This window comes from Salinicola sp. V024 (genome assembly GCF_052645315.1).
Map to the genome: position 1 here is coordinate 1 of NZ_JBQXYB010000002.1, position 56,083 is coordinate 56,083.

The following is a 56,083-nucleotide window of genomic DNA, read 5'->3' on the forward strand; positions in this document are numbered from 1 at the left end:
CACCACACAGGCTGCTTCCTGCTTGAATTCCGGCGTAAAAGATCGTCGTTTCCTGCTCATCAGACACCTCGCTAATGGTGGCAAGATTACCACCTATGCTGATGTCCGGTGTCATTGGACCACTACACTCGACGTCATTCCCATTGCATTCCCTTTATCTGCCCTATCGAGACGAGTCGGCCGACGCGAAGGGGCCAACACGCACTGACTCTCGTCATCTGCTGACAGTTGAACGGCAGAAAGCCTGAAAAGTTTAATTTTTCTTAGGCTTCGGAAACGACTTGGGAGATCCTGATGGCCACGCCATTCAGGAATGGGGCAATACCAGACTTCTATCGGACCAGTCGACGTCTCGACAGGTTATGCAGGATATCTTCTCGTGTTTCCCACGACGCCGAGGCATTCGACGGTCGGTCGCCAGCGTCGCAGAATTCCACCGAATGAGGCGCACTGGGTGCCGACTGGGGGGAAATATCACCAACTTGGGCATCATGGGCAGCAGTTGCCTCGATCTGAGGGGGAAAGATCGTCAATGACCCTGAGCCATCTAGGCAAAAGTAGTGCGCATCTTTGAGCTGCTGACGATGGTGACGGCGATTTAACCATCTGGTTTCTTCCTGCGCGGCCGGCCGGTTGAAGTAGACATTGACGCAGGCGCCGTTCTGATGGAAATCGGCAACCACGAAGTGTTCCTCCAATGAGTTGGGATTGACTGCGCGAACGAAATAACGAGTTGACATATTGTAGCTCCCGAGACAGCACCTACTTTAATTTACTGGCGTCGAGAGGGGTACGCATTAGCCCGAAAATTAGATGCATGTAAGCGATTGCCGCTATGGTTATTGATATAAATAAATGACGTTCGATACGACGAGTCGAGAGACAGGTCATGTCTCTCCACGGGGGCTAGCTGAATGAGTAAGCGCAATAACGCGCCGGCGGGAATGAGTGAAAAAAGCGTTCTAGATTCAGGCCATAAAAAACCCGATACCTGAACTGTTTCAGCTCGAATATCGGGTTTCGGATCCTGCTGCCCGTGGCCACCGACCCTAGCGAGTCAGTGACCACAGTGGGCTTGAGGCCCGGTCAGGTAATGGTACCTGGACGACTTCGTCGTCTTACATCATGCCGCCCATACCACCCATGCCGCCCATGTCCGGGCCGCCGCCACCAGCCGGTGCGTCTTCCGGATCTTCGGCGACCATGGCTTCGGTGGTGATCATCAAGCCGGCAACGGAAGCCGCGGACTGCAGCGCAGTACGTGTTACCTTGGCCGGATCGAGGACGCCCATTTCGAACAGATCGCCGTACTCGCCGGTCTGTGCGTTGTAGCCGAAGTTGCCTTCGCCGTCCTTGACACGATTGACGACGACAGACGCTTCTTCACCGGCGTTGGTCACGATCTGGCGCAGCGGAGATTCCATGGCGCGCAGGGCGATAGCAATACCGTGAGTCTGGTCTTCGTTGTCGCCGGTCAGACCCTTGATCATGGTCAAGACACGAACCATAGCGGTACCGCCACCAGGCACGACACCTTCTTCGACAGCAGCACGAGTCGAGTGCAGCGCGTCTTCGACACGAGCCTTCTTCTCTTTCATCTCGAATTCGGTCGCCGCACCGACGCGGATGACCGCAACGCCGCCGGCCAGCTTGGCAACGCGTTCCTGCAGCTTCTCGCGATCGTAGTCAGAGGACGTTTCCTCGATCTGGGCACGGATCTGCGCGACGCGTGCTTCGATGTCGGATTCGACGCCAGCACCATCGATGATGGTGGTGTTTTCCTTGGACATGGTGATGCGCTTGGCGCTGCCCAGGTGGTCGAGATTGGCCTGCTCGAGGCTCAGACCGACTTCCTCGGAAATCACGGTGCCGCCGGAGAGGATGGCGATATCCTGCAGCATGGCCTTGCGGCGATCGCCGAAGCCCGGTGCCTTGGCCGCTGCGACCTTGACGATGCCGCGCATGTTGTTGACGACCAGTGTCGCCAGCGCTTCGCCTTCGATGTCTTCAGCGATGATCGCCAGCGGCTTGCCCGACTTGGCGACAGCTTCGAGAACCGGCAGCAGTTCACGAATGTTGGCGACCTTCTTGTCGACCAGCAGCAGGTACGGGTCTTCGAGCTCGACCGCCATGGTGTCCTGATTGGTCACGAAGTACGGCGAGAGATAACCGCGATCGAACTGCATGCCTTCGACCACTTCCAGCTCGTCTTCGAAGCCGCGGCCTTCATCGACGGTGATGACGCCTTCCTTGCCGACTTTTTCCATCGCTTCGGCGATGATCTCACCGATACGTGCGTCACCGTTGGCGGAGATGGTACCCACCTGGGCGATCGCCTTGGCGTCGGTGCACGGTACGGAAAGTGCCTTGATGTGCTTGACGGCTTCAATGACGGCCTTGTCGATGCCGCGCTTGAGGTCCATCGGATTCATGCCGGCAGCGACGCCTTTCAGGCCTTCGTTGACGATGGACTGGGCCAGAACGGTAGCAGTGGTGGTGCCGTCACCGGCAGCGTCGGAGGTCTTGGAAGCGACTTCCTTAACCATCTGGGCGCCCATGTTCTCGAACCGATCTTTCAGTTCGATTTCCTTGGCGACGGAAACGCCGTCTTTGGTGACGGTCGGTGAACCGAAGGATTTTTCCAGCACGACATTGCGACCCTTCGGCCCCAGTGTCGCCTTGACGGCGTCTGCGAGAACGTTGACACCGCGCGCCATGCGCTTGCGAGCATCATCGGAGAACTTGACTTGTTTAGCTGCCATTGTTCGATCTTCCTAATGTAATGCGTGAAATCATGTAATGCGTGAAATCGCGATGAATCGTCGAGCGTTGATCAGGCCAATCAGTCTTCGACGACGGCCAGGATGTCGTTTTCGCTCATGATCAGGACTTCTTCGCCGTCGACTTTCTGCTTCTCGACGCCGAAACCTTCCTTGAAAATCACGGTGTCGCCGACTTTGACGTCCAGCGCGCGCACTTCGCCGCTCTCGAGGATGCGGCCGTTGCCCACTGCCAGGACTTCACCACGCGTCGGCTTTTCCTGGGCGCTGCCCGGAAGCACGATGCCGCCGGCAGTTTTCTGCTCTTCTTCTTTGCGACGTACGATGACGCGATCGTGCAAGGGACGGATTTTCATTGCTCACATTCTCCTGATGGTTGCATGTTGCAAATGCACATTCCCGCATGAGCCAGGCTCAAGGGGCGAAGGCTAGGCCTTCCGGTTAATGGGCCTGATGGCCTAAAGCTATCGCTGCTGCCTTGATTGGGTCGGGTTGACCGGTTTCAAGGGCGCGGCGAAAAAAATTATCGCTGACGACGGTCCTCGTCCATGTCGTTCTTGCCGAGCCCGTCCGTATCGTTCTTGCCGAGATAGTCGCCCTCGATGAACGGGGTGGAATCCTGAGAGCGGCCGTCATCGGCGGCATCCTCGCGCTGACGTTGATGGGTACTCCAGTCACCGGGGATATCGTTGCCGCGAACATCGGCATGGCGCGAGCTCCGGCCCGACCAGCGCCGCCATAGCTGGCCACTGCCTGGGAGCAGGCACAGTAGTCCAATCACGTCCGAGAGAAAACCGGGCGCCATCAGCAGAAGGCCTGCGAAGACGAAAGAGGCGCCTGCCATGAGTTCATCCGAGGGGATCTCGCCGGCCGCCATGCGCTCACGTGCGCGTTGCAGTGTCAGCAGACTTTCTCGGCGAATGAGATGGATGCCGAAGGCGGCACTGGCGACGATCCACAGCACGCTTGCCAGCAGACCAATCTTGGCGCCGACCGAGAACAGTATGGCGAAGTCGGCGATGGCCAGAAGCGCAAAGAGCAAAAGCAGGGGCATGATATCTCCGTCGTTGACGCTGCCTGATGAGTCAAGATGGAGACGATCGGTAGGATTGCAAGCTTGGTCGACCCGGGGCCGCTTTCGGCCCCGGGTAGTGCTGTCGGCGAAGGACTAGAGCGTCGCGCTGTCAGCGAGATTGGTAACCGTGGTTTCGCCGATACCATCGACCCGAGTGAGATCCTCGAGCGTCTTGTAGTCGCCGTTGGACTCGCGATCATCGACGATGGCCTGTGCCTTGACCGCGCCGATACCCGGTAGCGTCGTCAGTGTTTCCACCGAGGCTTGGTTGATATTGACCGGTGTTTCCTGCGCCAGCACCGGAAGCGCGCAGAAACTGAGAAGCGATAGCAGTGCTGCATGAATCAATGTCTTCATAGTAATGTTCCCTTGAGAAAATGGATGAGATCGGTGTTGTTCTTGGCCGACCTTCACTGATGGGTATCGACGAGGATGAGCGAGAGTTGATAGGAAAAAATCGCAGATTGTCGTAAGCCTCTTCCTACACGGCGCTCCACAAAGATGCATTCCTGCGCGTGCGGCACCCGGAGGTGCGTCGCATTCGGTATACTCCGGCACGAACTCGATAGCCGGAGATCTCCCATGTCCACCACCGACTCGCCGCTCGTCATCGCGCTCGACTACGCGGATCTACCCTCAGCGCTGCAGCTGGCCGATGCGCTCGATCCGGCCCGTTGTCGGGTCAAGATCGGCAAGGAGCTGTTTACTCGGGTAGGCCCGGCGGCCATCGAGGCCATGCACCAACGCGGCTTCGAAGTCTTTCTGGATCTGAAGTTTCACGATATTCCCAATACCGTGGCGGGCGCGGTCGAGGCGGCGGCGGACCAAGGAGTGTGGATGGTCAATGTGCACGCCTCCGGTGGCCGCCGGATGATGGAGGCCAGCGTCGAGCGACTGGCGCAGCGAGGATTGAAGACTCGTCTTATCGCCGTCACGGTGTTGACCAGCATGTCCGATGATGAACTCGGAGAGACAGGCGTACAGGGCAGTGCGGTGAGTCAAGTCGAACGACTGGCCAGACTGACGCAGGAGAGCGGATTGGACGGCGTTGTCTGCTCGGCGCAGGAAAGTGCCCGTCTACGCGAGCTGTGCGGAGAAGGCTTCCTCAAGGTGACGCCGGGAATTCGTCCCGCAGCGGCCGATCCGGGCGACCAGCGACGCGTGATGACACCCGAGGCCGCGATGGCGGCCGGCAGTACGCATCTGGTCATCGGTAGAGCGGTGACACAGGCAAGCGACCCGATGGCGGCGCTGGCGGCTATCGAGCGTTCGTTGCAAGGCTGAGTGAGGATCACTCGACTGCCATCGAGGCTGCATTTTGGGGTGTCACCGGTTTGACTCGTTATTCGCCTTCCAGTCCGGTGACCGGTTTACACGTACCCCAGCTGCGGCACCGCGGGCACTGCCACTGAAGCTGTTCGGCACCGAAGCCGCAGCGTTGGCAGCGGTGTCGGGGCCGAATGCTCAGCAGCTGTCGGGTATGTTGCTTGAGCAGTTCCAGGCGATCGCGCTCTTCGGGGTCGCTGTCGTCCAGGTAGAGATCCATCAGATAGTCGACCCCGCGCAGGCTGGGATGTTCGCGTAACTGCCCGCTGACGAACGCGCAGGCGACTTCCGTGCCCTGGCGATGTCTCAGCGTGTCCGCGGCCATCATCACTACCGTGGTCTGCGGATTGTATTGCAGCTGCTTCTCCAGAAACTGCCACCAGCCGTCGTCGTCATCCAGCAACCGATAGGCGTCCCGTAACGGCTCCAATACGATGGCGGTAAATCCCGGATCCTGTTCCGGCACGCGCTGCCAGAACCGCGCAGCATTGCGATATTGCCCGATATCCCATTCCAGTTGTCCCAGCATCCAGTTGGCGCGAATGCAGCGCTCGTCGGTCTGTAGCGCCTGCCTCAATGCCTTGCGGGCCAGTGACGAACTGTTGTCGCAGCGATGCCGATGAGCCAGCTCGCAATGCCAGTGTGCGGCGGCCCGCCGGATATCGGCATCCTGACGAACCAGCTGGGGCTGGGCGGCTTCCAGCGCCTGTGCCCACTCCTTTTCGCGTTCGAACAGATCGACCAGCAACCTCTTGCCGGCAAGCTTCTGGGCATCCTCGACGTGGCTTTTCTGCAGCGACAACAACAGACGTTCGGCGCGATCCAGCAAGCCGAGATTGAGAAAGTCGCGGGAAAGCTCCAGCTGAACCTGACCGCTTTGGGAGGGGGTCAACGCAGGGCGGGCAAGAAGATTCTGATGAATGCGAACGGCGCGATCGGCTTCACCACGTGAGCGATAGAGATTGCCCAGTGCGATATGCGTTTCGACTGTATCGCTATTGACCTCGAGCGCCTGGGTGAAGGTCTCGATCGCACGATCGGGTTGCTCGTTGAGCAGGTAATTGAGGCCAACGAAGTAATCTCTCGGCAGAGATCCTCGCGGCGGCTGAGGCGGGGCGCGAAAACGCCCCGATTCCCAACGCCCCAGCAACCAGCCGATGGCGATGGCTGCCACCAGCAACGCTAGCAGCAGTACATCGCTCATTCAGGTGCTTTCCTTGAACTCCTGCGTCCGCAGACGATCGAGTTCCTTGCGCTGTTGCTGATTGTGACGTTGGGCGCGGGTCAACAGGGTGCGCAGGCGCAGGTACATGCCGGTCATGGCCAGCATGCCGAGAATCACGCCGCAGGCGAGAGCCACGAGTAGCCATAGCGACAGTGACGCCGGTGGTAGCTGGACCCAGATCAGATCCAACGGCAGCGGCTGCTGGTTGTTGACTGCAAACAGAATACCGAGCAGCAGTACGACGATCAGAATGATGGCGAGAATGACGCCTTTGAGCCAGCGCATAGCAATTCCTGGTGACACACCGCGGTCAGCTTTTGCCGCCAATCGATTCCGCGGTGGCAGCCCTCGCCGGGACGACGGCTGCAGTGACTGGGGAGATCAGTAGCCGAGCGCGCGGCTGGCGTTGACCTGTTCGCGTAATTCCTTGCCCGGCTTGAAGTGCGGGACGTATTTGCCGTCGAGATCCACGGCGTCGCCGGTCTTGGGGTTGCGCCCGGTACGAGGCTCGCGAAAATGCAATGAGAAACTGCCGAATCCGCGAATCTCGACGCGTCCGCCATCGGCGAGCGCACTGGTGATGTCGTCAAGAATGACACGCACCGCGGATTCCACTTCTTTGGCCGATAGTTCGGGCCGGCGTGCGGCAATCTGTTCGATCAATTCAGACTTGGTCATCGACATTCTCCGTGAAGCCTCTGCCTGGCGGTGGCGGACGGCATAACGGACGTCCGACATCTATTATTGTCGCTTCAGCATACTTCGCAACTTTTGAGAAAACAACGCATTAGCCGTTCGGTTCCGGTTTGACGATAGCGGCGGAGATGATGGTAGAGATAGTGGCAGAGAATCCGCTTGGGTATAATGCTGCGCAATACACTCGATCGAGGAAAATGCATGCCGGACAACGAAGATGTGATACGCAGACGACTGTACTGGCATTCCCGGCGAGGCATGTGGGAACTCGATCTGCTGTTGATGCCATTTCTCGAAGACTGTTATGACCAGCTGTCGGCTCGAGATCAGGTACTTTACCGGGAACTGCTGGCCAATGAAGATCAGGATCTTTTTACCTGGTTGATGCGCCGCGAGTGGCCGCAGGATCCGGATATGCGTCGTCTCGTCAAGATGATCGTCGAACATGCCGAAACCATCGATCGTCGTCGTCATCAGGCGCTCTAGGCTGTCGTTGGCTGGCCAGATCCTGGTGGGGCTGGTTCTGGCAGGCTACGCGGGATGGTGGCTCGATTATCGGGTCGCTGTCGCGGTGGCCTTCGTCGCGGTCGGGCTGAGCTACCGGCAGTATCTCACCGTGCCACCAAGGCATTATCTTCGATGCGGGCAGGCCAATGGACACGCGGTGTGGGAAAGCTCCGCCGACGGCCGCGTCTGGCAGTCTCGAACGTGCCAAGTCGTGCGCCTGGGTCCACTGTTGTCGGCATTCGATCTTTCCGGGCAACGCCTGTGGCTATGGCCCGATAGTAGCGATGCGGATTCGCTGCGCCATCTGCGCGAGACGCTTTCCGAGCAGTCGGAAAGGGCGACAGGGTAGGTCTGAAGGGGCGACAGATGAGAAAGCACCGCCTCCTGGGAAGCGTTTACTGATAGACGGAGCCCGGCGATGCCGATCGTGACGATTCAGCGGTTTCCGCGCGGCATCCACCAGAACCCTCGACGGCTCCATAGCCGCCACAGAGGGGGGCCACGGAGCCGTCGGAGATCATGCTATCTTGCCGTTCGGCCGTTGAACGGCCGGAAGCTCAGCGTCGGCCGGCGAGGAAGCCGATAGCAAATCCTGCCAGTGCGGCAACGCCCATGCTGCTCCAGGCATTGCGATGCACGTAGTCATCAGTATCGCGCCACGCTTCTTCGGCATGTTCCGCCAGCTCATGGCTGACGTCATCGGCACGATGGCGAGCGCGGTCGAGACTCTGGCGTCCGCGACGCTTGGCATCCTGATAGTGGCGGCGGGTATCTTCCCGGTAGTTGCGGCTCATGGATCATCCTTAATCGGTGGTCAGTGATGAATGGTGGTCGTAATTGGCCAGCGGTGACCGGCCAGCAGTGAAAGAGTGACGGTCAGCGCCGGATCAGTAGCGTCAGAAGAGCGCCACCCAGCGCGGCAATGCCGACGCTCTGCCAAGGCTTGCGTTGCACGAACTCATCGCAGCTTTCGCAAGTATCGGTAATCTGATCATCCAGCCTTCGACGCGAGCGTTCCGCCCAGCCGTCGTGAGCAAGATAGGTTGCAGCATAGGAGGGCGGTTCGTCGATGCTCTCTTCCAGCGGATCCAGCTCCGCTTCCCGAGAACTCAAGCCCGATGTCAGATCGGGTTCCTCGCGAATGGGATCGTCTCCCAGATGAGGCGCTCGCTCGGCGGCTACCGCCATATCTTCATCGATACGGCTTCCCCCGGCTGTCTTGTCGTCACGATGGAACAGACTCATGTTCACTCCTCCGGCTCGATGAAACGATCTCTGTGCGATTTTTGCAATAGCGTTCGTCGCACCCGCATCCTTCCGCGATAGCGCCGTCATATTAGTGTAGTCGCAATTCCGTCAGTCGCTAGGGCGGCCGGTGGCAGAATCGTCGGGCTGCATCTCGCGATCGAGGCGTCGCCCCACATCTCCGGGAGACCCGGTATGTCGCGTCAGCAGATCATAGGCCACCGGTACGATGAACAGCGTCAGCAGGGTGGCCACCGCAACGCCGCAGAAAATGACGGTGCCGATCACGATGCGTGATTCGGCGCCGGGCCCGAACGCCAGGATCAAGGGTACGGCGCCGGCCATGGTGGTGACGGTCGTCATCAGGATTGGCCTGAGCCGAGTCACCGCGGCCTCGACCAGCGCATCGGCGAAGGCCAGCCCTTCGTCGCGCAACTGGTTGGCGAATTCGACGATCAGAATGCCGTTCTTGGCTGCCAACCCGACCAGCATGACCAGCCCGACCTGGCTGTAGATGTTGAGCGATTGCCCGCTGGCCCAGAGTCCCAGCAGCGCGCCGCTGATCGCCAGCGGAACCGTGAACATGATCACCAGCGGATGGATGAAGCTTTCGAACTGGGCCGCCAGAACCAGGAACACCACGACGACGCCGAGGATGAGCAGGAACGTGGTGGCGCCGCTGGCTTCCCGATAATCGCGAGAGGGCCCCTTGTAATCGATGACTGCCTCGCTGGAGAGCTCTTCGCCGGCGATCCGTTGCAGGTAGTCGAGCGCGTCGCCGATCGCCACGCCATCCGCGAGGTTGGCCTCGATCGTGATCGCACGCATGCGGTTGAAACGATTGAGCTCGCTGGCACCGGCGAACTCGGACACCGAAACCAGACTCGCGAGCGGAATCAGCTCTCCGCTGACGGCCGAGCGCACCTGCACGTTGTCCAGCGTGCTGGGCGCTCGCTGGCGGTCATGCTCGCCCTCGACGATGACATCGTACTCTTCGCCGTTATCGACATAGGTGGTGACGTTGCGTCCCCCGAACAGGGTCTCCAGCGTGTTGCCGATGGTACTGACGGTCACGCCGAGAGCGGCGGCGCGATCGTAGTCGATCTGAATACGCAGCTGCGGCTGGGTCTCCTTGTAATCGCTGTCGACCGCTTCTAGGCCGGTGTCGCCGTCGTTACGGATACGAGTCAGCAGACGGTCGCGCCAGTCGACCAGTTGGTCGTAGGTGCTGCCGCCGATGACGAACTGGATCGGCTTCTCGACCCGGCCACCGAAGCCCTGACGCATGACCGGCGTGGCAGTGACTCCCGGCAAGTCTGACAGTTGATGTCTGACATCGGCCATGATCTCCCAGGCGGAACGCCGTTCGCCCCAGTCATTGAGCGTGACGATCGCGATGCCGTCGTTGAAATTCTCGACGTTGCCGAATCCGCGTGGTCCACGGATCGAGAGCTGCTTGATATCGCCGGTGTCGACCAGTGTCATCAAGCGGGCTTCGATCTCATCGTAGTAATCCTGCATGTAGTGGAAGGTCGCACCGGGCGGCCCCTCGATCAGCACGAAGAAGTTGCCGCGATCTTCCTTGGGCGTGTACTCGTCGGGCAGCTGTTGAAACAGCCAGGCCGTCAGCAGCAGCACCAGCCCGAACAGCCCGATCACGATCCAGCGCCAGCGCAGCGCCCAGCGTAAACAGTGCCGATAGATCGCCTGGGAGCGATCCAGCAGCCAGTGCACGCCCCGGCTGACGCGGCTCTCGTGCATCCGTGGGCTGAGCAGTTTCGAGCACATCATCGGCGCCAGCGACAGTGCGACCAGACACGAGATGCCGACAGCGGCGGCGAGCGTCAGCGCGAATTCTGAGAACAGGCGGCCGATGTCCCCCGGAAGCAAACTCAGTGGAATGAATACGGTAATCAGCACCAGCGTGGTGGCGATGACGGCAAAACCGATCTGACGGGTGCCACGGTAGGCGGCGACCAGCGGTGTCTCGCCGTGGTTCACCATGCGTCGATGAACGTTCTCGATGACGACGATGGCATCGTCGACCACCAGCCCGATCGACAGTACCAGTGCCAACAGCGTCAGCAGGTTAAGAGTGAAGCCGAACAGCGCCAGAAAAATGAAGGTGCCGATTAGGGAGATAGGCACCGTCACCGCCGGTACTAGCGTCGTGCGCACATTGCCGAGAAACAGGAAGATCACCACGACGACCAGCGCCATGGCGATGAACAGTGTCGACACGACTTCATGCAGCGCGCCCGAGACGAACACCGAGGAATCGAAATTGAGCGACAGCTGCATGCCTTCGGGCAGCGTCGACTGAAGTCGGGTCATCTCCGCCTTGGCGCCGTCGGCGACCTCCAGCACGCTGGCGGTGGACTGCTTGATCATGCCCAGGCCGACCATCGGCATTTCATTGCCGCGATACAACGAGCGTTCCTCGACCGAGCCAACCTCCACGCGGGCCACGTCCGACAGCCGCACCAGATAGCCGTCTGCGCCTCGCGCAATCACCAGATCCCGGAAGTCGGCAGCAGTGGTGAAACTGCGCGGAATACGCAGCGTGAATTGGCGGTCTCGGGATTCGAGAAATCCGGCCGGCAGCTCGACGTTCTCGTTCTCGAGCGCGTCGGCGACATCGTCGACGGTGAGCTGACGGGAGGCGAGGGCGTTGCGGTCGATCCACACGCGCATCGCATACTCCTTGCCGCCGCTCAAACGTACCCGCGCTACGCCGTTCTGGGTCGAGAAGCGATCGACAAGATAGCGATTGGCGTAATCGGTCAATTCGGGAATGGAGTAGCCCTCGCCGGAGAGCGACAGCCAGATGATGACGTCGTCGCTGCTGTCGCTCTTCTCGATCTCCGGAGGCTCGGCCTGATCCGGCAGATTGTCGGCCACCGACGAGATGCGGTCGCGGATATCGTTGGCTGCGCCGTCGATGTCGCGATCCAGCGAAAACTCGACGTCGATCTCCGACTCACCGTCGGCGCTGCTGGATTCGATCGAAACGATGCCCTCGATGCCTGCGATGCGGTCCTCGAGCAGCTGGGTAATGCGGGTCTCGACCACGCTGGCGGAGGCACCCGGGTAATTGGTTTCGATACTGACGATAGGCGGATCGATCGCCGGATATTCCTGCAGCGGCAAGCGCTCCATGGCCAGCAGGCCGAAGGCGATCAGCAGCAGCGAGACGACCGTGGCGAAGACCGGGCGGCGGATCGATATATCGGAAATCCGCATCAGTCGTCGGCCTGCGATTCGGTAGCCCAGGATTCAGATGTCTGTGATTCGAGTGTCTGGGATTCGAGTGCCTGTGATTCGAGTGCCTGGGATTCGGAAGTCTGTGACCGAGAGGCCCGGCGCTGACGTTCCAGCACGTCCTTGATATCGCCCGTGCCGACATCGGTGGCGATCAGTTCGACGGGGTCGTCTTCGCGGACCTTGAGCGTGCCGTGAGTGACGACGCGCTGGCCGCTATCGAGGCCGTCGACGATCTCGACCTCGCCTTCCCGGCGTTCCCCGGTGATCACCTCTCGGCGGGTGACTCGAGGCGGCTGGCCCGCTTCGATTAGCCACACCGTCTGGCGTTCACCGTCCGGAACCAGTGCGCTCTCCGGGATCGTCAACGCCTGCCGCGCGGGCTGGTTGAGCTCGACCTCCATCAGCATGCCCGGCAACAGCCTGCCGTCGGGATTGGGGAGATCGGCGCGAACCACCAGGCTACGAGATACGGGGTCGATTCGCGTACCGAGCGTCGCGACCTCGGCGCGGAACACATCGTCGGGATAGCTCGGCGTCGTGGCACTCAGCGTGAGCCCCGGGTGCAATACCGATAGCAGCGTTGCCGGCACGGTGAAATCGAGCTTCATGGTGTCGAGCTTGTCGAGCGTAACCAGATCCGTCCCGGGAGTGACCAACGCGCCGACGCTGATATCGCGCAGGCCGACCGTTCCCGCGAACGGCGCCTGCAGGCGGTAGTCCGCCAGCTGGGCCCGAATGACGTCGATCTCGGCCTTGTTTTGCTGAACCTGAGCGGCACTGTCTTCGAGCGCGGCGCGAACGCCGAGGTTGCGATCCTGCAGCTGTTGAGCGCGGCCGAGGGCACTCTGGCGCTGTCCGAGCAGTGCCTGAGCGGCGCGCAGTTCGGCCTGCACCTCGTCATCATCGAGCTGAACCAGCCACTGACCGGCGTCGACGTGATCGCCATCCTCGAAATTGAACGCATCGATGGTGCCGGTCACCGTCGAAGAGAGCGTGACGCTTTCGTCCGCTCTGAGGGTGCCTAGCGCCTCGACCGGATCCTGCCAGGTCGAAGCGCTGACCGTCGCGCCGATCACGGCAATCGGCGATTCAGCCTGGGCCTGGGCGTACGCAGGACCGACCAGCAGCACGGCGGCGGTGACCAGGTTCAAGGTCGTCAGGCTAAGGGGTGACAGGATAAGGGTTGTCAGCCTCAGCAACGTCGATAGCGGGGTAGCGCGCTTGCGGGAAAAGAAGGCCGTCGAGAGAGCCGGCGGTATCATTGTCATAAAAGGCCGATGTCTGCGCTGTGCTACAAGGAATCAAAGGGCACTACCAATCAGGAATCAAAGGGCACTGCCGATCAGGAATCAAAGGGCACTGCCGATCAGGCGATCAGGAATCAAAGGGCACTGCCGATCAGGCGATCAGGAATCAAAGGGCACTGCCGATCAGGCGGTCAGGAATCAAAGGGCACTGCCGATCAGGCGGTCAGGAATCAAAGGGCATTGCCGATGCGATGCGCTATCAAGTTTCGCTTCTCGTTAGTACCTTACCGTCCGTCAAATGAAAAGGCCGTATCGAAAAACGGCTCTGTTAGAATGCTCCCCCCTCAGCAAGCCAAGGTCGATGTGGAGATGAGAACCTACGACGTCGTGATCGTCGGGGCTGGCGCTGCCGGCTTGATGTGCGCGCTGACCGCGGGCTATCGCGGCCTGCGGGTAAGGGTCGTCGACCACGCCAACAAGGCCGGCAAGAAGATCCTGATGTCCGGCGGTGGCCGCTGCAATTTCACCAATCTCGCGACCACGCCGGCGCACTTCTTTTCGCGCAATCCTCACTTTTCCATTTCGGCATTGAAACGCTACACGCCGCAGCATTTTGTGGAGTTGATCGAGCGTCACGGGGTCGACTACGTCGAAAAGGCACCCGGGCAGCTGTTTTGCGCGCATTCGGCCAAGGATATCGTCTCCGTTCTGATGACCGAGTGCGAATGGGCCGGTGTCGAAGTCTCTCTCTCCACATCGGTTGGCAGGGTCGAGCGTTGCGGTGACGGCATGCGGCTCGAGATCGACGGCCGCAGGGTGGACGCTGGAGCCGTCGTCGTCGCCTCCGGCGGTCTGTCGATCCCGACGCTGGGAGCCAGCGGCTTCGGCTACGACGTGGCTCGTCAGTTCGGTCTGGCCGTCACCGAGACGCGAGCGGCGCTGGTGCCGTTCACGGTGACATCACAATGGAAGACGTCTCTCGCCACGCTGGCCGGGCTGTCATGCCCAGTGGAAGCACGCTGCGGCGAGGGGAGCTACCGCGAGCCGCTGCTGTTTACCCACCGTGGGATGTCGGGGCCGGCAATGTTGCAGGCCTCGAGCCACTGGCAGCCAGGAATGCCGGTGTTGATCGACTGGTTGCCATCGATTGCGGTGGCCGAGACGTTGAGCGCCTTACGGCGCGACTCGCCGCGGCGGCTCGTCGGCACCTGGCTCGGCGAAATGCTGCCCAAGCGGCTCGCGCAGGCGCTGCTCGAATGGCAGGGATGGAAGGACAGAACGCTGGCCGAGCTCTCCAACGCCGATATCGAGGCGCTGGCCCAAGGGCTCGAGGCCTGGCAATTCAAGCCGGCGGGCACGGAAGGGTGGCGCACGGCGGAAGTCACCATGGGTGGCATCGACACCGATGCGGTGTCGTCGAAGACCTTCGCCGTCAACGCCGTCCCTCAGCTCCATTTCATCGGCGAAGTGCTGGATGTCACCGGTCAGCTGGGTGGCTTCAACTTTCAGTGGGCCTGGGCTTCCGGCGTGGCGTGCGGTCAGGCCGTCTAACAGCCGAATCGATGGCCGAGCCGGTAAGGCGGTGCTTTCGAACTGTCGATCAAAGCTGTCGATCGACGTTCGATCCGCGAGCGTGCTGCCACATAAACGAAAAACGGCCACTGCTCTGCAGTGGCCGTTGGAAGCTTCGCTGAAACGCTGTCGCCGGTCAGCGGTTGCGTCCCCGCGTCGCTCGATAGAGCGCCTTGCCACGGTTGTACATCATAAGTCCGGTCAAGCCGCGCCTGAGCAGGCGTCCGGTGGCGCGTGGCTTGCGTGCACTACGCATGGCCAGTAACCCGCCCGCGGCCATCAGACCGACTCGCCAACTCATCAGCTTTTCCCAGGCGTGGTCGATCGGCGCCGTGGCATCACGCCATTCCCGCATCGCAGACGTCATGTCGAGGCGATTCTGGAGAATTTCATCCTCGAGATCGTCGATCTGCTGCTGCCGAGTGCGTTCAGTCATGTGATGGCCCCAACGACTGTCGATCCTGATCCAGGTGATGCAAGGTCGCCGCCATCAGCTTGCGCTGACTGGCCACCTTCTTGGCAGCGAAGATCAAGATGCCCGAAATCACGAAGAGTACCGCCGAGCAGATCGCGATCGCTTGAAGCCGGTTGTCTTCCCAGTACACCACCACGATCAGCAGAAGCAGCATCCCGATGGCGAAGGAGAGCATGATCAGCCCCGCGCCGGCGAGTAGCAGCAGCTTCAGCAGGCGCTCGCGCTCGGCTTCCCACTCGACGACAGCGAGACGCAGCCGCGTCTCGCCACTGGAAATGAGATTGCTGATCAATCGCCGTGCGGCGCTGATCACGTTCTCAGCCGGCCCCGCCATTAACGGCGCCCCAGCAGCAGCCCCAGCACTACGCCGGTGGCTGCGCCGATTCCGATGCTGGTCCACGGATTGTCGTGAACATAGCGATCGGTGGCATCCATCTGCTCTCGAGCATTGGCGTAGATTTTCTCGCCACGGGCTTCCAGACGCTCGCGAGTATCCTGCAGGCGCTGCTGAGCGCGTTCGCGCAGTTCAGCGATATTACCGCGAGAGTCATCCGCGGTGGCGTGGATCAGTTCCTCGACCGTGTGCGACAGATTGCGCAGATCTTCCTTGAGCTGCTCGGTAGAAGCTTCGCGTTCACGTTCGGGGCCGTTGCCGCCGATGGATTGCATGGTCATGGTTGTCTTCCTCTGACAGTCGATTGGCGTTCACTAGCATAGTCATGCTGACTGCTGCCATCAACGCATGCCGGGAATCCCGGCTAAAAAGGTGTTGATGCTGAAGCCCAGTCCAATACGCTGCACGTCGTGGTCGTAGTCGATCAGACTCTCGCCGTAGCCCTTGTAGTACTGTACATAACCACGGACCTTGCCGAACAGCGGGAACGAATAGTCGAGCTGGCCTCCGTAGTTCGACTTGCCCGGATTGCCGCGAACCATCAGCGAAACTTCCTGATCGCCGTACGCGCGCACCACGGTCAGGTCACCGTAGCCGATGTAGTTCTCGAGGTCGGGGTTGTCGTCCTCTTCATCGTTTTCGGGGATGCGCCAGTGCGGGGCGACACTGACGGCCCAGTCCCCACGCTGGAAGATCGTCTCGGCGTAGATTCGGTTCCAGCTGCGCGAAAGCGGGTCTGAACGGCCATTGGACTGATGCGCAAAGCCGACCCGATTGATGGTGTTGGTCCAGCCCAGCACCGTCCAGCGGTTATCGAAGCTCACGAAGCCTTCAGGCTCGTAGTTGGTCTCGCGGAAGGGCGCGGAGGCTTCGGAGTTGTAGGCCTGCCACCAACTGCGCTGGGTGTAGGCGAAATACAGATCGCCATTCCTTCCGAACACGTCATCGAGCAGTTTGATCTTGAAGCTCAACTGAAACTTGATTTCCGAGTTGTCCACATCACCCTCGGACGTGATTTCACGGAAATCCGATTTGTCCGGGTTGGTGTTGTAGGTCCAGGGCAGGAAGTAGTTGCGGCGATAGGTGGTGATCGCCAGCGGGTTCTCCGCGGTTTCCGCTTCGAGATCGCGGCGCACGTCTGCCTGCTCGTTCGCTCGTTGAACCGGATCGACGGCAGGAGCCGGTTCCGATACCTGTGCGGTCGCCAATGGCGTGGTCAGCATCCCCAGCAGTAGAAGGCTGGTATGGCGCAGCGAGCGAAAAGGCGTCATAAGACTGTCCCTGTCAAGATGATCCAATAGGTGGAGGCGCGATCAGAGCGAGAAAAATCGGGCTTCCTGGCAAGTAGTGTCGATTTCTAGCATGTCACCGCCTTAAGTCAAACTCGGATGACGAGACGACGAACGTCTCGGAATCCGCACGAGCTGGCGGTAAACTCCGGATTCGGCAGAAAAACCCACCGCGTCAAGGCAATGGTGGCCGCATGAACGAAGTTGATGAGGAGAGGGCATGTCGGATTATCCGGCCGGAGATGACACTGTCAGACGACCAGGATCTCTTCGGCAACCGCTCGAATCCGCGGAGGCGATTGACCTGATGGCATCGACCTCGGCCCCCGCCCGCTGCGACGCCGGGACGACCGGCACCCGCGACAACGTCGTCTCCGCCGTTCTCGGCAGAGCGGCTCAGCGTATCATGTTCTTGGCATTGGTAATGTGCATACTGATGGCAAGCGTTGTCGCTTCGGCACAACAGACGGACAGCCTGCCGACCCGGGCCAAGCTCGAAGCCGAGCAACAGAAACTCGAAAAGGTCGAAACGCTCGACGAGCAGCAGCGCACGGACCTCGAGAATTTACGTGCCGCGCTGGAATCACTGGATTCACTGGAGTCGCTGCGCAAGGAGCTGAAGACGCTCGAAAGCTCGGCGCAGCAGGCTCCCCAGCGCATTCGCGAACTCGAACGTCAGCTCGCCGGGTTGAGCGACAGCCAGTCGCCCGAGGCCGATGCGCTGGACCGGCTTTCAGTGGAGGCGCTGGGCCAGAAGACCTCCGACTCCCTGGATCAGCTCGAAACGCTGCAGAATCAGCTGGCGTCGGTGAATGCGCGGCTGATCAGCGCGGAAACGCTGCCTGAACGGGCGCAGTCGGCCATTGCCCAGGCGATGGCCGATGCGGAACAGGCCCGAACCCAGCTCCAGAGGCCGGATGACGACGTCAGCCAGAGCCCCACCTTCGACCCGGGCCAGGCTCGCTATCAGCTGGCGCTGGCACTGGCGGAATTGCAGGCCGAATACCACCGTCGGGAACTGGCCAACAATACGCAGCTGCGCGAACTGGACACCCAGCGCCGCGATCTGCTTCAGCGCCAGGTGGCGATCGAAGAGGCCCGTTTGAATGCGCTGCAGGAGGCGCTCGATCGTCAGCGTCGAGCCGAATCCGAGAAAGCGGTGGCCGATATCGGCGAAGAGGGCAGCGCGGCGATCAAGGCGCATCCGGTGTTGCGCGATATCCAGAACACCAACCGCGATCTCAGCAACCGTCTGCTCGAAGTGACCGACCGCACCAACGAGCTGATTCGACAGGCCATCGATACCCGCTCGCAGCTCGATCGGGTGCGTCAGGTCAAGCGCACGCTCAACGAGCAGATCGAGGCGATTCGCGGCAGTCCGTTGCTATCACGAATTCTCGACGAACAGCGCCGCGCGCTGCCGGATGTCGACCAGTTGGGCGGGCTGCAGGAGGAGATCGCCAAGACGCGGTTGAGCCAGTTCGATCTGGTCGACCAGCGCGACGCGCTCCGCCACCCGCGGGCCCAGGCGGAGAAGAGTCTGGCCGCCACCGATATCGAGGTGACGCCTTCGCTGGTCGATGCCCTGACCAAGTTGTTCCAGTCGCGTAGCGAGGTTCTGGAGCAGCTCGATCGCGAATACGGCAGTCTGCTGACGGTGGCGATCGACCTGCAGCTCAACCAGGAGCAGCTGGCGGGGCTTACCACGTCACTGCGCGGCGCGATCGAGGAGCAGCTGTTCTGGGTTGCCAGTGCGCGACCGCTGACCTTCGGCTGGTGGCGCGATGCGCCCGCCATTGTGGCCAGTCAGGTCAAGCAGGGGGCCTGGAAAGACGCGTTGGCCAGCTTCTGGCAGGTGCCGGACTTGCGTGCGTTGGCGGTCATCCCGGTGCTGTTGCTGACGGCCACGCTGCTGCTGGTGAGGCGCCGGATCAAGGTACGTCTGCTCAACCTGCATGAGCAGATCGGCCGGTTGAAGCGCGATACCCAGATGCATACGCCACGTGCGATTCTCTACAACGCCCTGCTGGCGGCGCATGGGCCGTTAATGCTGGCTGTGGCGGGCGGCCTGCTGCGACTTGGCAGCGACGACTTCGCCGAGCGCGTGGGCGAGTCGATGCTGCTGCTTGCATTGGCTTGGGGCGTGCTCGGCTGGGCGCGGCGATTGCTGGTATCGGACGGTGTCGCGACGCGCCATTTCCATTGGTCGGTCGGCTATGTGGCTCGGCTGCGGCGGTTGCTGTTCTGGCTGGGCATCTCGCTGATCCCGATCATCCTGATCAGCGGCACCGCGCCCGGCAGCCAGGCCGAGCTATCCAGCCGTCCGCTATTCCTGCTGTCGCTGCTGGCGGGCCTGCTGGCGATGAGCTGGATCCTGGTGCGATTGATTCTGGCGCATGTGCCCTATTTCGGGCTCAAGCTGTTTCGGCTGCTGCTGGGTCTGGCGCTGGCGCTGGTGCCGTTGGTGCTCGCCGGGCTGATCGCGCTGGGCTATGAATATGCGGCTCTGCGTCTGATCGGACGGTTCATCAATTCGCTGTACATCTTCGGGCTATGGATTCTGGTCGAGGCCACGGTCGTTCGCGGGCTCGCCGTGGCGCAGCGCCGGCTGGCCTATCGGCGTGCGGTGGCGCGTCGACGCGCGCAGATCCAGGAGGGTGCCGAGGGCGGCCTCGAGGTGGTCGAAGAGCCGCCGCTGGATATGGAGCAGGTCAATCAGCAGTCGTTGAGGCTGTCGAAGCTGATCCTGTTCATCGGCTTTACCTGCGCCTTCTATCTGATCTGGTCGGACCTGCTGGAAGTGTTCACCTATCTCGATCATGTCAGCGTGTGGGAGATCGAGCGCGGCCAGGGCGAGGCCATGACCCTGGACCCGATCACCGTGGCGGATGTCATCATTGCGCTGATCACCGTGGCGTTGACCATGATGCTGGCGCGCAACCTGCCGGGGCTGCTGGAAGTCATGGTGCTGTCGCGGCTGACGCTCAAGCAGGGCAGCGCCTACGCGATTTCGTCTCTGCTCTCCTACATCATCGTCGGCACGGGCGTGGTGATGTCCCTGGGTACGCTGGGGGTGTCGTGGGACAAGCTGCAGTGGCTGGTCGCGGCTCTGGGCGTAGGGCTCGGGTTCGGTCTGCAGGAGATCTTCGCCAACTTCATCTCGGGCCTGATCATTCTGTTCGAACGCCCGATGCGGATCGGCGACACCATCACCCTCGGCCAGCTCCATGGCTCCGTCAGCCGGATTCGGATTCGCGCCACCACGGTGATCGACTTCGACCGCAAGGAGATCATCATTCCCAACAAGACCTTCGTCACCGATCAGTTGATCAACTGGTCGTTGTCGGACAACGTCACCCGGGTGGTGCTGACCTACGGGGTCTCCCACGGCTCCGATCTCGACGAGGTGCATCGGCTGATGCGTCAGGCGGCGGACGAGAACCGTCGGGTACTGCGCGACCCCGAGCCGCAGGTGTTCTGTATCAGTTACGGGCCGACGGCGTTCAATTTCGAGCTGCGTATCTTCGTCAACGATCTGCTGGATCGGCTCTACGCCAGTGACGAGATCAACCGCCGGCTGGATCGGTTGTTCAAGGAGCACGGGATTCGCGTGGCGTTCAACCAGATGGATGTGTGGCTGCATGGCGACAACGGTCAGGTAGCCAAGGTCCAGAGTGCCAGCGACGACACGGCGCTGGGCTCGGCCTCCGATTCGAACGCCCGGCCGCCTCATTCCCGCCGGATGCCCAGCGGCGACGATGGCCACCTGGGGGACAGCGACGTCGGCGGCGCCGGCCATGATGGAGGCGATGGCGGTGACGGCGGACGTTGATCGCGGCGCCGGCGAATTCGGCTCGGCGCCGCATTGACGACCGCGGGGTTCAGCGGCGCCGGGCGTGAAGCAGGAACTCACGATTGCCGTCGCCGCCTCGGATCGGGCTCTCTTGCCAGTGATCGACCTCGAGGCCCTGATCACGACACGTTCTGTGCAACGTATCGGCGACTGCCTTATAGAGGCTCTCATCCCGCACGATGCCCCGCGCGTCGACCTTGCCGGGACCGACTTCGAACTGCGGCTTGACCAGCGAATAGAGCTCGGCGCCCGGCCGCAGTATCCGCGCGATCTCGGGCAGAATCAGCGTCTGCGAGATGAACGAGACATCCATCACCACCGCGTCGATGCCCGCGGGCGCCAGGGTTTCCAACTGTGCGGAGGGTAGCTGGCGGGCGTTGACGCCTTCCAGACAGGTGATTCTGTCATCTCCGCGCAGCGTGGCGTCGAGTTGAGCATGGCCGACCTCGATGCCGATTACCTGTCTGGCGCCGTAGCGCAGGGCGCAATCGCTGAATCCGCCGGTGGATTGACCGATGTCGAGTACGCAGAGACCGTCGAAGCGGCGGCCCAGCGTTTCCAGCAGCGACTCCAGCTTGAGCCCGGCCCGCGAGACATAGCGCTCTTCGGGTGCGTCTTCGATGCGCAGCACTGTGGTTTCCGGCAGCTTCTCGCCGGGTCTGGTGGCAACGCGCCACGTCGTTCCGTCGTTGACACTGACATGACCCTGACGAATCAGGCGCTGGGCGCGGGTGCGGGAGCGTGCGTGAGCGGTAACCAGTTGATCGAGTCGTTTCATGGATGGCTCAGGGTTGGGAAGCTTCGGGCAAGGAAGCGGTGGGCACTGGAGTGGGAGAGAAGGGAGCGGAAGGCTCCATCGGCCCGTCGGTAAAGGTCGAGTGATTGTCGAACGCCTGCTGCCACTGCTCCAGCAGCGTCTGGCGCTTGAGCGTATCCAGTGTCGCCAGCAGACCCGGGCCGATCTGGACAGGGCGAATCGCATCACCCAGCCGGGCCCTGAGATCGGCCGCGGTGCCGTCACCGTCGATGCCCGGATGAACGGCGCCCAGAGTCGTGCGGGAGGCGAGCAGGCGTTGGGCCGGCGCGCTCAGCAGGTAGTCGATGAAGCGCCGCGCCGTGGCGGGGTGCGGCGCCTCTCGAGACATCATCACCAGACGCTGCAGGACCAGGGCGTAGTCCTGGGGCACGACCATGACCAGTTCGGGATGCGTGGCGACGTAATCCTGCACGTAGGAGCCGATCAGGTTGTAGCCGATCCAGTAGCGGCCATCGCTGAGCCCCTCGAGCATGGCGCCGGTGGTCGTCTCTAGGGCGCTATGGCTTTGGCCCAGCGCCTCGACCAGGTCCCAGTAACGGGCGGAAATTCTGGCATCCTCGATGGCATAGGTATAGCCGGCGCCGCTGCGGCGCGGATCATAGGTGACCACCCGGTGCTTCAGGGCGTTGGCGTGTTGCTGCAGCAGATTCAGCAGCTCGGCGTGGCTCGTGGGTACCGCCATGCGCCGGGCCAGGTCGCGGCGGTAGACCATGACGATGGGCTCGAACGTGAATCCGAACAGCTCCTGGCGCCAGCGCGCCCAGCTTGGCCAGGCGGCGGCAGCGGGGGAGTCCAGCGGTGCCGAGAGGCCCTCGTTGGCGAGCTCGTACTGCCACGGCATGGCCGGTGACATCAGGACGTCGGCGCGGGGGGCGTTGCGCTCCTGCAGCACCCGGGCGTGCAGCGCCAGCGTTTCCAGGTTGTGATACTCGATCTCGATATCCGGATTCCGTCGATGGAAGTCTGCCAGCAGGGGACGCACCTGGGGTGGATCGAGCACGCCGTAGATAACCAGTGGCAGCGACGAATCGGTTTCTGCCGCGACGTGCAGCGTTCTGGCCTGGGCTGTCGTCACCAGGGCGAGCGTTGCCAGGCCGACGGCGACACGAGTCAGGCCGACGGCGCCGCGACGGATTCGCGCCATTGCCGTCATCGGGCGTCGGCAGGGAAGGTCAAGGTGATACATAGGCCGGGGCGCTCGGGATGGTCGGGAGTGGCGGGTTGCAGGTTCAGGCGGATGTCGTGGGCACGGGCGATGCTGTCGACGATGGCCAGGCCCAGCCCACTGCCGTCGCCGGCCTCCTGGCCGCGATGGAAGGGGCGAAGCACCAGCAGCCGTTGTGACTCGGGGATGCCAGGGCCATCGTCTACCACCGTCAGTCGTGCCGGAGCGTCGCTGACCTGCACGGTGATCCGTTCGGCGCCGTAGAGCGCGGCGTTTTCGATCAGATTGTTCAGCGCCTCTTCCAGCTGCCACTCGGTGGCCGAGACCATTACCGGGCGGTCGGGTATCTCCACGCCGAGATCGACGCCGCGACGGTGGTGACGCGAGAACGCCTCCCGCACGCCGCGCTGGGCCAGCGCGGCGAGATCGACAGGATGCTTGGCCGGCGTGGCTTCGGGGTTGTTGAGCCGGGTCAACGACAGCAGCTGTCCGGCCAGCCGCGCGGTCTTGGTAGCGGTGCCGTGCATGGTCGTCAGCCCTTCGCGCCAGACGGCCGGATCGGTCTGGCGCAGGGCGAGCTCGGCCCGGGCGGAGAGCCCCGCCAGCGGCGTTCTCAACTGGTGGGAAGCATCGCCGATGAAACGTTCCTGGTTGGCGCGGACACGCCGCATGCGCGCCAGCAGCTCGTTCAGGGCCTGACGCAATTCGGCCAGTTCGCGCGGCAGCGCCAGCTCGAGCGGCGCCAGCGTACGCGGATTGCGCTCGCGGATCGCACGGCGCAGGCGGGTCAGCGGCTCCAGCGCGAAGCGCGCCGACAGCAGCACGACGACCATGGCCAGCCCGGCGATGATGACGATATTGACGAAGCTCGCCATGAACAGCTGGTTGGCCAGCGTCCGGCGGCCTTCGCGAGTCTGTGCCACCCTGACGTCGAAGCGGTCGCTGCGATCCCATCCTTCGAGACGAGACCGGCGTACACCGAGTCGCAGCGCCATGCCGCGGGAGGTGACGTCCCCGTAGCTCATCTGGTCGTTCGCCACGGCGGGTAGCGCAGGCAGCGAGCGATTGCCGGTCACGAAGTGACCCTGGGCGTCGTAGAGCGCGTAGAACACGCGCTCCTGGGCGTCGGTAGAGAGCATCTCCAGGGCCGACGGCGGCAGATCCATCCACAGCCGGCTCTGTTGCCAACGGACCTGTTCCGCGATGGAGAGCGAGGCGGCGTCGAGTAGCCGGTCGAAAGCGCGATCGGCGGCCTCGCGAGAGGCCAGCCAGGCCTGCAGCAGCATGATCGCCACCAGCAGCGCCAGCGGACAGAGCAGCCAGATCATCAGGCGTCGATAAAGACTCAGGTGAGACAGACGCCAGCGTCGCGACAGGATCACTGCGCCTCCAGCAGATAGCCGATGCCGCGAACCGTGCGCAGGCCGACATCGGTATCGGCGAGTCGCCGACGCAAACGGTGAACGTAGACTTCGATGGCATTGTCGCCGACGCTTTCGCCGGCAAAGGCGTCCTCCAGCAGGCGTGCCTTGTCGACCGGTTCGCCGGCGAAGCGGATCAGGCACGCCAGCAGGCGGTACTCTCGTGGCGGTAGCGACAGCACGACGCCATCCAGGGTGAAATGCTGACGTTGTCGATCGAAGCGCAAGGCGCCCACCGTCAGCGGTCCACTCTCGCCACTCTGGCGTCGACGCAGCAGGGCCCGGACACGTGCTTCCAGCTCGTCGAGAGCAAACGGCTTGGCGAGATAGTCGTCCGCGCCCAGGTCCAGCCCTCTGACGCGATCCTCGATCGCCGCCCTCGCGGTCAGGATCAGCACCGGGGTCTGCCGATCCTGCGAACGCAGTGCTGCCAGCACCTCGAGACCGCTGCGGGTCGGTAGATTGAGATCGAGCAGAATCAAATCGTAATCGTGATCGAGCGACAGTCGGGCCAGCGCGACACCACCGTCGCCGATCGTATCGACGCGCTGGTCGTCGACCGTCAACGTCTCCGTCAGGGTACTGGCGAGTAGAGCATCGTCCTCTATCAACAGTAGCTTAGCGGCCATGACGACACTCCTGCCGGTGGGCGATAGCGGTTTTGAAGGCGTTCATATCAACGGTCTCGCGTTTCGCCTGCCGGTTTTTCTCTTCGCCATCCATATCGGCGTCGTTCCATTCAGTGATGCGTCTTTCATGCGGCGGGGCGTCTTTCATTCAGCGACGCGTCTTTCATTCGGCCTCGTGTCGGCGCTAGTTTCGCTTATCGCGCCTGACGACGCGATGGTAAACGTATCGTTCGCCACGGCATTGAACTTTAGTCGGCTTTTTGGCTCGCGCCGTTGACCGTCACCAGGCTTCACCCTAATTTCCGCCCATGGGAACAAAGTTCTACCTTACGAAACTGTAAGGTGGGCGTCAGTATGATGACCAACTCCGCTCCATCAGCGAGGAAAATCAACCATGTTTGCAGCCAGAACAATCAAGTGGGTGGCCGCTGCGGCCTTGGCCCTGACCGCCAGCAGTGCCATGGCGTTCGAGCCATCCGGCAAGGTCGAATGTATCGCTCCGTCCGATCCGGGCGGCGGCTGGGATTTCACCTGTCGTAGCGTGGGCAACGTCCTCGAGGAGCTGGAGCTGGTACCGGCCAGCGTGCAGACCATCAATATGGCCGGCGCCGGTGGCGGGGTGGCGTTCGCGCACACCGTGAGCAAGCGCAAGGGCGACGATCAACTGCTGGTGGCAGCGTCCACGGCGACCACCACGCGGCTGGCGCAGAACCAGTTTCCGGGCATGAATGCCGACATGGTCAACTGGATCGGCGCGGTGGGTGCGGATTACGGCGTGATCGCGGTCTCCAAGGATTCGCCTTACCACAATCTCAACGAACTGATGGACGCGATGAAGAAAGATCCGCGTGCCGTCAAGTTCGCCGGCGGTAGCGCCAACGGCGGCTGGGACCATCTCAAGGTGCTGATCGCGGCCAAGGCGGCCGGCGTCAAGAATCTGCCGCGGATTCCGTACCTCTCCTACAACAACGGCGGTGAAGCGATGACGCAGGTGATCGGCGGTCACGTCGATGCCTTCACCGGCGATATCACCGAAACCCAGGGTTTCCTCAAGTCCGGCGACCTGCGCGTGCTGGCGGTATTGTCCGATGAGCGTCTGCCCGGCGATCTGTCCGACATTCCCACCGCCAAGGAGCAGGGCATCGACGCGGTCGGCCCCAACTGGCGCGGTTTCTACATACCGGCCGATGTCGACGACGATGCCAAGAAGTACTGGGTCGATGCCGTCGACAAGCTCTACGCCAGCGACCAGTGGAAAAAGGTGATGAAGAGCAATGGCCTGATGCCGTTCCACCCGGATTCCAGTGAATTCGAGGCCTTCGTCAAGCAGCAGATCCAAGACATCCAGTCGCTGTCCAAGGAAATCGGGCTGATTCAATGAGCAAGTTCAATGACCGTGTCTTCGGCCTGGTCATGCTGGTGATCGCCGTAGCCTACTACTACGGCGCCACCCAGTTTCCGGTCCCCTTCGGGGGATCGGAAGCCGTTGGGCCGGAGACCTTCCCTAAGCTGTTGGCCGTCATTCTGGCTGTCTGCAGTCTCTACATGATCGTCAAACCTGACGCGGACAACCCCTGGCCGGTCGCCACGACCTTTCTGGAGTTGGGTATCGCCGTCGTGGTGCTGATCGCCTACGCACTGCTGCTGGAGCCGCTCGGCTTCATCATTTCGACCATGCTCGCCGTCGGTACGCTGTGCTGGCGTATGGGCGCGAAGCCGGTGAAAGCGTATCTCACGGGCCTGATCAGCGGCGCGGTGGTATTCGTGCTGTTCACTTATGGGTTGGAACTGCCGCTTCCGCTCGGCCTGTTGGAGATCAACTGATGGAGACGTTGCATTATCTGTCGATCGGCTTCGGCGTGGCGCTGCAGCCCGAGAATCTGATGTTTGCCCTGATGGGCTGTTTCATCGGTACGTTGATCGGCGCGCTGCCGGGTCTCGGCCCCGCCAACGGCGTGGCTATCCTGATTCCGCTGGCGTTCACGCTGGGCCTCAAGCCGGAAACCGCGCTGATCATGCTGACGGCGGTCTACGCCGGGGCGATGTACGGCGGCCGAATTTCGTCGATCCTGTTGAACATTCCCGGTGACGAACCGGCGATGATGACTTGTCTCGACGGTTATCCGATGGCCCGCAAGGGCAAGGCTGCGGAAGCGCTGGCGATCTCGGCGATTGCCTCGTTCATGGGGAGTCTGATCGCGACCATCGGCCTGATCCTGCTGGCGCCGTTGCTGGCCCGCTTCGCCTTGACGTTTGGCCCTGCCGAGTACTTCGCCCTGTTCGTGCTGGCGTTTGCCACGCTGGGTGGCATTACCGGCAAGAACCCGATGAAGACGCTGATGGCCGCGGCGATCGGTCTGATCATCGCTACCGTGGGCATCGATCTCTCCACCGGTACGCAGCGTTATACCTTCAACGTGCTGGAACTCTACGAGGGTGTCGATTTCATCATCGCCATCGTCGGTCTGTTCGCGGTATCGGAACTGCTGTTCTTCATCGAAGAGAAGGCCGGTGCCGGCCGCGAGATGATCAAGGTCAACCCGCTCAAGCTCAAGTGGCGCGAGATCGTGGCGATCCTGCCGACCACGATCCGCGGCGGGCTGGTGGGCTTCATCGCCGGCGTGTTGCCGGGCGCGGGCGCGTCACTGGGCAGTTTCATCACCTACACGCTGGAAAAGAAGATCGTCGGCAAGAAAGGCTACTTCGGTGAAGGCGATCCGCGCGGCGTGGCCGCGCCGGAGTCCGGCAACAACGGCGCTTCCAGCGGTGCGCTGGTGCCCATGCTGACCCTCGGGGTACCGGGCAGCGGCACCACGGCGGTACTGTTGGCGATGCTGGTCTCGCTCAACATCACCCCCGGCCCGCTGATGTTCACCCAGAACGCCGAACTGGTGTGGGGCGTGATCGCCGCGCTGCTGGTGGGTAACTTCATGCTGCTGCTGCTCAACATTCCGCTGGTCGGGGTGTTCGTGAAGATCCTGTCGGTGCCGCCGATGTATCTGCTGCCGATCGTGACCATGGTCGCGTTCGTGGGCATCTACTCGATCAGCCACTCGACCTTCGATCTCTACTTCATGATCGCCTTCGGCGTCGGTGGCTACATTCTGCGCAAGCTGGAGATTCCGCTGGTGCCGGTCATTCTCGGCCTACTGCTGGGGCCGGAGATGGAGAAAAACCTGCGTCACGCGATGCAGATCTCCGATGGCGACTGGTCGGTCCTGTGGAGCAGCGGTCTCTCCATCGGCCTGTGGGCGGTGGCGATCATCGGCCTGCTGCTGCCGGTTATCGTAGGTCCGATCCTGCGTCGCCGGATGCAGGCGGCAAAGTCCAAGGTTGATTGATCCACGTCGCTAGCCGCGTCAGGCTGACAACCACGCACGCCATGACCCATGCCCCGTTCGGTAATGCCGACGGGGCATGTCTGTTTCTGGGCCTTCAATCAAAATACCCCCTCACAAAATGATCGGCAGCCAAAATGACCCGGGCCGGTAACCTTGGCATAATGCGACGCTTTGGAAAGCGGCGTATCGGCAAGCCGGGTTGCGTCATGGAGCCCGCCGGGCGATCGTCCGCTTTTCCTGTATTCGTTGTTCCCCGTCTGGAGTCGACATGACCGCCTGGAACAAGCTGCTGGTCGCGACGACGCGGCTGCTGGATCTACATGACAGCGCCCACGAGCCGGGCTCGCCCTTCGTTCAGGTGACTCAGGAACAGCGCCGCGGCCTGCGTGACGGCTACTGGCTCGATCTGGGCTGCCTGCTGCTGGACTATCTGCTCGAAGTCGATTTCGCCACCAACAGCGCCTTCGTCACACAGCGCCGCTGCCTGGCGCATCTGCGCGAAGATTATCCTGATCTGCCCGCCGACGACCTGAGCTTCGTGATCAATCTGCTGGCCACGCCCAGCGAAATTCATTTTCGCCAGTGGCAGGCGCCTCGGGTCGACAAGGATGCCAAGGGCGACGCCAAGGCGGGCTCAGAGGCCGGTGTCGAGGTCGGTCTCGAGGACGGCGCGGCCTCGCGCGGAGAGCGCAGCAAACGCAGTACCAAGCGCACCGCGCTGATCGAGAAGCAGGGCCAGACCGGTCAGGTCAGACTGACGCCCAGCGGCCGGCAGACCGTCACCCTGGCGAGCCAGGTCGAAGACCTGCTCTATTCCGAGTACGACGCCGCCAAGGTCGTCGCGGCGCTCTCGCGGGGCGACTACGCGCGGGTGCCGGATATTACCCAGCAGATCCTGACGGCGATTCGCGCGCTGACCCAGGAACTGCGGCGAGTGCGCGAAAACCCGACCCACGAGGGCAAGCTCGCCGCGCTGCTGGACAATGAGCGTCACTATCACAATGCGCTGAGTACCATTCAGAGTACGCTGCTCAGCGCGCGTTCGCAGCTCTCGACACCGGCGCTGATCGCTCAGTTCGACGGCTGGGCCGAGCAGCAGGACGATGAGTGGGATCTGCGCATGCTGTCCGGTGCGATCGGCCGGGTCTTGAACGCGATCGAGAACCTCTCGCGGCGGCTGTCCGAGCTGCTGGCGGATATCGCCGAGGGTCGGATTCAGTCGATGGGCGTGATCGATTTTGCCGGCCTGGCTCATCAGCTGCTGCTGTCTCCACCGCCCAGGCGTCTGCAGGATGCGGTCATCGCACGGATGATGCCGCTGGGTACCGAGGTCGTGATGCCTCGCGTCGAAACGCTGCTGCCGCTGGTCGAGACACGCCGCGCCGAGCGTAGCGGGGCGGCGCTGGTCTTCGACGAAGCGCGCGACCGGCCCGGCGCCGATCCGCTGCTGGCACGCTATCTCAAGGCTCAGGGCCCGGCGCTGCGCCGACGTCTGCGTCAGGCGCCGCTGTCGCTGCCGGAAGCGCTCGGTGAGGGGTGGCATCACTTCGAGACCGGATCGGAGTCGGAAGACGCCGAAATCCTGGACTGCCTGCCGCAGCTGCTCAATACCTTCGTCGACACCCAACTGCTCGACGACCATCTGAGCGTCGGGATCGACGACACCCCCTTCACCATCGACTTGCCGGATGGTCGCCGTATCGAAGGCGCGGTCACGCCGTCGCTACGTCTACGCGAGACCGCTCCCGAACAACAGGAAGTTTGATTTATGAATATGATGGAAATGGGCGAAGTCGTTGCCTACCTGTTGCGTTATCGCACCGCGGAGCGCGTTCCCAGCGGGGGGCGCAAGCGCCGTGCCGCACGCGAAGGTCAGCTTTCGGAGCGAGACGTCTGTGCCTTGATCGACGACGCCCAGGAAAACGAGCGCGAGGCGTTGCGGGATTTTCTCGCCGGCCAGGGCCTGCGTCTCAAGGCGTTCGAATCCGGTGATTATCCCGGTATCGCGCCGGGTTCACGCCTGTTCGCGCTGTTGCCGGACCCGGAGATGGAGCAGCCACCGCTCTACACCCGGGAGCCGGTGTTCGAAGCGCTCAAGTTGCGTCAGGAGAGCCGTGCCGAGCTGGCATTGTGGTATCTGCAGCTGTGGCTGCTGCTGCACACGCTGATCTATACCCGCCTGAATCGAGCACTGTCCGATGTCAGCCGCTACCAGGAAGCGACCTTCGTGACCCGCGAACTGGTCGAACTGGTTCGCGAGCAGCTGGAGACGTTGCGCGGGCTCGGCGAGCGTGCCCCCGCCAACAGCCGAGTGCTGCTCGACGAGCGTGGCGAGGACATCCCGCGCCGGGTAAAGGCGTTCATCGATCTGCTGAGTCGCGCCGGCCATCTCGAGACGGTACGGGAGGCGGCCGACGAGGATGTCTGGCAGCAGACGCTGCTGGGCGCGCTCGAGGCCGAACAGATCGGCGTCCATCATCTGACGCATCTGATCGAGCTCACCTCCCTCGACAACGTCGACCCGGATTCGGACGAGGTATCGGCTGCGGACGAAGTGTCAGTGGACGAAATAGCCGCGGAGGAAGCTTCGACGGACGAGCCCGAAAGCAAAAATGAGAACGCCAGCCACGCCGCCGACATGTTTGACTCGCCGTCGGAAGAGAACACGAGCGAATCGACGGGCGAGAATGCCGAGGAGGAACGCCGGTGAGCGTGATCAACCGTATCGAAATCGCCAACCTGCTCAACAAGCACGGCGATATCGCGTCCCCCTGGGAAGCCAAGATGCGTCATCTGCTGCTCGACCTGCGGGGACAGTCGAGCGCGATCAGCATGGAAAACGGCTTCGGCAAGACCACCATGGCCGAAGCGCTGATCGGCATGCTGTCCCGGGATCGCCAGCTGCTGACGCGGACCCGGCGCAAATGCTCGCCCTCCAAGGTCAACGGGGAAGGACGCAGCTGGACCCATTTGCGGGTCGAGTTCCGCGCGCAGGACAGCAGCCAGCAGGATGACATGCTGGCGGCGGCCGGCGAGGAAGTCGCCGGCGAAACCTTCGTCTTCGGCATGTACGGCTACAGCGATGGCAGCGGGCTGGTGTTCTACCACTACCCGGGCAAGCTCTCCGACGTGCCGGTGCATCACATCACCCGCGACGGCAAGCTGGCGCTCTACGCCAACGCCGATTTCCAGAGCGCGATGCGGTCACAGGGCGTAACCCGCGCCCACAACCGCGAAGAGTGGCTGGAAGCGGTCGGCGTGCATATCTCCCGGCGCGAGCTGGCGCAGCTGGCGGCGTTCCAGAAAGAAGGCGGCGCCGACAAGAGCCAGATCTTCAACGCGATCAAGCCGCGGGCCGGCGAAAAGGCCGACCAGGCATTCTTCTACGAAGTGCTGGCCCCGCAGGTGCTGTCCGGGGCGACGCGTGGCGAGACCGACGAAGAAGAGGAGTTGATCGAAGACGTCATTCTCAACTCCGGCACCCGGATCACCGAGCTGCGCCATCGGCTGGCGGAAGCCGAGAGCGATCAGCGCCGTGCCGACGAAAAGGTCGAACGACTGGCAACGCTCAACGACGAAGGCGAAGGGCTGCTCGAGGCCCGCCGCCAGCTCAGCGGACTGGACGCGGCGCTGCTCGACGCCGAGCGTCTGCTCGGCGGCCAGGCGCTTGCGCCGTTGGCGGGGCTGCCGGGTTTTGCCGACAGCCAGGCGCGTGACGAGCTGAGCCGCGAGATCGCCGACAGCATCGCCGGCTTCGCCTGGGCGACCGGCGATACCGAGCGGCCCCGGGTCTCGACATGGCTGCTGGCGAAACTGTCGCGTCAGGCCGAGCGCAACGTCCGTCAGGCACTCTCCGAGCGGGGTGCCCGCGTCGATACCCATCGTCGTCTGGTTCACCTTCCCGAAGCGACCTGGCTCACGGCGCGAGATATCGGTCATGTGTCGTTCGATCAGGCACGGGCCTGGCTGGCGGACAGCCACGCCTTCAGCGACGATGCTGCGCGCTATCGCGCCCTCGGCGTACTCGACGACGCCGCCGAAGTGTTCGAGGGGCTGGATGGCAATCGCTTCCGCGAAGAGGTGATCGCCGATCGCGAATATCGCCGCTCGTTGCGGCTGGACGCCGAACAGCTCGACGAAGAGGTCGAGCGTCAGGAGCAGGAGCGCGAACAGCTGGAGTCGCGCCAGCGCGATTTCATCGATAACCAGAGTGTCTATACCCAGGCGCTGGCCGAAGGCCTCTTCACCGAGATCGAGCTGGAATCGCCCGAGGCCACACGAGACGCCGCTCAGACGGCGCTGACCGAGGCCCGCAAGGCGCATGCCGATCATCTCGGCCGCATGGGCGAATGCAAGCAGCCCGCGCAGTGGTACCAGGACTTCACCGCCGAGCATCCCGATACCTCGCCCGACGTTCTGCTGGCCATCAAGCATGAGCAGCAGGAGGTCCTCGAAGCGCAGCTCGAGGAGTGGAACGCCCAGCGCAGCGCGCTGGACGCGCAGCGCGAATCGACGCGAGAGGCCCTGCAGGCACGCCGTGAACAGCGCCACCGCCTCGAGGGTGAGATGGCGCCGCTGGCGGCGGGACGCGATGCGTGGCAGGCGTTCGCCGAGCAGTGGCCCGAGCAGTCACCGGTCGGTTTCTGGAGCGAGCGCAAAAGTGTCCTGGCCGAATGCGAGCAGGCGCTGGCCGATGCGAATCGTGCCCAGAGCGATGCCAAGGCGCGGCTGGTGCGGCTGGAACCGCTGAAAGACGCCGCCGAACGCTACCGGCACTGGCACGGCGACGCGTCGCCGGTGCATCTGCGTGACACGCTCTATCGCGAAGCGCGCGAAGGTCAGGACCGACGCCATCAGCTCGATCAGCAGGTGCAGCAGTTCGAGACGCTGGAGCGAGCGCTGAGCGAGTTCCGGACGACCAGCGACCAGCCTCCCACAGCCTGGCTCAAGGATGCCAAGGCGCGCTATCCGCGACTGTTGCGCGAACGGGAAACGCTGACCGGGGCGATCGAGGCTCGGGAACGCTATCTCGAAAGCCTGAGTGGGGATCCGCTGGCTCGTCTGGCGTCGGAGACCGAAGCCCGCCAGTGGCTGGAAAACCGCGAGATCGAATTCCGGCCGCTGCACGAGGTGCTGACCGGAGTCGAGGCGGAGGATACTCGGCGCCGCGACTGGCTGGCCCAGGCCGCGGGCCAGCTGTTCGCGCCGGTGGTCGAAGGCGAGGCGCAGGCGCGGGAAGCGTCGCAGTGCCTGATCGACGCCGGCTGCGGTGTGCCGGTGCTTGAAGCCCAGCGTCTACAGGCGACACTGGCGCGCGGGGAGCTGCCGTTGGGCGCCGTCCAGGGGGTCGAGACGCTGGCGGTCAAGGCGGCACTGGACCCGGCCTATCTCGCCGCGCTGCGGGACGAGACCCAGCAGCGGTTGTCGGTGGACCGTAAACGCCAGCTGGCGCTGGAAGAAGAGATCCAGCGGCTCGACCCGCACGGGGAACGCTTCCGACTGGCGCTGCAGGCCGAAGAGGCCCTGCAACAGGAGGCCGAAGTGCGCCTGGCGGCGCTGGAAGAGCAGCGCGAGCGTCTGGACACCGAACTCGAGGCATTGACCCCGCGGCTCGGTGACGCCGCGATGAAGTCGATCGACGATTTTCAGCGATTCCTGGAAGAAGGCGGTGAACCCGCTCTCGAAGCTGCCGCCCAGGCCAGCGAGCATGCCGCGGAACGCATCGAGACGCTAAGTCCGCAGCGCGAGCAGGCCGCGCGTGAGCTGGAAAATCACGGCGAGCTTTGGCTGCGCGCGGAACGCTTCGCCAGTGCCGGGGGCGTCGAGCGCCTTGCAGAGATCGACGCCGGTCTGGAGACGCTGAGCGAAGAGCTGGCCGAACATGACGAGCGCTTCGCCGAACTGACCCTCCAGACCGAAGAGGTGGAGACGCGTCGTGAAACGTGTCGCGAGCAGTTGAGCCAGCTGTTCGGCGATGGCGAGCGTGAGCGTCTGCGGCGGTTGGCGGCGTTCGTCGCCGAGGACGGCCCGGCATTCATGCACGACGCCGAGACCCGCGAAGCGGCACTGAGTTCGGCACTGGCCCACGCCAGTCGGCGCGCCGATTTCGATTTCGCGCGAATCCGCAGCTTCCTGCAGGTACGTGACGATCAGGGTGGCAATCGCACGCTGGAGCGCGATATCGGTCGCCTCAAACAGACGCTGAAGGAGGTCCGCGAGCGGCGCAAGACCAACGGTCGCGAGCAGAGCGAACTGGAAACCCGGCTTGCCCGCCACCAGCAGGCACTCAACGTGGCCGATCAGTTCGCCGTTGCCTGGCTCGAAGTGCTGCGGCAACTTCCCGAGGGCTGGTGCGAACGGGCTAGGGCCGACGGTCAGGCCGGCTGGCCGGCGGATGGCGACGATGCCCCTCGTCTCGACGCCGCATTGGTGGAATGGCGGCGCTGGCTGGCCGCGCCGTTGGAGCACGCGGCGGCGGACGCCAAAGAGGGCGCCGGCAAAGACAACGATGTCGCGGTCTTCGAACTGGACGCCTTCGAGACCTGCCAGCAGACCCTGCTCGAGGGGCTGGGCAGTCTCAATCTCGGCGAGCGCTCGCGCAATCGCGAACGCCAGGCGCGTGATGTGACCGCGCGTGAGAAGGCGCTGGCGATGTCGCTGGAGTCGGCCAGCGCCAGCCGGCTATTCAACGAGACGGAGCGCGCGCGACTGGGCACGCTGGAAGGCGTCAGCGTGGAGGCGCTGGAGTCGTTGCGCGGGCTGCACCGTCAGCTCGACGTCCAGCTCGACGATCACCGCCAGCGGGTCGCCCGACTGCAGGCATCGCGGGTCCAGATCGAAGACACCCTGGTCGAACGACTCAGTTCGATCATCATCGATGCGGCCGGCAACCTGGAGATTCTGCGTCGAGTCGCGCGGCGCTCGAGTGGCGGTGGCGCCTATTTCGAAGTCAAGGCCGACCTGATCGCCGACGATTCAGTCCGCGAGCTGATCCAGCAGCTGCTGGCGGACATCGACGCGCACCTGGCGGTACAGCGCCGCCGGCTCGAGCAGGCCGGCGACGGTGGTCAGACGAAAAGTGGGCAGGCGAAAAGCGGGCGTGACGACGATCTGACCCGGCAGATTCGCCGCCGGATTTACCGTGGGCTGTTCCGTGACGTCAGCATTCGTCTCAAGCACGATGCGATTCGCCCGCACGGCCGCCCGTTCTCCCTCAACGAGGACATGTCCGAGGGCCAGCGCGAGGCGATTTCACTGATGTGGCTGGTGAAGCTGTCCGAGTTCGCCATCGAGCGCGAGCTGCGGGAGCTGCCGGGACATCACAAGCGCCGCGCCCGGGCCAGCCGCGAGAGCGTCATCGTTCTCGACGGGCTGTTCTCGAAGCTGTCGCATCGCCGCCTGATTCAGGATTCGCTGGAGTCGTTGCGCAATACGCGGGGCCGGTTCCAGATGATCGGTCTGATTCACAATCCCAACTATGAAAACGATCCGAGCATCTTCCCGACCTATCTGGTGGGTAGCGTGATCGGCGGCCAGCAGGGCCAGGGTGGGCATGTCATCGTGCGGGAAGGACGTCAGGTCTCTCCCGAGGAAGCCGGACGCGGCGAGGGCGAAGCCAGCCTGTTCGGCATACACGTGACCCCGGCGGAGGTGGAGTAATCGGCGAGGCCCGCTTTCCCCATTTCGACGCCACAGACGTCGAAATCTCCGATAGTTGGCCGGTCGTATGACACTCTTGGCAATGAAATGAGGCAAAGAAAAGGGGCCTGCCGCTGTGGCAGGCCCCTTTTCTCTCGCATGAGTGGCATCCTTCGATAATCTTCGTCGCTCGTCGCCCAGATTAACGCGGTGAATCGTAACGTCCGCCACGGCCGTTGGAGTAGACCACCTGCCACAGCTGGATATCGCGCGCCCGGAAGGCGCCCGCGCAGGAGCCGAGATAGTAGAGGAACATCCGCTTGACGCGCTCGCCGTAGTTGCCAGCGATCTCGTGCCAGTGGGCGAGCAGGTTCTCCTGCCAGGCCATCAGCGTGGTGTCGTAATCGGGGCCAAAATTCTGCCAGTCTTCCATCACCAGCTTGCCTTCGCTGGCGTCACCGATCTGCTGGACCGATGGCAGAATGCCGTTGGGAAAGATGTACTTGTTGATCCACGGATCGATGCTGACATCGTTGGTGTTGGAGCCGATCGTGTGCAGCACGAACAGGCCGCCCGGCTTCAGCAGGCGCTTGACCGTATCGAAATAGGTGGCGTAGTTGCGCTGGCCGACATGCTCGAACATACCGATCGAGACGATGCGGTCGAACTCGCCGCTGAGCTCGCGGTAATCCTCGAGAAGGATCTCCACCGGCAGCCCTGCGCAGCGCTCGCGGCCGAGCTTGGCCTGCTCTTCGGAGATGGTGATCCCGGTGACTTCCACCCCGTAGTGACGGGCGGCATGCTCGGCGAAACTGGCCCAGCCGCAGCCGATGTCGAGCACCTTCATGCCGGGCTCGAGACCGAGCTTGCGACAGGCCAGGTCGAGCTTGGCGACCTGGGCTTCGTGCAGCGTCCGAGCTTCCTTCCAGTAGCCGCAGGAGTAGCACATCGTCTCGTCGAGCATGCGGGTGAAGAGATCGTTGCCGAAGTCGTAGTGTTCCTTGCCGACGATGTAGGCGCGTGCCTTGCTCTGCAGGTTCATGAAGCTCGACTGCAGTTTGTAGACGACGCGTTCCTTGGTGGTATGCGCGGCGCCGCCAAGGCCGTGGCGAAGCAGGCGGTGGATCATCTCGTCGATACGATCGCACTCCCACCAGCCGTCCATGTAGGCTTCACCGAAACCGATGGAGCCTTGGCGGATGACTCGCGAGAAGAGGTCTGGATGATGAACGCGAATGTCCCAGGGCTGATTGCCGTTGAGAGTGACACCGGAACCTTCGAGCAATTTCTCGAGGGTATGACGCGCGCGCGTATCGGGTAATGCGACGGGGGCAATTGCCGTGTTACTGGTCATGGTCGTTCCTAGCGAGGGGCGCAGCGCGTTCCCCGACCGCACTCTGGTAACGCGCCGTTCCAGCGGCGAAGAATGGTCTGATGACTTGCGGTTTCGACCGCATTGACGCGTGATATCGGCCATCTTCACTCGCTCGTAACGGCTAGAAGAATCGAGCTACGGCGGCGGAAACGTGGTGCACCACGGTCCCTGTTCCCTTTATTAGCGTTGTTTACATTGCGTGCTAACGGCTTTCTCGTCAATAAGCCTGCCGCTATTAGCGCAATAGTTTAGCGTTGTATGGTCGATCTTGCGTCCGAAAATCGACTAGGGAGACGGCTCGTGGCTGAATGGACGAGCCGTAACGGTTTTGTTTTCGAAGCCGCTTGTCAGCATAAGCCGCTTGGCAGCGCGATGTGCCGTACTGCGGCAGAATCGTCGAAAGAGAGAGATGGCTCAAAGGAGTACGATAATGCACGTAATCGTCGATTTATGCGTGGTACCACTGGGGGTGGGCGTCTCGGTCTCTCGCTACGTCGCCGAGTGTCAGCGACTCATCGAGAGGTCGGGTCTTCACCATCGCATGCACGCCTACGGGACCAATATCGAAGGGTCTTGGGACGAAGTCATGGCGGTCGTCAAGGCCTGCCATGAAGGCGTGCATGCCATGGGCGCGCCGAGAATTACCACGACGATGAAGATGGGTACCCGCACTGACCGGGAACAGACCATGGACGACAAGGTGGATAGCGTCGAAAGTCTGCGCCGAGTTTAGCCAGGACGGGCACCGTCGGCCGTTATCAGCGGCAGCGGATAGTCCAGGTAGCCTTGTAGCCATCCCCTTCCTGGGTGGCTGCCTGGAGTTCGGTGTCCTCGTCGACCGTGGCGCCTTCGAGCTGATGACTGGCGTTGGCCGCTTTGCCGGAGTCGTCATCCGGCCCCATCATCTGCTGCTCGACGATGACGAACTCGTCACGGTCCTCACTCTCGCACTGTTCCAGGGCGCGCTCCTTGGCATTGCCCAGCGCTTCGTCCTGGTCTTCACCCAGACCGGTGACGACGTAATCGGTAGAGTCCTTCTCGATCGAGCTGCTGTCGCTGGCACAGCCGGCGAGGGCGCCCAGCGTGAGCATTCCGGCCAGCGCCATCCAGGCTGGGCTTCCGATTGCTGTCTGTCTCATATGACTCACTCCCTGTGTCGCAAATATTGGTGTAGGCGATGGTATCGCCATTTGACCTACCAGTTCATTCTAGAACACGCGTCATGTTCTGCAACACATTAATAATAAAGCGAATTGTGTCGTCGCCAAGCAATGTCTTCATGGGGACACGGTTGGCGAGAGTTCCGGTGCTCGCAACCAGGTGTCGCCCGCGGAAAGCAGATGCGCCGTCAGTGCCTCGAGTAACTCTCCCCCGTGGCGCCAGTAATGCCAATACAGTGGCACGTCCAGCGGCTGTCTCGGATCGAGGTCGACGAGCTGCCCCGACCGCAGATGACCGATAGCCTGACACTCCGGAATCAGGGCGTAGCCAATGCCGGCCAGGGCCATGTGCATTACGCCTTCCGATGACGGACACAGGTGATGCGGAAACGAGTCCTTGAAGCCATGAGCATCGAGATAGCGCTGGTGCAGCCGATCATCCGGCCCGTACAGAATGGCGGGCGCGCGTTCGAGGGCCTGATGGCTCATACCCTCGGCGAAATGGCGCTCGGCGAAAGCGGGGCACGCCATCACCCGGTAGCGCATGATCCCCAGCGAACGGGCGCGGGCGCCCTGTACCGGGCGAGAGGTGGCGCAGATGCAGCCGGCCACTTCGCCGTCGCGCATGCGGCGCAATGCCACCTCCTGATCGTCGACCACCAGGTCCAGTAGCACGCCGCGGCGGTGACAGAAATCTCCTAGCGTCGGCGCCCACCAGGTCGCCAGGCTGTCGGCATTGATCGCCAATCTGAGTCGCTGCCGGCCTTCACCCAAGGCGGGAATCCTGTCGAGAAGATCATGCTCCAGCAGTCGGACTTGCTGGGCATGGTTCAACAGTCGCTGGCCCAGTGGCGTCGGAAGCAGTCGCGGTGCGCGCACGACGACGGGCTGGCCCAGCCGCGCCTCCAGCAGTTTGATGCGCTGCGAAACCGCTGACTGGGTCAGATTGAGCTGCTGCGCGCCGCGATCGAATCCGCCCTGATCGACGATGGCCGACAGGGCTTCCAGAAGTTTGTAATCCAGCATCAAATTTTCTAATGCCTCATTAGCATGTTCACTTTTATTAATAGTTGATTTGGCGAGATGATGCGAATCCCCTCCTGAGAGTTGATTTCATGGGTCTTTCGCTGATTCACGGGCTGCTGATCGGCGCCAGCCTGATCGTCGCCATCGGCGCGCAGAATGCCTTCGTGCTGCGTCAAGGTCTATGGCGGGAACACGGGTGGCTGGTGGCGGGACTCTGCGCGCTCTGTGATCTACTGCTGGTCGCCGTCGGCGTGGCCGGTCTCGGCCCTTTGATCACCGCCAGTGCCGTTGGCCTGCAGTTGGCGCGATGGGGTGGGGTGGTCTGGCTGGTGTGGCAGGCCGTCGTCGCGTTCAGGCGCGTCAGTCACCCTCAGTCGATCGAGCTGGGAGGTACGGTGAACGGCGTGCCCGCGGCAGCCGTGAGCGTCTCGAGCGCAAGGCCAGTGATAGTCGCGACGCTGGGTGTCACGCTGCTAAACCCACACGTCTATCTGGATACGGTAGTGATGCTGGGCATCATCGGCGGCCAGCAGTCCAGCCCCGCCGGGTTCGTGGTCGGGGCGTCACTCGCATCGCTGATCTGGTTCTTCGGCCTGGTCGGGCTGGCGCATTGGCTATCGCCGCGGCTTCAAAATCCGCGCTGGTGGCAGGTCATCGATCTCGCGGTCGGGGCGATCATGCTGCTGATCGCCTGGCAGTTGGCCATACGGCCGCTGGGAACGGGATCATGAGCGCCGTGCCGCTAGCCGATCTGGATCTCCCCCTTGGCATAGCGCAGGCCCTTGGCCTGACGGGTCGCCAGGAAATAACCCACGGAGAGCGGCCCGACACGACCCAGCAGCATGGTCAGGCCCAGCAGAAATTGCCCGGGTAACGACAGATCGCCGGTGATGCCGCGGGAAAGTCCGACGGTGCCGAACGCGGAGACCGTCTCGAACGCCAGGTCGAGAAACGAGTGGTCGCGGTCGGTGATGGTGAGTCCGAACAGGGTCAGGACGACCAGCGAGACGCCGGCAAGCGCCACCGTGATCGCCTTGATCACGGTTTCCTGGGTGATCGCGCGGCCGAATGCGGTGGGATGCTCGGTATTGCGATAGAAAGCCCGAGCCGTCAGCAGCAGCACCACGAAGGTGGTGATCTTGATGCCGCTGGCGGTGGAACTCGAACCCGCGCCAATGAACATCAGCAGCATCACCAGCAGCGTGGAGGCGTCGGTCAGCGAACCGATCTCCAGCGTGTTGAATCCGGCCGTACGCGGGGTGACGGCCTGGAACCAGGCGGCCTGCACCTTGCTGAAGATATCGCCCAGGCCGCCTAGCGTGTCGGGATTGCTCCACTCCAGCCCCAGCAGGATCGCGGTGGCGATCACGTTGAGCCAGAACGTGGCCAGCAGCACGACCTTGGTCTGCATCGCCAGACGCGACCAGCGGCGATGGCGATACAGGTCGCTCACCACCACGAAGCCCAGGCCGCCGACGATGAACATCAGCGTCACCGTGAGGTTGACCAGTGGATCGCCGACTTCCTGGATCAGGCTGTCCGAGAAGGTCGAGAAGCCGGCGTTGTTGAACGCCGAGACGGCGTGAAAGAGGCTGTGCCACAGGCCCATTCGAAGGCCATATTCCGGCACCCAGTGCCACGCCAGCAGCAGCGTGCCGATGCCCTCGGTGATGAACGCAAAGGCGATCACCAGCTTGACCAGATCACGAATATCGCTGAAGGCGATTTCGCCCAACGCCTCACGGACCAGGTTCTGCTGGCTCAATGGAAGGCGCGTTCCCAGCAATAGCACGGTGAGCGCGGCGAAGGTCATGAAGCCCAGGCCGCCGAGCTGGATCAGAACCAGCACCACCAGCTGGCCGACGAACGTCAGATCCTGGCCGACATCGACGACGCTGAGGCCGGTGACGGTAACCGCCGAGGTGGCAGTGAAAAGCGCCTCGTGCCAGGCCAGCGGTCGCGTCCCGCTGCCGGGAAGCCAGAGTAGCAAAGCGCCGATGGCACAGAGCAGGGCGAAGCCGAGCAGCAGCACTTCCGGCGGCGATAGCCGGATGACGCCGCCATGGGGCGCACGACGGAAGGGTTGTTTCAAGCGTTGCCAGCGTCTCACGGGCGCGTCTCCGAGCCCGGATCGAAACGGCCGAAAATGAGGCCCATCGAAGCGCTCATATCTGCTTGCCGATTTCGCGCAAGGCCTGCAGATCACCCATCAGAATCAGACTGTCGCTGACTCGTAGCGGGGTGTCATCATCGGGATCGCGGAGAACTTCCTCGCCGCGTTTGATGGCGACCAGAAACAGTGCATCGCGATCGATCGATAGGTTGGCGACGCTGGCGCAGTTCTCGATCAGGCGCTCGGTGGTCTCGATCTCGACGATGAACTGACGTTCGCCCAGGCGGATGAAGTCGACCATGGCGTGATAGTTGAGGCTCTCCGCGACCCGAACACCGACATCGTATTCAGGATACACCACGCGGTCGGCACCGAGGCGTTTGAGCAGCTTGTAGTGGGAATCGGAGTGAGCCTTGGCCCAGATCTCCTTGGCGCCCAGCTCCTTGACGTGGAGCGTGCAGGTCACACTTGCCTCGACGTTGTCGTCGACATCGATCACCACCACGTCGTAGGCGTCCAGCGAGAGTTCGCCCAGCGCCTTTTCATCGGTGAGATCGGCGATGACGGCGTGATCGAGAATCTCCGAAAGCGCGTCGACGCGGGTTTCGTCGGCATCGACCCCGAGCACCTGATTCTGGTGGCGTTTCAATTCACGCGCGACGGTACTGCCGAAGTAGCCCAATCCCAGAATGGCAAAGTGCCGGGACATCGAAACCTCCTTGATAGAACGTTGTCTGCCGCGAATGAGAACGTTGTCTGCCGCGAATGAAGAGAGCCTGCAGTCGGCAGGATCGGCTGAAGCGCGTCGCCTGGCGAATGGGCCGGATCATCGCTGAGCGCCAAGCTTTGCACAAGCTCCCGTGGCGTACCAATCCCGATCCGGTCGCGCGTGGCTCGCGTCGACGCTACAATCCCCCGCCGTTATCGTCCGCCATCGGCGAGTCTTCGCCGGATTCGGCTCGAATTCGCCGCAATCAGGCGCGATCTAACCCAGGCGCGAGCAGGCCGTCCACTGGAACGACGAGGAAGCATGACCGCAATCGCACGACCCAAGAATCTGTGGCTGGGACGTTGGGGCTTTGTCCTCGCGGCCACCGGCTCGTCGGTAGGCCTGGGCAACATCTGGAAGTTTCCCTACATGACTGGCGAGTACGGCGGTGGCGCGTTCGTCATGGTCTACCTGCTGTGCATTGCCGCCATCGGCGTGCCGGTGATGATGGCGGAGATCGCACTCGGACGCCGAGGGCGAGGCAGCCCGATCGACGCGATCCGGCGGGTGACGAGGGAGTCCGGGCGCAGCCGATGGTGGTCGGGGCTGGGATGGATGGCGATGCTTTGCGGCTTCATGATTCTGTCGTTCTACGTGGTGGTCGCCGGTTGGGCGGTCTCCTATCTGTGGAAATCGGTGACTGGTGGTCTCGCCGCCCATAGCGTCGAGGGCATGGCCGCCATCTTCAGCGCCAACAATGCCAACCCCTGGAACCTGGGGTTCTGGAGCACGCTGGTCACGTTGGCGACGATGGCAATCGTGGGGCTGGGTGTACAGGCGGGCATCGAGCGAAGCGTGCGCTGGATGATGCCGGGCCTGGTGGTCATGCTGGTGATAATGATCGTCTATGCGGTTTTCTCGGGCAGTTTCGGCGCCGGGGTACACTTCCTGTTCGCCTTCGACCCCGGCAAGCTCACCGGACAGGCGGTGCTCGCCGCGATGGGCCACGCCTTCTTTACCTTGTCCTTGGCTTCAGGTGCCATCCTCACCTATGGCGCTTACCTGCCGGCAGGGCAGTCCATCGGTCGTACCACGCTGATGGTGGCCATCTGCGACACTCTGGTGGCACTGATGGCGGGGTTGGCGATCTTCCCGGTGATCTTCGCCAACGGCATGGACCCGGCATCCGGCCCTGGCCTGATCTTCATGAGTCTGCCGCTGGCCTTCCAGCAGATGCCGCTGGGCGGCGCGGTCGAGACGATCTTCTTCCTGATGCTCACCGTGGCCGCGCTGACATCCGCCATCTCGATGATCGAAGCCACGGTGGCGTGGTTGAACGAGAGTCACGGCCTGTCCCGCGTCAGGGCGGCCTGGGGTGTGGGTATTCTGCTGTGGGTGGTGAGCACGCTGGCGATGCTGTCGTTCAACGTCGGCGCCGACTGGAAGCTGGCGGGGCGACATTTCTTCGACTGGCTCGACTTTTTGACATCGCGCTTCCTGATGCCGCTGGGTGGGCTGGGAACGGCGCTGCTGGCGGGGTTCGTGTTGCGCGGAGAAAGTCTGAAAGAAGAACTGGGGCTACCTTCGGCGATTCACGCCCTGTGGCGATTCGCGATCCGTTACGTCTGTCCGCTGGCGATCGTGATGGTGTTCCTGGATGCTCTCGGCGTGCTGGGGACGGCGTTCGACTGGCGCTGGCTGGCAGCGATCCTTGCCCTGGCGCTGATCGCGGAGATCGTGCTCGCCCGGGTGATGCGACGAACGTGAGCTGCGCGGGGCGGGCGTCGATGCCCGCCCCCGCTCATCGTCATCTACTACATCCTCTACGTCATCGTCATCCTCTACGTCATCAATCGTCGATTTCCCAACTGACGCTGACGCCGGCGTCGATGTTGATCTCGCCGCTGCGATACTCCGATGCGCCTGCGCCGCTGTCGGCCTCGGCGGCGCGCATCATCATCTGCGGCTGGTAGCGCGGCGCGGTGGTCTCTTCGATATTGACGACATCGCCCAGATCGACGTCCAGCGTGTCCGCCATCATCTCGGCCTTGTGGCGGGCGCGCTCGAGGGCCTGCTTGAGCGCCTGATCGTCGGCGGAATCGCTGTCCTTGAGGCCGTAGCTGACGCCGTCGAGGGAGTCGACCCCGGCGCTGGTCAAGGCATCGAGAACGCGCGGCAGCCGGTCGAGATCATCGAGCGTCAACGATACCGAGCGCTCGACCTGCGTCCGCACCTTGGGTGGCTGGCTGTCGTCGCCCTGACCGGCAGTCTGGACATAGTCGGGCCGTACGCTGAGCGAACCGGCGCGAATGTTTTTGCTGTCGACGCCGGCGTTTTCCAGCGTACGGATCAGCTCGCCGGTACGGGATTCCAGCCGGTCTCGCGCTTGCTTGATGGCGTCGCTATCACCGGAAGACTCCTCGCCCTGAACCTGGGTCGGCGTCCGTTCCCACAGGCGCGCATTCAGCGTCGCCTGGTCCGGTGCCACATTCAGCGTGGCATTGGCCTGGACGTGAATCTGATGGGGCGTCTTGTCGGCAAGCGCCGGCGTGGCCAGCGTCAGGGTCGCGAGTACGGCAGCAACGCCCAGGCCGACACTGCGACTCAGAGCTTGCGGGCGGAATACTTGATGGAGATGGCTAGGCGTGTCGAAAGACATGGCATTTCCTCTTTTTCGAAAAACCGATACGTCTAAAAAGACCGGCAGGTGTCGAAAAGCCGGCACGTATCGAAAACCGGGACTTGAAAGCGTCGCTTGCGCTAGAGCCGGGCGCTGCATAGACGTCTCCAGCGGCGTTCGGTTCCCATGCTATGATCGCTCGCTCCGTTATCCCAAGCCACTGAGTCGATGATGCGCTGTCTTTCCCCATTGCCATGTCGATCGAGCCTTGCGCGCTTTTGGCGACTGGCGCCGTTAGCACTGGCGCTGACCGTTGTCGGCTGGTTGGCGCCAGCCGATGCCGAGGCAAGCGGTGCTGCGATCAGCGTCGAGGACGATAGCGGGCAACGTGTGACGCTGGCACAGCCCGCCGAGCGTATCATCGCGCTGGCGCCGCACCTGGTGGAGTTGAGCTACGCCGTCGGCGCAGGCGGGCAACTGGTTGGCGCCATCGACGGCAGCGATTACCCACCCGCGGCCCGGCAGCTCGATCGCGTCGGCAGCTATCGTGGCATCCCGCTCGAGCTGATCGTCGCCAAGCAGCCCGATCTGGTGCTGGTCTGGGGTAGCGGTACGCCGGCATCGCTGGTCGAGCAGCTCGAACGATTGGACATTCCCGTCTACCGCAGCGAGCCACACAAGCTCGAGCAGATTGCGGGCGACCTGCGGGATATCGGCCGGCTCACCGGACACTCCGATGCCGGAGAGCAGGCCGCTTCCGATTTCGAACAAGCGCTGGAAGGCACGTCGCAGCAGCTTTCCCCAGCACCACGGGTCTTCTATCAGTTGGGTCAGTCACCTTTGACCACCCTGGCCGGCGGTCAGATCGTCACTCAGGTGATTCGCCACTGCGGCGGCGTGCCGCTGTTCGACGATGCGCCGGTGCTAGTGCCCCAGATCGGCTGGGAGTCGCTGGTCGAAGCGCAGCCAGAGGTCATTCTGGCAGCCGGCAACGACGATCGCTGGCGGGCGTTTTGGACCAGTCACGACGAATTGCCGGCGGTACGCGACGGCGCGCTCTACACCCTGGACCCCGACGCGATCAGCCGTCCCGCGCCGCGCATGATCCAGGCCGTGCGCCAGGTGTGTCGGGCGCTTGCCGAGACGACCCGATAGCCGACGAGTCGATAGCGGAAACGGGATTCCTGGCCGCGTCTCGTCGCTCTTGGTTCTCAACCCGGGGCCCTTGGCTCGTGGCTCGTGGCTTTAGTAGTCGATGCCTCGGCGGGCCTGCAATCCCGCATTAAAGGCATGCTTGGTGTCCTGCATTTCGGTCACGGTATCGGCCATGTCGACCAGCTCGCGGTGGGCGTTGCGCCCGGTCACGATCACGCTCTGTTCCCGCGGCCGATTGGCAATGGCACGCCTGACCGTCTCGAATTCGAGATAGCCGAACTTGAGCATGTAGGTGATCTCGTCGAGCACCACCAGATAGACGTCGGGATCGGCGAGCAGGCGCTCGGCCTCCAGCCACACCTCGAGACAGGCGGCCGTGTCGCTGGCGCGGTTCTGAGTATCCCAGGTGAACCCCGTGGCCATGATGTGAACGTCGAGATGGGTATCGTCGATCAGTCGTTCGCGCTCACCGCACTCCCATAGCCCCTTGATGAACTGGATCACGCCGACCCGATAGCCGTAACCCAGGGCGCGGGTGACGGTACCCCAGGCTGCGGTAGTCTTGCCCTTGCCGTTGCCGGTGAACACCAGCAGCTGACCGCGCTGCTCGGTGGCGGCAGCGACCTTGTCGTCGACGTGAGATTTGAGTTTCTGCATGGCTTGCTGATGACGCTGCTGGCGATCGCTCATGGGCGACTCCGACTGATATTGAAGAACGCGACAGGCCGCGGGTTCAAGGGGTGGGAAGCGGGTAGCCCAGTGCGCTGGCAATTCCCTCGGCGTGGCTTTCTACCCATGCCGGCGATATCGGGCCCCAGTCGCGGATCACGTAGCGGCCGATATGGTGACGCTCGCCCGCGGTCTGTTCGAATTCACAGACGATGTCGAGTTCGGCCAGCGCGGTCAGCGTGTCCTGTGCGGTACGCCGGGGCATGCCGCTGATCTCGACGATGGCCGGCACGCTCTCTGCCAGGCCGGTATCGATCAGATGGGCCACGTAAAGGCGGCGATAGAAACTGGTACGAGTCTTGCTGAGTGACATGGACGGGCTCGTGATTCGGGATGACATGGCCCGATGCTACGCCAACGCCTCCCGTTCGACGACCGTTGGCACCGTGCTGCAGTACTTGAATCAGACGGCCATGGATTCCAGCAGCAGCTCGCGATAGTCGAGCAGCCAATCCACGAAGCGATCGATGCCCCGCTCCAGCGAAACCTGAGGCGTGTAGTGAATGACCGATTGCAGCTTGCGGGTGTCCGCCCAGGTGCGCTCCATATCGCCCGGCTGCATCTGTCTGAAGTGCTTGGTGGCGGTGACGCCCAGCCGGGCTTCCAGCGTGGCGACGAAGTCGAGCAGGGCGATCGGCTTGCCGCGTCCCAGATTGTAGATGTCGTGAGGCGCGCTGCGCTCGGCGTCCACGGTGGGGGGATGGGGCAGCAACCGCACGATGCATTCGACGACGTCGTCGATGTAGGTGAAGTCCCTGGCCATGCGACCATGGTTGAAAATATCGATCGGCTCGCCGCGTAGCAGGCTGGCGGCAAACAGGCATGGCGCCATGTCCGGGCGACCCCAGGGGCCGTAAACCGTGAAGAAGCGCATGCCGGTCGAGGGCAGCCGGTGCAGGTCAGCGTAGCTGTAGGCCATCATCTCGTTGGCGCGTTTGGTCGCGGCGTAGATCGAAGCCGGTTGATCCACCGGATCGGATTCCCGAAACGGCAGGCTCTTCTGACGGCCATAGACCGAACTGGAAGAGGCGTAGAGCAGGTGCTCGACGGCATGACGCTTGCACACGTCGAGCAGGTTGAGAAAGCCGGTCAGGTTGCTGTGGCCGTATTCGTGTGGGTGCTCGACCGAATGACGTACGCCGGCCTGGGCAGCAAGATTGACGACGTGAGTGAAACGTTCGCGGGCAAACAGCGCTTCAAGCGACGCCAGATCGGCGATATCGATGCGGTGGAACGGTACCCCGTGGAGCTGCTCCACCCGCGCCTGTTTCAGCGAGACGGCGTAGTAGTCGTTGAGATTGTCGAGCGCGACGACGCGATGGCCGTCGCAGGCGAGACGGCTGGCAAGATGAAAGCCGATGAATCCGGCCGCGCCGGTAACGAGGATTTTCATGCAGGTTTATGTCCTTGATGTATCCATTACTGATCGAGCCGGCGAACGGGCGCTGGACTCTGGTCACCACAGGCCAATGGCTGCCTATCGAAGGATAGGGCGGAGACGGGTATCACATCCAGTTGGCCGCCGCGGTAAGGGAAGGTGTGAGCGAAGGTGGTGGCGTCCATCAACGAACGGAGATCGCGATCACGGCCGACGACCCAGCCCTCCGGCATGTGGTATTGAAAGCGACATAGATCTGCCGATGTGCCGTTCAGCGTGATCAGGGGCTCGCGCAATCGGCCCGCGAACTGAAAGGTCGCCTGGTAGCTATTTCCATTGAAGGCAACGGGAATCCCCTCGTGCTCCAGGCGTGCCATCAGCCGAGCGGGCGCGGTAACGTCGTAGCGGCTCCAGAGGGGCGACAGCATCAGTTGGGTGGTGATCAGCACAGCGATACCGGTACCGAGTGCCAGATTGCGAGTCGCTTGAGGGGCACCAAGCCAGTGTCGATGCCAGAGAAGGGTTGCCCAGGCGATCAGGGCAATAGCCCCAAAGGGGGAGAACATCGCGCGACTCACTGCGCCCGTGCCAAAGATCATCAGAACCAAAACTGCCGCGCCTAGCAGGCCAATGGCCAGTGCGGGCAGGTGACCACGAAGGCGTGCACGGCAATCGATGCTGCCGAGGCGATCCATGATCAGGAGCGCCAACGCCGGCAGCAGTGGCATCAGGTAGTGAATCTGCTTGCCGCTGATGAGCGAAAAAATGACCAGCGGGCAGCCTAGCCAGATCCAGGCCAGGCGCTGATGGCGGTGGCGCGGCAGTCGAGGCCATGCGCTTGGCCACAGCGTCCAGGGAAACGCTAGCAGTGGTAGCCACGGGAGGTACCACCATACGGGACGCGCGTGGTCCATTGCCTGTTGCAGGCGATCGACGCTCTGGCCCCAGAGTAGATCCTGGGCGTAGTCGCGACCGCCCAGCCACGCGGCGGGTAGCGCCCAGGCCAGCACCATGGTGAGTCCCAGTGTCAGCGCCAGGGCGAGATGACGCCGTCCGGGTGGGCCCAACGGTGAGGCTCGCCACAATGGGATCGTCAGAAGAATCGGCCCGAGCGTTACGAACACGGCCGGGCCCTTGGCGAGCAGCGCCAGTCCCAGCCACAGCCCGCTGATGGTGGCCTTGGGTATCGTCAGTTGGCCCGCCACCAGCGGGGCAATGGCGCCCAGTAGGCAGGCACTGAGCAGGATGTCGAACATCAATGCGCCGCTATAGAGGTTCCACATCAACATGGCCATCAATGCCATGGGTGCCAGTCGAGCCTGACTACCGGCGTAACCCAGCCGGCGGGCAATGCGATAGAGATGCGCCATGGCAATCAGCGACGCCAGCGGCGAGATTAGCTTCGGCCACCAGTCGTTGACCCCGAATAACGACCACCCCGACTGGATCAGCCAGAACAGCAACGGTGGCTTGTCGGCGTAGGGGGCCCCGTTCATGAGCGGAAGCCAGAAAGAATGGGTATGCCACATCTCCCAGGCAACCGAGACGTAGCGTGTTTCGTCGATCGGCATCAACGGCTTGGCCAGTGCGCCGGCGAGCGCTATCAACCAGAGCAGTACGATGACGGCAGTGTCGCGATATCGGGTTTCCCACCGCAAGAGAGTGAGAGAGTGCGAAAACTGTCGAGTGATAATCACGCGATCGCGTCCCAACGGAGGGGTGAAACGCTACTGTGAGGGCGTTAGCTTAACGAAATATTATCGAGGCAAGTCGGGGGGCTAAATCGTGCAGGGACGGTATTGATGTCAAGATCTCGACAAGCGATACGAACAATAAGAAACCGTTAAGGTGGGTGTGTCTCAATGCGTTAAACGGGCAAGATCCCTGCCAGATTCTCGGCGGCGTGACGCAGACGGACGATGCCAGCAAACGACGACGAACGATAAAGACACACAACGAAGACGGAAACCGCAATGCGCGTATTGTTGGTGGAAGACGATCCCCTGCTGGGGGATGGCATCCGGACTGCCCTGATCCGGGAAGGCTACGTGGTGGACTGGTTGATGAAAGGTCGGGATGCGCTGGAAGCGGTGCGTGTCGAACCCTTCTCTCTGGTCGTGCTCGATCTGGGTCTGCCGGACATCGACGGGCTCGAGGTACTCAAAGGCATTCGGCGCCACTATCCGCTGCCGGTGCTGATCCTGACGGCCCGGGATGCGGTCGAGCAGCGCATCATGGGGCTGGACGCCGGGGCCGACGACTACGTGCTCAAACCGTTCGATTTGCAGGAGCTGCTGGCACGCATGCGCGTGGTGACGCGTCGTGCCGAAGGCCGGGCGACTCAGCTGCTGTCGATTGGTCAGTTGACCATCAACGAGGCCGATCATGAAGTCAGCTGGAAGGGGGCGTCTGTTCTGCTCGCTCGGCGCGAGTTTGCGCTGCTGCTCGAGCTGGCCAGAAACCGCGATAAAGTCATGTCGCGTCCCAAACTGGAAAGTCTGCTTTACGGCTGGGGAGAAGAGGTCGGCTCCAACGCGCTCGAGGTCCACGTCCACCATCTGCGCCGCAAGCTCGACAAGCATCTGATCACTACCGTACGCGGTATCGGTTATCGCCTGGACAGCCGCGTGGCATGACATCGATTCGTCGCTATCTCAATGTCACGCTCGTCGGCGTGCTGCTAGTGGTCATGGGGCTGGCGGTCACCGCCGCCTACCTGATCACGCGCCACGAAATGGAGGAGATCTTCGATGCGCAGCTGAGCCTGCAGGCGCGTGTCGTCTCGGCGCTCGTCGATACCGACACCACGCCACAGCGCTATGAGGCAATCGCCGAACAGCTCTCCCAGCCTGGCCATTTCGCCCGCTGGTACGGCCAAACCGGCAGTCTCCTCGACAAGATCGGCCATCCCAGACGCTACGTCCACGAAGAGGGGATGCTGTCGCTAGGCTTCTGGGATGCCGAGCAGCGCCCGATTTTAATGGGGCCCCGCTGGCATGGGGACGACGAGGCCTTCCCGGCGCCGCGTGACGTCGGGTATCGCTGGCAGCGCTTCGACGGTCATCGCTGGCGGGTCTTCAGCATGCCGATCGAGGGTGGGCGCTGGATCAGCGTGGGCCTGCGCGAGTCGTTTCAGGACGAGCTTTCCAATAAGGTGGCGTTGGGCAATCTCGTGCCGCTGCTGTTGGGGTTGCCGATATTGATCTGGCTGATCGCCAGGCTGATCCGGCGGGGCTTGAAGCCGATCGATCATCTGTCGCGACAGGTCGAGACTCGAGACGAGAAGGATCTGAGCCCGATCGGAGTGGCCGTGCCTCGCGAGCTGCAGACCCTGCGCGGCGAGCTCAACGACTTCATTGCCCGCCTCGGGCAGACCCTCGAGCGTGAGCGGCGTTTCACCGCCGATGCGGCACATGAACTGCGCACGCCGTTGGCGGCGATGAAGATTCATCTCGACAATGCGCGCTACGACGAGCCCGGCGCGCTGGACAAGGCCTACAATGGCGTCGAGCGGTTACAGCGGGTCGTCGAGCAACTGCTGCTGTTGGCGCGTCTGGAATTTCATCAGGAGCGCCCGGCGTCACAAACCACCTCGCTACCCGCGCTGGTGATGGATCTGGCCGCCGACCTTTGGCCGTTGGCCGAATCCCGACAGCAGACGCTGGAGATCGTCGAGAGCGACCCGGTCAGCGTGAGCGGCAACCTCACCGAGCTGGAGATCCTGGTCCGCAACCTGATGGACAATGCGCTGCGGTATACGCCCGAAGGCGGCGAGGTCGTGGTGACCATGGGCATCGAGAACCGACACCCCTGGCTCACCATCGCCGACTCCGGCCCCGGGATCCCCGAGGCGCTGCTGGAGTCGGTGACGCAGCGCTTTCAACGCGCTTCCGACCAGCGCATCAGCGGCAGCGGGTTGGGCCTTGCGATCGCCGTCGAGATTGCCCAGCGCCAGCAACTGACGATGACGCTCGCCAACCGCGAAGCCGGGGGGCTGGAAGTCCGCTTGGATTGGATGGAACCGGTAGCCTGATTCAATGGCTATCGGCGGCAGTCCGAGAGCCTCGGCTTTCCTCTGGGGATGCAGTCCTCTGGGAATACAGCCCATACGTCAGACCCGGGGTGCGCTCCCGGTCCTGTCCGGCAGCGTCGTCGGTGCCACGAACAGCGGCGCAGCCGTGTCGTCTCCTCGACACTGAACGGTCGCAGATGCCGGAATCAACCACCAGTCGTCGCCATTCTGAATGCCCATGTCGATGATCTGATCCGACTCGATACAGGCATAGTCCTCGGCCTGACGTTTCATGGCGAACATCCAGCGGCCGTCCTCCTGCTGCAGCCAGGCGAAGGCGCGGCGGAACTGATCGCTCGCGGGTGTCTTGTCACCGAACTGGACGCTGGGCTGGCGCGACTGGAGCAGGAATTCTTCGTCGTAATCCGGCAGCGCCAGCCAGGCCTCGGCACCGGTGATCGTCTCGACCCGGGTCATCATGTCCCGCGGTGAACGGGCGTGATCCTGCAGCGCATAGCCCCAGGTCGACCAGCTGACCCAGAAGACCGCCAGCCAACCGGCCAGTGCCCACAGTCCGCGGCGGGGCCGCATGGCGATCAGTAGCCCCACCGCGATGACGCCAATCACGATCCACCATGCCCACGGCGATACGGCATGCCGCTCGGCGACTTTGGCCAGTGCGGGTAAGCCGGCGGCGCCGAGTACTCCCGCGATCAGCAAGAGCCCGCCGAGTAACGCGAGCAGGCCGAACCCCAGCCAGTGCAGACGCCTCTTGCGCAGCAGGCCGGGCAGCAAAGGCGCCATTGCCATCACCAGCAACGGCACGGTCGGCAGCATGTAGACGCCGCGCTTGCCCGGCGACAGGGAAAAGAAGATCACGATCAGAATGACCGAGCTGAGCGGCAGCAGAATGCGTGCGTCGGGCCGACGCAGTCGTCGCCACCAGGCGGGAATCGCCCACGGAAACGCGAGAACCAGCGGCATCCATGCCCAGGGAAGCACTTCGAGCAGGTAGTAGTACCAGGGTTCGAGATGAGCCCAGGAGTCGGCATAGCGCTGGCCGGTCTGCTTGAACAGGATATTGTCGCGATACGCGGCCAGAGAGGGATCGTCGCCCCATGTCGCCATGACGGTCATCGGCACCGCCCAGGCGGCAACGCATAGCAGCATGACGGCGATGCCCTGAATGGCATCCTTGAGTTTGAGGCGTGTGATTTGCCCGCGAGCGTTTTTGCGAAAATCGCTTGAATAGCCTAGCCATAGCCAGGCCGGCAATAGCGTCAGTGGGAGAATACCGACGCCTTTGGTGATGATGCCGAGCCCCATCGCCGCCCAACCGATCAGCCACCAGCCCCTGGCAGGCCCGAGTAGCGCGTGTCGCAACAGCCCATAAGTCGCCAACGTCGTGCAGAACGTCAGCATCATGTCGATCTGTGCCGTTTTGGCCTGCAGCACGAACTGAAAGGCCGTCAGCAGAGCCAGGCCGGAGAGCAGCGCGACGCGTCGGCCGTGCAGGCGCCGACACAGATCGATGACCAGCAGCAAGGTACCGAAGCCGGCCAGCGTCGTGGGTATCAGAAAGCCCCAGCGCACGGAACCGGTGAGCCAAATGCTTAGTGCTGACGCCCACATGAACACCGGCGGTTTGTCGGGGTAGAGTTCACCGCCGCGATGCGGGAACCAGAATTGCCCGGTGCGCAGCATTTCCAGCGCATTGAGCGCGAAACGCGGCTCGTCGGCCGGCCACGGATCACGCAGCCCGATGCCGATACCCAGCAGCACGATGGCCATCAGCAACAATAGGAACCAGGCACGCCGATAGTGCGCCTGTGAGGGGTCGGTCCAAAAGCGTCGCATGGGCTGATACGTGGGGTGGCGCATGGAATGAAAAGTTCCGTTCAAGAGTTCGAGACATCGTCGGAAATTGCGCCTTTGGTGGAATCCGTCTGGCGTTTCTCGCGTCGAATCAGCATCAGATTGCGAATATAGATGATCAAACCGGAGCCCTGGCCGGCAATGAACACCGGATCGCGACGGTAGATGGCGTAGGCGAGCAGCGTCGCGCCACCGCCCAGGCTGAAGAACCAGAAGGCGACCGGTATGATGCTGCGTCTGGCGCGTTCGCTGGCGAGCCACTGGATGACGAAGCGCGCCGAGAACAGTGCCTGACCGACGAAGCCGATAGCGACCCACAGCCACTCTTGATTCATGATGCTGGTGCCTCCCTGTTCGCGTCCGTCCCATTTTCGTTCGCCTCGGCCGCCGGCGTGGGCGTGTCGACGAGCGCCGCCGGCAACCGGCTACGTCGACGTAGCCACATGACGCCGATCATGTCCACGATCCCCACCCACAGCCGATTGTTGAGGCCATAGTGAGACTCGCCCGTGCCGCGAGGGCGGTGATTGACCGGAACGGAGACGCACGAGCCACCTTGGGCACGAACCAGGGCCGGCAGGAATCGGTGCATATGATCGAAGTAGGGTAGCGAAACGAAGGTATCGCGGTGGATCACCTTGAGGCCGCAGCCGGTATCCGGTGTTGCGTCATCGAGCAAAGCCGAGCGAACGCGGTTGGCAACCTTGGAAGAAACGCGTTTGATCCAGTCATCGCGGCGGTTGGTGCGGTGGCCGGCGACCAGCGTAACGTCTCCCTGTTGGGCTCGTTCGAACAGCTTTGGAAGGTCCGCCGGATCATTCTGGCCATCACCATCCAGCGTACCCAGCCAGGTTCCTCGGGCCGACCATGCCGCCTGCCATACCGAAGTGCTTTGTCCCGCGCTGCGAGCATGGCGCAACGGGCGCAAGCGTGAATCCTGCGCCGCGCGATGCGCCAGCATCTCCCAGGTACCGTCCGTCGAGGCATCGTCGACCACGATGACTTCATGATCGACGGAGGAGAGCGCCTGACTGATTTCATCGAGCAGGCTGGGGAGATTGCCGACTTCGTCCTTGGCCGGAATCAACACCGACAGCAACGGCGAATGAATGGGTGAATGATCGGACGAATGGCCGAGGGTATGACTGGCGGGGCCGATTTGAGTGCTGGGTTGATGAAGAGACGAGTGCATGGGCAACTATTTCCTGGCGATGAAACCATCTGTCTTTATGGACGTATTGCTTGTGAAGCTCAAACCAGGCTTGACCCACTGGCAGCCGAAGAAAGCAGGAGCGGTATGGTGCCAATGGTCGCGGGCCAAGCTTAACGAAAGCTTAACCTGTATGGAGAGAAACGAATGCCTGGATTGGACGCGTCATCGAATTCCGTCAGCCGCCGGAGATCCGGCGCTCCAGATGCAACCAAGGCTACCACGCCGATCAACGAGCGTTCTGAACCTAAAGCTTATTCAGAGGTTGCTTTATAGGTGCAACCAATAAACGCTTGCGCAAGCGCTTCACATCAACTGCTAATCTCGCAATACAGACATGCCACTTTATCGTTCAGCTTCGTGGAGAAAAAGCCATTGAAAATCAATCGAGCGGGATCTCAGCCGTCGAGACCAGGTGCTGAGGATTATTTCACGGGGACGGTGCGCATCGATCCGTTGTTCAGCGCCGAAGCGCCAGGACGCACCAGTGGCGCCGCCGTGACTTTCGAACCTAGCGCGCGGACGGCTTGGCATACCCATCCCGCGGGTCAAACGCTGATCGTGACGGCCGGATTGGGCAGAGTTCAGCGTGAAGGCGGCCCTATCGAGGAAATTCGCCCCGGTGACGTCGTCTGGTTCCCCGCAGGTGAAAAGCACTGGCATGGGGCGTCACCCGATGTCGCGATGACGCATATCGCGATTCAGGAATCGATCGATGGAAGTCCGGTAATGTGGATGGAGAAGGTCAGGGACGAGGTCTAC

General features: G+C 62.6%; 52 protein-coding genes (1 of these 52 cut by a window edge). 19 read left to right on the forward strand and 33 right to left on the reverse strand.

Features of this window, described 5'->3' with window-relative positions; all coding sequences use genetic code 11:
- Positions 1–332: 332 nt before the first annotated feature.
- From ACUN9V_RS03555 to ACUN9V_RS03575, 5 genes are all read right to left on the reverse strand, one after another.
- Entirely contained in the window at positions 333–740 is a 408-nt protein-coding gene (locus ACUN9V_RS03555; protein ID WP_445510367.1) for a hypothetical protein, read from the reverse strand.
- A gap of 378 nt (positions 741–1,118) precedes the next feature.
- A complete protein-coding gene (groL, locus tag ACUN9V_RS03560; RefSeq protein ID WP_445510368.1) occupies positions 1,119–2,762 on the reverse strand; it encodes a chaperonin GroEL in 1,644 nt (547 codons plus the stop codon).
- Positions 2,763–2,842: 80 nt separating this feature from the next.
- The gene (locus ACUN9V_RS03565) at positions 2,843–3,136 is read right to left on the reverse strand and encodes a co-chaperone GroES (RefSeq protein ID WP_110655736.1); all 294 of its coding nucleotides are present in this window, start codon (positions 3,134–3,136) and stop codon (positions 2,843–2,845) included.
- 167 nt (positions 3,137–3,303) lie between these two features.
- On the reverse strand, positions 3,304–3,834 hold the full coding sequence (locus tag ACUN9V_RS03570; RefSeq protein ID WP_445510369.1) for an FxsA family protein: 531 nt from the start codon (positions 3,832–3,834) through the stop codon (positions 3,304–3,306).
- Positions 3,835–3,948: 114 nt separating this feature from the next.
- Positions 3,949–4,212 carry a ComEA family DNA-binding protein gene (locus ACUN9V_RS03575; protein ID WP_445510370.1) on the reverse strand — a complete coding sequence of 88 codons (264 nt, stop codon included), beginning with the start codon at positions 4,210–4,212 and terminating at the stop codon, positions 3,949–3,951.
- Positions 4,213–4,437: 225 nt separating this feature from the next.
- On the opposite strand from ACUN9V_RS03575, the gene pyrF reads away from it, so the two are divergent.
- Positions 4,438–5,139 (forward strand): orotidine-5'-phosphate decarboxylase, encoded by a 702-nt coding sequence (pyrF, locus tag ACUN9V_RS03580; RefSeq protein ID WP_445510371.1) that lies wholly within the window; start codon positions 4,438–4,440, stop codon positions 5,137–5,139.
- Positions 5,140–5,197: 58 nt separating this feature from the next.
- On the opposite strand, the gene lapB is transcribed toward pyrF, so the two are convergent.
- The 3 genes from lapB to ACUN9V_RS03595 all read right to left on the reverse strand — a co-directional run bounded on the left by lapB (position 5,198) and on the right by ACUN9V_RS03595 (position 7,144).
- Complete coding sequence (lapB, locus tag ACUN9V_RS03585) at positions 5,198–6,385, reverse strand: lipopolysaccharide assembly protein LapB (RefSeq protein WP_445510372.1); 1,188 nt, start codon at positions 6,383–6,385, stop codon at positions 5,198–5,200.
- On the reverse strand, positions 6,386–6,691 hold the full coding sequence (locus ACUN9V_RS03590) for a LapA family protein (RefSeq protein ID WP_110602835.1): 306 nt from the start codon (positions 6,689–6,691) through the stop codon (positions 6,386–6,388). It lies immediately after the preceding gene.
- Positions 6,692–6,787: 96 nt separating this feature from the next.
- Entirely contained in the window at positions 6,788–7,144 is a 357-nt protein-coding gene (locus ACUN9V_RS03595; RefSeq protein WP_157957501.1) for an integration host factor subunit beta, read from the reverse strand.
- Between the two features lie 159 nt (positions 7,145–7,303).
- Here ACUN9V_RS03595 and ACUN9V_RS03600 point away from each other — a divergent pair, with 159 nt between their 5' ends.
- Both ACUN9V_RS03600 and ACUN9V_RS03605 read left to right on the forward strand, forming a co-directional pair.
- Positions 7,304–7,588 (forward strand): FAD assembly factor SdhE, encoded by a 285-nt coding sequence (locus ACUN9V_RS03600; protein WP_445510373.1) that lies wholly within the window; start codon positions 7,304–7,306, stop codon positions 7,586–7,588.
- Positions 7,548–7,958, forward strand: a complete 411-nt coding sequence (locus ACUN9V_RS03605; protein ID WP_445510374.1) for a hypothetical protein — start codon at positions 7,548–7,550, stop codon at positions 7,956–7,958. The genes ACUN9V_RS03600 and ACUN9V_RS03605 overlap by 41 nt, the downstream gene beginning before the upstream one ends.
- Before the next feature lie 208 nt (positions 7,959–8,166).
- Here ACUN9V_RS03605 and ACUN9V_RS03610 read toward each other — a convergent pair whose 3' ends face one another.
- The 4 genes from ACUN9V_RS03610 to ACUN9V_RS03625 form a co-directional block, all read right to left on the reverse strand.
- Entirely contained in the window at positions 8,167–8,403 is a 237-nt protein-coding gene (locus tag ACUN9V_RS03610) for a DUF883 family protein (protein WP_075561809.1), read from the reverse strand.
- 82 nt (positions 8,404–8,485) lie between these two features.
- Positions 8,486–8,854 (reverse strand): hypothetical protein, encoded by a 369-nt coding sequence (locus ACUN9V_RS03615; RefSeq protein ID WP_445510375.1) that lies wholly within the window; start codon positions 8,852–8,854, stop codon positions 8,486–8,488.
- Positions 8,855–8,965: 111 nt separating this feature from the next.
- Entirely contained in the window at positions 8,966–12,097 is a 3,132-nt protein-coding gene (locus ACUN9V_RS03620) for an efflux RND transporter permease subunit (RefSeq protein WP_445510376.1), read from the reverse strand.
- On the reverse strand, positions 12,097–13,386 hold the full coding sequence (locus ACUN9V_RS03625; protein WP_445510377.1) for an efflux RND transporter periplasmic adaptor subunit: 1,290 nt from the start codon (positions 13,384–13,386) through the stop codon (positions 12,097–12,099). The genes ACUN9V_RS03620 and ACUN9V_RS03625 overlap by 1 nt, the downstream gene beginning before the upstream one ends.
- Positions 13,387–13,734: 348 nt before the next feature.
- Here ACUN9V_RS03625 and ACUN9V_RS03630 point away from each other — a divergent pair, with 348 nt between their 5' ends.
- Entirely contained in the window at positions 13,735–14,916 is a 1,182-nt protein-coding gene (locus ACUN9V_RS03630) for an NAD(P)/FAD-dependent oxidoreductase (RefSeq protein ID WP_445510378.1), read from the forward strand.
- Between the two features lie 157 nt (positions 14,917–15,073).
- Here ACUN9V_RS03630 and ACUN9V_RS03635 read toward each other — a convergent pair whose 3' ends face one another.
- The 4 genes from ACUN9V_RS03635 to ACUN9V_RS03650 are packed head-to-tail and all read right to left on the reverse strand — an operon-like array spanning position 15,074 to position 17,077.
- Positions 15,074–15,373: a YqjK-like family protein gene (locus ACUN9V_RS03635; RefSeq protein WP_075561805.1), complete on the reverse strand. Its 300-nt coding sequence runs from the start codon at positions 15,371–15,373 to the stop codon at positions 15,074–15,076.
- On the reverse strand, positions 15,366–15,746 hold the full coding sequence (locus tag ACUN9V_RS03640) for a phage holin family protein (RefSeq protein ID WP_075561804.1): 381 nt from the start codon (positions 15,744–15,746) through the stop codon (positions 15,366–15,368). Before ACUN9V_RS03640 ends, ACUN9V_RS03635 begins: the two co-directional genes overlap by 8 nt.
- Positions 15,746–16,087 (reverse strand): DUF883 family protein, encoded by a 342-nt coding sequence (locus tag ACUN9V_RS03645; RefSeq protein WP_083627740.1) that lies wholly within the window; start codon positions 16,085–16,087, stop codon positions 15,746–15,748. The genes ACUN9V_RS03640 and ACUN9V_RS03645 overlap by 1 nt, the downstream gene beginning before the upstream one ends.
- Before the next feature lie 60 nt (positions 16,088–16,147).
- Positions 16,148–17,077 (reverse strand): phospholipase A, encoded by a 930-nt coding sequence (locus ACUN9V_RS03650; RefSeq protein ID WP_445510379.1) that lies wholly within the window; start codon positions 17,075–17,077, stop codon positions 16,148–16,150.
- A gap of 325 nt (positions 17,078–17,402) precedes the next feature.
- Here ACUN9V_RS03650 and mscK point away from each other — a divergent pair, with 325 nt between their 5' ends.
- Complete coding sequence (mscK, locus tag ACUN9V_RS03655; RefSeq protein ID WP_445510380.1) at positions 17,403–20,927, forward strand: mechanosensitive channel MscK; 3,525 nt, start codon at positions 17,403–17,405, stop codon at positions 20,925–20,927.
- A gap of 49 nt (positions 20,928–20,976) precedes the next feature.
- Here mscK and ACUN9V_RS03660 read toward each other — a convergent pair whose 3' ends face one another.
- The 4 genes from ACUN9V_RS03660 to ACUN9V_RS03675 are packed head-to-tail and all read right to left on the reverse strand — an operon-like array spanning position 20,977 to position 24,980.
- Positions 20,977–21,726 carry a TlyA family RNA methyltransferase gene (locus tag ACUN9V_RS03660; RefSeq protein WP_445510381.1) on the reverse strand — a complete coding sequence of 250 codons (750 nt, stop codon included), beginning with the start codon at positions 21,724–21,726 and terminating at the stop codon, positions 20,977–20,979.
- 7 nt (positions 21,727–21,733) lie between these two features.
- Positions 21,734–22,909, reverse strand: coding sequence for an ABC transporter substrate-binding protein (locus ACUN9V_RS03665; protein ID WP_445510382.1), 1,176 nt, complete (start codon positions 22,907–22,909; stop codon positions 21,734–21,736).
- 5 nt (positions 22,910–22,914) lie between these two features.
- Positions 22,915–24,312: a sensor histidine kinase gene (locus ACUN9V_RS03670; RefSeq protein WP_445510383.1), complete on the reverse strand. Its 1,398-nt coding sequence runs from the start codon at positions 24,310–24,312 to the stop codon at positions 22,915–22,917.
- Positions 24,309–24,980, reverse strand: coding sequence for a response regulator (locus tag ACUN9V_RS03675; protein ID WP_110692106.1), 672 nt, complete (start codon positions 24,978–24,980; stop codon positions 24,309–24,311). Before ACUN9V_RS03675 ends, ACUN9V_RS03670 begins: the two co-directional genes overlap by 4 nt.
- Here ACUN9V_RS03675 and ACUN9V_RS03680 point away from each other — a divergent pair.
- From ACUN9V_RS03680 to ACUN9V_RS03710, 7 genes are all read left to right on the forward strand, one after another.
- Positions 24,979–25,257 (forward strand): hypothetical protein, encoded by a 279-nt coding sequence (locus tag ACUN9V_RS03680; RefSeq protein WP_439287053.1) that lies wholly within the window; start codon positions 24,979–24,981, stop codon positions 25,255–25,257. The two genes, ACUN9V_RS03675 and ACUN9V_RS03680, sit on opposite strands and share 2 nt — an antisense overlap.
- 117 nt (positions 25,258–25,374) lie before the next feature.
- On the forward strand, positions 25,375–26,361 hold the full coding sequence (locus tag ACUN9V_RS03685) for a Bug family tripartite tricarboxylate transporter substrate binding protein (protein WP_110692105.1): 987 nt from the start codon (positions 25,375–25,377) through the stop codon (positions 26,359–26,361).
- Complete coding sequence (locus ACUN9V_RS03690) at positions 26,358–26,804, forward strand: tripartite tricarboxylate transporter TctB family protein (RefSeq protein ID WP_110644026.1); 447 nt, start codon at positions 26,358–26,360, stop codon at positions 26,802–26,804. Before ACUN9V_RS03685 ends, ACUN9V_RS03690 begins: the two co-directional genes overlap by 4 nt.
- Positions 26,804–28,321 carry a tripartite tricarboxylate transporter permease gene (locus ACUN9V_RS03695; RefSeq protein WP_110692104.1) on the forward strand — a complete coding sequence of 506 codons (1,518 nt, stop codon included), beginning with the start codon at positions 26,804–26,806 and terminating at the stop codon, positions 28,319–28,321. Before ACUN9V_RS03690 ends, ACUN9V_RS03695 begins: the two co-directional genes overlap by 1 nt.
- Before the next feature lie 268 nt (positions 28,322–28,589).
- Positions 28,590–30,086: a hypothetical protein gene (locus ACUN9V_RS03700; protein ID WP_445510384.1), complete on the forward strand. Its 1,497-nt coding sequence runs from the start codon at positions 28,590–28,592 to the stop codon at positions 30,084–30,086.
- Positions 30,087–30,089: 3 nt separating this feature from the next.
- Entirely contained in the window at positions 30,090–31,031 is a 942-nt protein-coding gene (locus ACUN9V_RS03705) for a hypothetical protein (RefSeq protein WP_445510385.1), read from the forward strand.
- Positions 31,028–35,980, forward strand: coding sequence for a hypothetical protein (locus ACUN9V_RS03710; protein WP_445510386.1), 4,953 nt, complete (start codon positions 31,028–31,030; stop codon positions 35,978–35,980). The genes ACUN9V_RS03705 and ACUN9V_RS03710 overlap by 4 nt, the downstream gene beginning before the upstream one ends.
- 181 nt (positions 35,981–36,161) lie before the next feature.
- Here the strand turns inward: ACUN9V_RS03710 and cfa are convergent, their stop codons facing one another.
- Positions 36,162–37,313: a cyclopropane fatty acyl phospholipid synthase gene (cfa, locus tag ACUN9V_RS03715; RefSeq protein WP_445510387.1), complete on the reverse strand. Its 1,152-nt coding sequence runs from the start codon at positions 37,311–37,313 to the stop codon at positions 36,162–36,164.
- Between the two features lie 451 nt (positions 37,314–37,764).
- Between cfa and ACUN9V_RS03720 the strand changes: the two genes are divergently transcribed.
- Entirely contained in the window at positions 37,765–38,067 is a 303-nt protein-coding gene (locus tag ACUN9V_RS03720) for an MTH1187 family thiamine-binding protein (protein ID WP_439283618.1), read from the forward strand.
- A gap of 25 nt (positions 38,068–38,092) precedes the next feature.
- Here ACUN9V_RS03720 and ACUN9V_RS03725 read toward each other — a convergent pair whose 3' ends face one another.
- Both ACUN9V_RS03725 and ACUN9V_RS03730 read right to left on the reverse strand, forming a co-directional pair.
- Positions 38,093–38,473, reverse strand: coding sequence for a hypothetical protein (locus tag ACUN9V_RS03725; protein WP_439283616.1), 381 nt, complete (start codon positions 38,471–38,473; stop codon positions 38,093–38,095).
- A gap of 138 nt (positions 38,474–38,611) precedes the next feature.
- Positions 38,612–39,520: a LysR family transcriptional regulator ArgP gene (locus tag ACUN9V_RS03730; protein ID WP_439283614.1), complete on the reverse strand. Its 909-nt coding sequence runs from the start codon at positions 39,518–39,520 to the stop codon at positions 38,612–38,614.
- Between the two features lie 89 nt (positions 39,521–39,609).
- Here ACUN9V_RS03730 and ACUN9V_RS03735 point away from each other — a divergent pair, with 89 nt between their 5' ends.
- Positions 39,610–40,251, forward strand: a complete 642-nt coding sequence (locus tag ACUN9V_RS03735; protein ID WP_439283612.1) for a LysE/ArgO family amino acid transporter — start codon at positions 39,610–39,612, stop codon at positions 40,249–40,251.
- A gap of 11 nt (positions 40,252–40,262) precedes the next feature.
- Here the strand turns inward: ACUN9V_RS03735 and ACUN9V_RS03740 are convergent, their stop codons facing one another.
- Positions 40,263–41,630, reverse strand: coding sequence for a TrkH family potassium uptake protein (locus ACUN9V_RS03740; protein WP_445510388.1), 1,368 nt, complete (start codon positions 41,628–41,630; stop codon positions 40,263–40,265).
- Between the two features lie 55 nt (positions 41,631–41,685).
- Positions 41,686–42,342, reverse strand: a complete 657-nt coding sequence (locus ACUN9V_RS03745; RefSeq protein ID WP_445510389.1) for a potassium channel family protein — start codon at positions 42,340–42,342, stop codon at positions 41,686–41,688.
- Between the two features lie 321 nt (positions 42,343–42,663).
- Between ACUN9V_RS03745 and ACUN9V_RS03750 the strand changes: the two genes are divergently transcribed.
- Positions 42,664–44,109 (forward strand): sodium-dependent transporter, encoded by a 1,446-nt coding sequence (locus ACUN9V_RS03750; RefSeq protein ID WP_445510390.1) that lies wholly within the window; start codon positions 42,664–42,666, stop codon positions 44,107–44,109.
- 82 nt (positions 44,110–44,191) lie between these two features.
- Here ACUN9V_RS03750 and ACUN9V_RS03755 read toward each other — a convergent pair whose 3' ends face one another.
- Positions 44,192–45,001: an SIMPL domain-containing protein gene (locus ACUN9V_RS03755; protein WP_445510391.1), complete on the reverse strand. Its 810-nt coding sequence runs from the start codon at positions 44,999–45,001 to the stop codon at positions 44,192–44,194.
- 192 nt (positions 45,002–45,193) lie between these two features.
- On the opposite strand from ACUN9V_RS03755, the gene ACUN9V_RS03760 reads away from it, so the two are divergent.
- Positions 45,194–46,117 carry a cobalamin-binding protein gene (locus tag ACUN9V_RS03760; RefSeq protein ID WP_445510392.1) on the forward strand — a complete coding sequence of 308 codons (924 nt, stop codon included), beginning with the start codon at positions 45,194–45,196 and terminating at the stop codon, positions 46,115–46,117.
- A gap of 90 nt (positions 46,118–46,207) precedes the next feature.
- Here the strand turns inward: ACUN9V_RS03760 and cobO are convergent, their stop codons facing one another.
- The 4 genes from cobO to ACUN9V_RS03780 all read right to left on the reverse strand — a co-directional run bounded on the left by cobO (position 46,208) and on the right by ACUN9V_RS03780 (position 49,921).
- Entirely contained in the window at positions 46,208–46,807 is a 600-nt protein-coding gene (cobO, locus tag ACUN9V_RS03765; protein ID WP_445510393.1) for a cob(I)yrinic acid a,c-diamide adenosyltransferase, read from the reverse strand.
- A 43-nt stretch (positions 46,808–46,850) separates the two neighbouring features.
- Complete coding sequence (locus tag ACUN9V_RS03770) at positions 46,851–47,159, reverse strand: winged helix-turn-helix domain-containing protein (protein WP_110692093.1); 309 nt, start codon at positions 47,157–47,159, stop codon at positions 46,851–46,853.
- 90 nt (positions 47,160–47,249) lie between these two features.
- A complete protein-coding gene (locus ACUN9V_RS03775) occupies positions 47,250–48,239 on the reverse strand; it encodes an SDR family NAD(P)-dependent oxidoreductase (RefSeq protein ID WP_075561781.1) in 990 nt (329 codons plus the stop codon).
- Positions 48,240–48,265: 26 nt separating this feature from the next.
- Positions 48,266–49,921 carry an ArnT family glycosyltransferase gene (locus ACUN9V_RS03780; protein ID WP_445510394.1) on the reverse strand — a complete coding sequence of 552 codons (1,656 nt, stop codon included), beginning with the start codon at positions 49,919–49,921 and terminating at the stop codon, positions 48,266–48,268.
- 276 nt (positions 49,922–50,197) lie between these two features.
- Between ACUN9V_RS03780 and ACUN9V_RS03785 the strand changes: the two genes are divergently transcribed.
- Together ACUN9V_RS03785 and ACUN9V_RS03790 are read left to right on the forward strand one after the other, a co-directional pair.
- On the forward strand, positions 50,198–50,860 hold the full coding sequence (locus tag ACUN9V_RS03785; protein ID WP_445510395.1) for a response regulator: 663 nt from the start codon (positions 50,198–50,200) through the stop codon (positions 50,858–50,860).
- Entirely contained in the window at positions 50,857–52,257 is a 1,401-nt protein-coding gene (locus tag ACUN9V_RS03790) for an ATP-binding protein (RefSeq protein ID WP_445510396.1), read from the forward strand. The genes ACUN9V_RS03785 and ACUN9V_RS03790 overlap by 4 nt, the downstream gene beginning before the upstream one ends.
- Positions 52,258–52,335: 78 nt before the next feature.
- Here the strand turns inward: ACUN9V_RS03790 and ACUN9V_RS03795 are convergent, their stop codons facing one another.
- From ACUN9V_RS03795 to ACUN9V_RS03805, 3 genes are read right to left on the reverse strand one after another with little or no spacing between them, the layout of a single operon-like run.
- Complete coding sequence (locus tag ACUN9V_RS03795; RefSeq protein ID WP_445510397.1) at positions 52,336–54,093, reverse strand: ArnT family glycosyltransferase; 1,758 nt, start codon at positions 54,091–54,093, stop codon at positions 52,336–52,338.
- A gap of 41 nt (positions 54,094–54,134) precedes the next feature.
- Entirely contained in the window at positions 54,135–54,446 is a 312-nt protein-coding gene (locus tag ACUN9V_RS03800; RefSeq protein ID WP_445510398.1) for a lipid-A-disaccharide synthase N-terminal domain-containing protein, read from the reverse strand.
- Positions 54,443–55,303: a glycosyltransferase gene (locus tag ACUN9V_RS03805; RefSeq protein ID WP_445510399.1), complete on the reverse strand. Its 861-nt coding sequence runs from the start codon at positions 55,301–55,303 to the stop codon at positions 54,443–54,445. The genes ACUN9V_RS03800 and ACUN9V_RS03805 overlap by 4 nt, the downstream gene beginning before the upstream one ends.
- 378 nt (positions 55,304–55,681) lie before the next feature.
- Between ACUN9V_RS03805 and ACUN9V_RS03810 the strand changes: the two genes are divergently transcribed.
- On the forward strand, positions 55,682–56,083 hold the 5' portion of the coding sequence (locus ACUN9V_RS03810) for a (R)-mandelonitrile lyase (RefSeq protein WP_445510701.1). Its footprint extends 12 nt past the window's final position; 402 of the gene's 414 nt are visible here — the first part of the coding sequence; its start codon is at positions 55,682–55,684; the stop codon falls past the right edge of the window.

Excerpts from the sequence above, each read along its gene's own strand:
- ACUN9V_RS03575 (WP_445510370.1), bottom strand. The coding sequence starts at position 4,212 with ATGAAGACATTGATTCATGCAGCACTGCTATCGCTTCTCAGTTTCTGC.
- groL (WP_445510368.1), bottom strand. The coding sequence starts at position 2,762 with ATGGCAGCTAAACAAGTCAAGTTCTCCGATGATGCTCGCAAGCGCATG.
- ACUN9V_RS03700 (WP_445510384.1), top strand. The coding sequence starts at position 28,590 with ATGACCGCCTGGAACAAGCTGCTGGTCGCGACGACGCGGCTGCTGGAT.
- ACUN9V_RS03650 (WP_445510379.1), bottom strand. The coding sequence starts at position 17,077 with ATGACGCCTTTTCGCTCGCTGCGCCATACCAGCCTTCTACTGCTGGGG.
- ACUN9V_RS03790 (WP_445510396.1), top strand. The coding sequence starts at position 50,857 with ATGACATCGATTCGTCGCTATCTCAATGTCACGCTCGTCGGCGTGCTG.
- ACUN9V_RS03695 (WP_110692104.1), top strand. The coding sequence starts at position 26,804 with ATGGAGACGTTGCATTATCTGTCGATCGGCTTCGGCGTGGCGCTGCAG.
- ACUN9V_RS03635 (WP_075561805.1), bottom strand. The coding sequence starts at position 15,373 with ATGACTGAACGCACTCGGCAGCAGCAGATCGACGATCTCGAGGATGAA.
- ACUN9V_RS03685 (WP_110692105.1), top strand. The coding sequence starts at position 25,375 with ATGTTTGCAGCCAGAACAATCAAGTGGGTGGCCGCTGCGGCCTTGGCC.
- ACUN9V_RS03735 (WP_439283612.1), top strand. The coding sequence starts at position 39,610 with ATGGGTCTTTCGCTGATTCACGGGCTGCTGATCGGCGCCAGCCTGATC.
- ACUN9V_RS03800 (WP_445510398.1), bottom strand. The coding sequence starts at position 54,446 with ATGAATCAAGAGTGGCTGTGGGTCGCTATCGGCTTCGTCGGTCAGGCA.
- ACUN9V_RS03615 (WP_445510375.1), bottom strand. The coding sequence starts at position 8,854 with ATGAGTCTGTTCCATCGTGACGACAAGACAGCCGGGGGAAGCCGTATC.
- lapB (WP_445510372.1), bottom strand. The coding sequence starts at position 6,385 with ATGAGCGATGTACTGCTGCTAGCGTTGCTGGTGGCAGCCATCGCCATC.
- pyrF (WP_445510371.1), top strand. The coding sequence starts at position 4,438 with ATGTCCACCACCGACTCGCCGCTCGTCATCGCGCTCGACTACGCGGAT.
- cobO (WP_445510393.1), bottom strand. The coding sequence starts at position 46,807 with ATGAGCGATCGCCAGCAGCGTCATCAGCAAGCCATGCAGAAACTCAAA.
- ACUN9V_RS03610 (WP_075561809.1), bottom strand. The coding sequence starts at position 8,403 with ATGAGCCGCAACTACCGGGAAGATACCCGCCGCCACTATCAGGATGCC.
- ACUN9V_RS03570 (WP_445510369.1), bottom strand. The coding sequence starts at position 3,834 with ATGCCCCTGCTTTTGCTCTTTGCGCTTCTGGCCATCGCCGACTTCGCC.
- ACUN9V_RS03720 (WP_439283618.1), top strand. The coding sequence starts at position 37,765 with ATGCACGTAATCGTCGATTTATGCGTGGTACCACTGGGGGTGGGCGTC.
- ACUN9V_RS03620 (WP_445510376.1), bottom strand. The coding sequence starts at position 12,097 with ATGCGGATTTCCGATATATCGATCCGCCGCCCGGTCTTCGCCACGGTC.
- ACUN9V_RS03660 (WP_445510381.1), bottom strand. The coding sequence starts at position 21,726 with ATGAAACGACTCGATCAACTGGTTACCGCTCACGCACGCTCCCGCACC.
- ACUN9V_RS03785 (WP_445510395.1), top strand. The coding sequence starts at position 50,198 with ATGCGCGTATTGTTGGTGGAAGACGATCCCCTGCTGGGGGATGGCATC.
- ACUN9V_RS03630 (WP_445510378.1), top strand. The coding sequence starts at position 13,735 with ATGAGAACCTACGACGTCGTGATCGTCGGGGCTGGCGCTGCCGGCTTG.
- ACUN9V_RS03770 (WP_110692093.1), bottom strand. The coding sequence starts at position 47,159 with ATGTCACTCAGCAAGACTCGTACCAGTTTCTATCGCCGCCTTTACGTG.
- ACUN9V_RS03675 (WP_110692106.1), bottom strand. The coding sequence starts at position 24,980 with ATGGCCGCTAAGCTACTGTTGATAGAGGACGATGCTCTACTCGCCAGT.
- ACUN9V_RS03665 (WP_445510382.1), bottom strand. The coding sequence starts at position 22,909 with ATGGCGCGAATCCGTCGCGGCGCCGTCGGCCTGACTCGTGTCGCCGTC.
- ACUN9V_RS03705 (WP_445510385.1), top strand. The coding sequence starts at position 30,090 with ATGAATATGATGGAAATGGGCGAAGTCGTTGCCTACCTGTTGCGTTAT.
- ACUN9V_RS03590 (WP_110602835.1), bottom strand. The coding sequence starts at position 6,691 with ATGCGCTGGCTCAAAGGCGTCATTCTCGCCATCATTCTGATCGTCGTA.
- ACUN9V_RS03690 (WP_110644026.1), top strand. The coding sequence starts at position 26,358 with ATGAGCAAGTTCAATGACCGTGTCTTCGGCCTGGTCATGCTGGTGATC.
- ACUN9V_RS03555 (WP_445510367.1), bottom strand. The coding sequence starts at position 740 with ATGTCAACTCGTTATTTCGTTCGCGCAGTCAATCCCAACTCATTGGAG.
- cfa (WP_445510387.1), bottom strand. The coding sequence starts at position 37,313 with ATGACCAGTAACACGGCAATTGCCCCCGTCGCATTACCCGATACGCGC.
- ACUN9V_RS03730 (WP_439283614.1), bottom strand. The coding sequence starts at position 39,520 with ATGCTGGATTACAAACTTCTGGAAGCCCTGTCGGCCATCGTCGATCAG.
- ACUN9V_RS03760 (WP_445510392.1), top strand. The coding sequence starts at position 45,194 with ATGCGCTGTCTTTCCCCATTGCCATGTCGATCGAGCCTTGCGCGCTTT.
- ACUN9V_RS03605 (WP_445510374.1), top strand. The coding sequence starts at position 7,548 with ATGCCGAAACCATCGATCGTCGTCGTCATCAGGCGCTCTAGGCTGTCG.
- ACUN9V_RS03565 (WP_110655736.1), bottom strand. The coding sequence starts at position 3,136 with ATGAAAATCCGTCCCTTGCACGATCGCGTCATCGTACGTCGCAAAGAA.
- ACUN9V_RS03750 (WP_445510390.1), top strand. The coding sequence starts at position 42,664 with ATGACCGCAATCGCACGACCCAAGAATCTGTGGCTGGGACGTTGGGGC.
- ACUN9V_RS03680 (WP_439287053.1), top strand. The coding sequence starts at position 24,979 with ATGACGACACTCCTGCCGGTGGGCGATAGCGGTTTTGAAGGCGTTCAT.
- ACUN9V_RS03595 (WP_157957501.1), bottom strand. The coding sequence starts at position 7,144 with ATGTCGGACGTCCGTTATGCCGTCCGCCACCGCCAGGCAGAGGCTTCA.
- ACUN9V_RS03755 (WP_445510391.1), bottom strand. The coding sequence starts at position 45,001 with ATGTCTTTCGACACGCCTAGCCATCTCCATCAAGTATTCCGCCCGCAA.
- mscK (WP_445510380.1), top strand. The coding sequence starts at position 17,403 with ATGGCATCGACCTCGGCCCCCGCCCGCTGCGACGCCGGGACGACCGGC.
- ACUN9V_RS03640 (WP_075561804.1), bottom strand. The coding sequence starts at position 15,746 with ATGGCGGGGCCGGCTGAGAACGTGATCAGCGCCGCACGGCGATTGATC.
- ACUN9V_RS03795 (WP_445510397.1), bottom strand. The coding sequence starts at position 54,093 with ATGCGACGCTTTTGGACCGACCCCTCACAGGCGCACTATCGGCGTGCC.
- ACUN9V_RS03600 (WP_445510373.1), top strand. The coding sequence starts at position 7,304 with ATGCCGGACAACGAAGATGTGATACGCAGACGACTGTACTGGCATTCC.
- ACUN9V_RS03775 (WP_075561781.1), bottom strand. The coding sequence starts at position 48,239 with ATGAAAATCCTCGTTACCGGCGCGGCCGGATTCATCGGCTTTCATCTT.
- ACUN9V_RS03745 (WP_445510389.1), bottom strand. The coding sequence starts at position 42,342 with ATGTCCCGGCACTTTGCCATTCTGGGATTGGGCTACTTCGGCAGTACC.
- ACUN9V_RS03625 (WP_445510377.1), bottom strand. The coding sequence starts at position 13,386 with ATGACAATGATACCGCCGGCTCTCTCGACGGCCTTCTTTTCCCGCAAG.
- ACUN9V_RS03645 (WP_083627740.1), bottom strand. The coding sequence starts at position 16,087 with ATGACCATGCAATCCATCGGCGGCAACGGCCCCGAACGTGAACGCGAA.
- ACUN9V_RS03805 (WP_445510399.1), bottom strand. The coding sequence starts at position 55,303 with ATGCACTCGTCTCTTCATCAACCCAGCACTCAAATCGGCCCCGCCAGT.
- ACUN9V_RS03725 (WP_439283616.1), bottom strand. The coding sequence starts at position 38,473 with ATGAGACAGACAGCAATCGGAAGCCCAGCCTGGATGGCGCTGGCCGGA.